This window comes from Mariniflexile sp. HNIBRBA6329, from assembly GCF_043558645.1.
Lineage (GTDB): Bacteria > Bacteroidota > Bacteroidia > Flavobacteriales > Flavobacteriaceae > Mariniflexile.
The window spans coordinates 57672-115342 of record NZ_JBIFXS010000005.1; the positions used below are offsets into that span (position 1 = coordinate 57672).

The 57671-nt window shown below is 34.6% G+C and carries 50 protein-coding genes and 2 riboswitches (2 of these 52 cut by a window edge); of the genes, 8 read left to right on the forward strand and 42 right to left on the reverse strand.

Annotation, left to right across the window (positions count from 1 at the left end; all coding sequences use genetic code 11):
- Positions 1–337: the beginning of a polyprenyl synthetase family protein gene (locus ACGK9U_RS08320; protein WP_394465909.1), read on the reverse strand. Its footprint begins 641 nt before the window's first position; 337 of the gene's 978 nt are visible here — the first part of the coding sequence; its start codon is at positions 335–337; its stop codon lies beyond the left edge, outside the window.
- Positions 338–492: 155 nt separating this feature from the next.
- Here ACGK9U_RS08320 and ACGK9U_RS08325 point away from each other — a divergent pair, with 155 nt between their 5' ends.
- Positions 493–1314 carry a T9SS type A sorting domain-containing protein gene (locus ACGK9U_RS08325; protein WP_394465910.1) on the forward strand — a complete coding sequence of 274 codons (822 nt, stop codon included), beginning with the start codon at positions 493–495 and terminating at the stop codon, positions 1312–1314.
- A gap of 51 nt (positions 1315–1365) precedes the next feature.
- Here ACGK9U_RS08325 and rlmN read toward each other — a convergent pair whose 3' ends face one another.
- From rlmN to rsgA, 8 genes are all read right to left on the reverse strand, one after another.
- Complete coding sequence (gene rlmN, locus ACGK9U_RS08330) at positions 1366–2406, reverse strand: 23S rRNA (adenine(2503)-C(2))-methyltransferase RlmN (RefSeq protein ID WP_394465911.1); 1041 nt, start codon at positions 2404–2406, stop codon at positions 1366–1368.
- Positions 2407–2650: 244 nt separating this feature from the next.
- Positions 2651–3700, reverse strand: a complete 1050-nt coding sequence (gene queA / locus ACGK9U_RS08335; protein WP_394465912.1) for a tRNA preQ1(34) S-adenosylmethionine ribosyltransferase-isomerase QueA — start codon at positions 3698–3700, stop codon at positions 2651–2653.
- A gap of 115 nt (positions 3701–3815) precedes the next feature.
- Positions 3816–5048 (reverse strand): 3-phosphoshikimate 1-carboxyvinyltransferase, encoded by a 1233-nt coding sequence (gene aroA, locus ACGK9U_RS08340; RefSeq protein WP_394465913.1) that lies wholly within the window; start codon positions 5046–5048, stop codon positions 3816–3818.
- A 117-nt stretch (positions 5049–5165) separates the two neighbouring features.
- Positions 5166–5492 carry a nucleotide pyrophosphohydrolase gene (locus ACGK9U_RS08345; RefSeq protein ID WP_394465914.1) on the reverse strand — a complete coding sequence of 109 codons (327 nt, stop codon included), beginning with the start codon at positions 5490–5492 and terminating at the stop codon, positions 5166–5168.
- On the reverse strand, positions 5492–7489 hold the full coding sequence (locus tag ACGK9U_RS08350; protein ID WP_394465915.1) for a transglutaminase: 1998 nt from the start codon (positions 7487–7489) through the stop codon (positions 5492–5494). The genes ACGK9U_RS08345 and ACGK9U_RS08350 overlap by 1 nt, the downstream gene beginning before the upstream one ends.
- The gene (locus ACGK9U_RS08355; RefSeq protein WP_394465916.1) at positions 7490–9406 is read right to left on the reverse strand and encodes a DUF3857 domain-containing transglutaminase family protein; all 1917 of its coding nucleotides are present in this window, start codon (positions 9404–9406) and stop codon (positions 7490–7492) included. It lies immediately after the preceding gene.
- 121 nt (positions 9407–9527) lie between these two features.
- Positions 9528–9980 carry a D-aminoacyl-tRNA deacylase gene (gene dtd, locus ACGK9U_RS08360; protein ID WP_394465917.1) on the reverse strand — a complete coding sequence of 151 codons (453 nt, stop codon included), beginning with the start codon at positions 9978–9980 and terminating at the stop codon, positions 9528–9530.
- Positions 9977–10927, reverse strand: coding sequence for a ribosome small subunit-dependent GTPase A (gene rsgA / locus ACGK9U_RS08365; protein ID WP_394465918.1), 951 nt, complete (start codon positions 10925–10927; stop codon positions 9977–9979). The genes dtd and rsgA overlap by 4 nt, the downstream gene beginning before the upstream one ends.
- An 89-nt stretch (positions 10928–11016) precedes the next feature.
- Between rsgA and ACGK9U_RS08370 the strand changes: the two genes are divergently transcribed.
- Positions 11017–11472: a hypothetical protein gene (locus ACGK9U_RS08370; RefSeq protein WP_394465919.1), complete on the forward strand. Its 456-nt coding sequence runs from the start codon at positions 11017–11019 to the stop codon at positions 11470–11472.
- Between the two features lie 60 nt (positions 11473–11532).
- On the opposite strand, the gene ACGK9U_RS08375 is transcribed toward ACGK9U_RS08370, so the two are convergent.
- The 5 genes from ACGK9U_RS08375 to ACGK9U_RS08395 form a co-directional block, all read right to left on the reverse strand.
- Entirely contained in the window at positions 11533–13062 is a 1530-nt protein-coding gene (locus ACGK9U_RS08375; protein ID WP_394465920.1) for a right-handed parallel beta-helix repeat-containing protein, read from the reverse strand.
- Positions 13063–13309: 247 nt separating this feature from the next.
- A complete protein-coding gene (locus tag ACGK9U_RS08380) occupies positions 13310–14392 on the reverse strand; it encodes a chorismate mutase (protein ID WP_394465921.1) in 1083 nt (360 codons plus the stop codon).
- Between the two features lie 94 nt (positions 14393–14486).
- Positions 14487–15338, reverse strand: coding sequence for a prephenate dehydrogenase (locus ACGK9U_RS08385; RefSeq protein WP_394465922.1), 852 nt, complete (start codon positions 15336–15338; stop codon positions 14487–14489).
- On the reverse strand, positions 15335–16480 hold the full coding sequence (locus ACGK9U_RS08390; protein WP_394465923.1) for a pyridoxal phosphate-dependent aminotransferase: 1146 nt from the start codon (positions 16478–16480) through the stop codon (positions 15335–15337). The genes ACGK9U_RS08385 and ACGK9U_RS08390 overlap by 4 nt, the downstream gene beginning before the upstream one ends.
- Complete coding sequence (locus ACGK9U_RS08395) at positions 16477–17304, reverse strand: prephenate dehydratase (RefSeq protein ID WP_394465924.1); 828 nt, start codon at positions 17302–17304, stop codon at positions 16477–16479. Before ACGK9U_RS08395 ends, ACGK9U_RS08390 begins: the two co-directional genes overlap by 4 nt.
- 284 nt (positions 17305–17588) lie before the next feature.
- Here ACGK9U_RS08395 and gldA point away from each other — a divergent pair, with 284 nt between their 5' ends.
- The 3 genes from gldA (at position 17589) to ACGK9U_RS08410 (ending at position 21937) form a co-directional block, all read left to right on the forward strand.
- The gene (gldA, locus tag ACGK9U_RS08400; RefSeq protein ID WP_394465925.1) at positions 17589–18485 is read left to right on the forward strand and encodes a gliding motility-associated ABC transporter ATP-binding subunit GldA; all 897 of its coding nucleotides are present in this window, start codon (positions 17589–17591) and stop codon (positions 18483–18485) included.
- Positions 18486–18656: 171 nt separating this feature from the next.
- Positions 18657–20747, forward strand: a complete 2091-nt coding sequence (gene pta / locus ACGK9U_RS08405; protein ID WP_394465926.1) for a phosphate acetyltransferase — start codon at positions 18657–18659, stop codon at positions 20745–20747.
- A gap of 2 nt (positions 20748–20749) precedes the next feature.
- Positions 20750–21937, forward strand: a complete 1188-nt coding sequence (locus ACGK9U_RS08410; protein ID WP_394465927.1) for an acetate/propionate family kinase — start codon at positions 20750–20752, stop codon at positions 21935–21937.
- Here the strand turns inward: ACGK9U_RS08410 and ACGK9U_RS08415 are convergent.
- The 21 genes from ACGK9U_RS08415 to ACGK9U_RS08515 all read right to left on the reverse strand — a co-directional run bounded on the left by ACGK9U_RS08415 (position 21923) and on the right by ACGK9U_RS08515 (position 47275).
- Positions 21923–22669: a head GIN domain-containing protein gene (locus ACGK9U_RS08415; RefSeq protein ID WP_394465928.1), complete on the reverse strand. Its 747-nt coding sequence runs from the start codon at positions 22667–22669 to the stop codon at positions 21923–21925. The two genes, ACGK9U_RS08410 and ACGK9U_RS08415, sit on opposite strands and share 15 nt — an antisense overlap.
- A gap of 5 nt (positions 22670–22674) precedes the next feature.
- A complete protein-coding gene (locus tag ACGK9U_RS08420; protein ID WP_394465929.1) occupies positions 22675–23775 on the reverse strand; it encodes an acyloxyacyl hydrolase in 1101 nt (366 codons plus the stop codon).
- A gap of 36 nt (positions 23776–23811) precedes the next feature.
- Entirely contained in the window at positions 23812–24768 is a 957-nt protein-coding gene (gene metF, locus ACGK9U_RS08425; RefSeq protein WP_394466039.1) for a methylenetetrahydrofolate reductase [NAD(P)H], read from the reverse strand.
- A 260-nt stretch (positions 24769–25028) separates the two neighbouring features.
- Entirely contained in the window at positions 25029–25268 is a 240-nt protein-coding gene (locus ACGK9U_RS08430; RefSeq protein WP_394465930.1) for a hypothetical protein, read from the reverse strand.
- A gap of 47 nt (positions 25269–25315) precedes the next feature.
- Entirely contained in the window at positions 25316–27994 is a 2679-nt protein-coding gene (gene metH, locus ACGK9U_RS08435; RefSeq protein ID WP_394466040.1) for a methionine synthase, read from the reverse strand.
- 10 nt (positions 27995–28004) lie between these two features.
- Complete coding sequence (locus ACGK9U_RS08440) at positions 28005–29018, reverse strand: homocysteine S-methyltransferase family protein (RefSeq protein WP_394465931.1); 1014 nt, start codon at positions 29016–29018, stop codon at positions 28005–28007.
- A 54-nt stretch (positions 29019–29072) separates the two neighbouring features.
- Positions 29073–29185: riboswitch (SAM riboswitch) on the reverse strand.
- An 82-nt stretch (positions 29186–29267) separates the two neighbouring features.
- On the reverse strand, positions 29268–30158 hold the full coding sequence (gene cysM, locus ACGK9U_RS08445; RefSeq protein ID WP_394465932.1) for a cysteine synthase CysM: 891 nt from the start codon (positions 30156–30158) through the stop codon (positions 29268–29270).
- A complete protein-coding gene (epsC, locus tag ACGK9U_RS08450) occupies positions 30145–30915 on the reverse strand; it encodes a serine O-acetyltransferase EpsC (RefSeq protein WP_394465933.1) in 771 nt (256 codons plus the stop codon). Before epsC ends, cysM begins: the two co-directional genes overlap by 14 nt.
- Positions 30916–30996: 81 nt before the next feature.
- Positions 30997–32049, reverse strand: a complete 1053-nt coding sequence (locus ACGK9U_RS08455) for an NAD(P)/FAD-dependent oxidoreductase (protein ID WP_394465934.1) — start codon at positions 32047–32049, stop codon at positions 30997–30999.
- A 12-nt stretch (positions 32050–32061) separates the two neighbouring features.
- Positions 32062–32643: a bifunctional precorrin-2 dehydrogenase/sirohydrochlorin ferrochelatase gene (locus ACGK9U_RS08460; protein WP_394465935.1), complete on the reverse strand. Its 582-nt coding sequence runs from the start codon at positions 32641–32643 to the stop codon at positions 32062–32064.
- A gap of 14 nt (positions 32644–32657) precedes the next feature.
- Positions 32658–33419 (reverse strand): uroporphyrinogen-III C-methyltransferase, encoded by a 762-nt coding sequence (gene cobA / locus ACGK9U_RS08465; RefSeq protein ID WP_394465936.1) that lies wholly within the window; start codon positions 33417–33419, stop codon positions 32658–32660.
- A gap of 10 nt (positions 33420–33429) precedes the next feature.
- Entirely contained in the window at positions 33430–35532 is a 2103-nt protein-coding gene (locus ACGK9U_RS08470) for a HEPN domain-containing protein (RefSeq protein WP_394465937.1), read from the reverse strand.
- A 95-nt stretch (positions 35533–35627) separates the two neighbouring features.
- On the reverse strand, positions 35628–36875 hold the full coding sequence (locus tag ACGK9U_RS08475) for a sulfate adenylyltransferase subunit 1 (RefSeq protein WP_394465938.1): 1248 nt from the start codon (positions 36873–36875) through the stop codon (positions 35628–35630).
- A 130-nt stretch (positions 36876–37005) separates the two neighbouring features.
- The gene (cysD, locus tag ACGK9U_RS08480; protein WP_394465939.1) at positions 37006–37932 is read right to left on the reverse strand and encodes a sulfate adenylyltransferase subunit CysD; all 927 of its coding nucleotides are present in this window, start codon (positions 37930–37932) and stop codon (positions 37006–37008) included.
- Positions 37933–37987: 55 nt separating this feature from the next.
- Positions 37988–38608, reverse strand: a complete 621-nt coding sequence (locus ACGK9U_RS08485) for a phosphoadenosine phosphosulfate reductase family protein (protein WP_394465940.1) — start codon at positions 38606–38608, stop codon at positions 37988–37990.
- 14 nt (positions 38609–38622) lie between these two features.
- Entirely contained in the window at positions 38623–38886 is a 264-nt protein-coding gene (locus ACGK9U_RS08490; RefSeq protein WP_394465941.1) for a DUF2061 domain-containing protein, read from the reverse strand.
- An 81-nt stretch (positions 38887–38967) separates the two neighbouring features.
- Positions 38968–39396 carry an RrF2 family transcriptional regulator gene (locus ACGK9U_RS08495; protein ID WP_394465942.1) on the reverse strand — a complete coding sequence of 143 codons (429 nt, stop codon included), beginning with the start codon at positions 39394–39396 and terminating at the stop codon, positions 38968–38970.
- Positions 39397–39409: 13 nt separating this feature from the next.
- The gene (locus ACGK9U_RS08500) at positions 39410–40582 is read right to left on the reverse strand and encodes a trans-sulfuration enzyme family protein (RefSeq protein ID WP_394465943.1); all 1173 of its coding nucleotides are present in this window, start codon (positions 40580–40582) and stop codon (positions 39410–39412) included.
- A gap of 39 nt (positions 40583–40621) precedes the next feature.
- Positions 40622–44023, reverse strand: coding sequence for a bifunctional aspartate kinase/homoserine dehydrogenase I (gene thrA, locus ACGK9U_RS08505; protein WP_394465944.1), 3402 nt, complete (start codon positions 44021–44023; stop codon positions 40622–40624).
- 63 nt (positions 44024–44086) lie between these two features.
- Positions 44087–45361 carry an O-acetylhomoserine aminocarboxypropyltransferase/cysteine synthase family protein gene (locus ACGK9U_RS08510; protein ID WP_394465945.1) on the reverse strand — a complete coding sequence of 425 codons (1275 nt, stop codon included), beginning with the start codon at positions 45359–45361 and terminating at the stop codon, positions 44087–44089.
- Between the two features lie 123 nt (positions 45362–45484).
- A riboswitch (SAM riboswitch) is annotated at positions 45485–45609 on the reverse strand.
- A 115-nt stretch (positions 45610–45724) separates the two neighbouring features.
- Positions 45725–47275, reverse strand: coding sequence for a hypothetical protein (locus tag ACGK9U_RS08515; protein ID WP_394465946.1), 1551 nt, complete (start codon positions 47273–47275; stop codon positions 45725–45727).
- Between the two features lie 148 nt (positions 47276–47423).
- Between ACGK9U_RS08515 and ACGK9U_RS08520 the strand changes: the two genes are divergently transcribed.
- The 3 genes from ACGK9U_RS08520 (at position 47424) to ACGK9U_RS08530 (ending at position 51580) form a co-directional block, all read left to right on the forward strand.
- Entirely contained in the window at positions 47424–48599 is a 1176-nt protein-coding gene (locus ACGK9U_RS08520) for a 2-isopropylmalate synthase (RefSeq protein WP_209653034.1), read from the forward strand.
- Between the two features lie 99 nt (positions 48600–48698).
- A complete protein-coding gene (leuB, locus tag ACGK9U_RS08525) occupies positions 48699–49817 on the forward strand; it encodes a 3-isopropylmalate dehydrogenase (RefSeq protein ID WP_394465947.1) in 1119 nt (372 codons plus the stop codon).
- Positions 49818–50161: 344 nt separating this feature from the next.
- Positions 50162–51580 (forward strand): T9SS type A sorting domain-containing protein, encoded by a 1419-nt coding sequence (locus ACGK9U_RS08530; protein ID WP_394465948.1) that lies wholly within the window; start codon positions 50162–50164, stop codon positions 51578–51580.
- A gap of 146 nt (positions 51581–51726) precedes the next feature.
- Here the strand turns inward: ACGK9U_RS08530 and ACGK9U_RS08535 are convergent, their stop codons facing one another.
- The 7 genes from ACGK9U_RS08535 to ACGK9U_RS08565 all read right to left on the reverse strand — a co-directional run.
- Positions 51727–52359, reverse strand: coding sequence for an LA_2272 family surface repeat-containing protein (locus tag ACGK9U_RS08535; protein WP_394465949.1), 633 nt, complete (start codon positions 52357–52359; stop codon positions 51727–51729).
- 133 nt (positions 52360–52492) lie between these two features.
- On the reverse strand, positions 52493–52921 hold the full coding sequence (locus ACGK9U_RS08540; RefSeq protein WP_394465950.1) for an SET domain-containing protein-lysine N-methyltransferase: 429 nt from the start codon (positions 52919–52921) through the stop codon (positions 52493–52495).
- A 36-nt stretch (positions 52922–52957) separates the two neighbouring features.
- The gene (locus ACGK9U_RS08545) at positions 52958–53875 is read right to left on the reverse strand and encodes an alpha/beta hydrolase (RefSeq protein WP_394465951.1); all 918 of its coding nucleotides are present in this window, start codon (positions 53873–53875) and stop codon (positions 52958–52960) included.
- 16 nt (positions 53876–53891) lie between these two features.
- Positions 53892–55172 (reverse strand): argininosuccinate lyase, encoded by a 1281-nt coding sequence (gene argH / locus ACGK9U_RS08550; protein WP_394465952.1) that lies wholly within the window; start codon positions 55170–55172, stop codon positions 53892–53894.
- 171 nt (positions 55173–55343) lie between these two features.
- Positions 55344–56411 carry a M20 family metallo-hydrolase gene (locus ACGK9U_RS08555; RefSeq protein WP_394465953.1) on the reverse strand — a complete coding sequence of 356 codons (1068 nt, stop codon included), beginning with the start codon at positions 56409–56411 and terminating at the stop codon, positions 55344–55346.
- Position 56412: 1 nt separating this feature from the next.
- A complete protein-coding gene (argB, locus tag ACGK9U_RS08560; protein ID WP_394465954.1) occupies positions 56413–57192 on the reverse strand; it encodes an acetylglutamate kinase in 780 nt (259 codons plus the stop codon).
- 11 nt (positions 57193–57203) lie between these two features.
- On the reverse strand, positions 57204–57671 hold the final stretch of the coding sequence (locus ACGK9U_RS08565; protein ID WP_394465955.1) for an N-acetylornithine carbamoyltransferase. Its footprint extends 471 nt past the window's final position; only the last 468 of its 939 coding nucleotides appear in the window; its start codon lies beyond the right edge, outside the window; its stop codon occupies positions 57204–57206.

Below are 57671 nucleotides of genomic sequence, written 5' to 3' on the forward strand. Positions count from 1 at the left end.
AAACAGCAATTTTGTTTTTCCATAGGGCATTTACAGAGAAGAATCCACGGCGGCGGTTACTATCATCTACCACATCGTCGTGCACCAAAGTTGCGGTATGAATTAACTCTATAACCGAAGCACCACGATACGTGCGTTCGCTTACTTCTCCATTCGAGACCATTTTAGCCACCAAAAACACGAACATGGGGCGCATTTGTTTCCCTTTTCGGTTTACAATGTAAGTAGTAATTCTATTTAGCAAAGCCACTTTACTAGACATTAAAAGCAGGAACTTTTGCTCGAAAAGATCCATTTCAAAGGCTATGGGTTGTTTTATTTGCTCTACTATTTTCAAATCAAAAAAATTAATTTATAACAACAAACGTACTAAAAAATTACATTAACAGCATAAATAATTACAACCCACTTATAATTAACTTATTAAGTTTGAATACTTCTTATATATTTTATATATTCATATTTAATTAATCTTAAAAACCTTCTTTGCTTATGAAAAAATTTACTTTACTTTTTTTATATTTTGCTCTAACTGCTTCTTTGAATGCTCAAACCATTGCTTGGTCATCTGATTCTGAAGACTTAACGGGTTGGAGTATTTTTGATAACGATGGAGACACAAATAATTGGGGTGTTTATTCAGGTGGTGGAGAATCCATAGGTTTTAGCCCTGGCGCTCTATTTTTCTCAGAATCTTGGAATAGCACTGTTGGACCACTTAATCCTGATAATTTTCTATTTACCCCAGTTTTTGCCATTTCAGGAACTGCTGTTAGCATCTCTTTTAAAATGAAAGTGGCTGCAGCATTCACACCTGATTATGCTGAAAACTTTGCCGTTTATATTTACGACAATGATGACTTAAATGTTCCTGATGTTTTAATTTATGAAGAAACACTATCTTCAGGAGGTGATGGTACCGCCAAAGATATAACAGCAACCATTCCTGTTTCTTTCGCCGGAAAAAATGTTGGATTGTTGATTAGACATTACAACTGTACAAATCAATTTCAATTATTGGTTGATGACTTTGAAGTTTCCTATACCACATCTTTATCAACTGAAGATGAAGATAATGAATTGATTGTAGCTCGGGTTTTCCCTAATCCTGTAAACGATATTATCTCAATTGAAACCAAAGAAAATATTGATGGCATTTCAATTCTTAATCAACTAGGACAACAAGTTTTAAAATTTAATAAATCGCAGATTTTTAATAACAGGGTTGATTTATCGGCTTTAACTAAAGGGTTTTATTTTATGACTATTAACGCTGAAAATAAATCACAATCCATAAAAATAATTAAAGAGTAAGTCGCTAGTGACTAATTGAAAAAAGAGCTACAAATTGTAGCTCTTTTTTATTTAACTTTTATTAGCCAATTGTCCGCAAGCCGCATCTATATCTTTACCTCTGCTACGGCGTACATTTACCACAATTCTATTTTTTTCTAAATGACTTATATAATTTTCTAAAGCTTCGTTGGATGCTTGTTGAAATTCGCCATCGTCTATGGGATTGTATTCGATGATGTTGACTTTACATGGTACATATTTACAAAACTTAACAAAGGCGTCAATATCTTTTTGGGTGTCGTTGATACCTTTCCAAACTACGTATTCGTAACTAATTTTTCGTTTGGTTTTAGCGTACCAATATTCCAAAGCTTCCCGTAAATCTTCTAAAGGAAAGGTTTCATTGAATGGCATAATGGTAGTTCGAACGGTATCAATAGCCGAATGTAATGATACTGCCAAATTAAATTTTACATCATCATCGGCCATTTTTTTAATCATTTTTGGCACGCCAGATGTTGAAACGGTAATACGTTTTGGCGACATGCCCAAACCTTCGGGAGATGTAATTTTATCGATGGCCTTGATAACGTTGTTATAGTTCATGAGTGGTTCACCCATACCCATGAATACGATATTGCTTAATGGGCGATTGAAATACAATTTGCTTTCGTTATCGATAGCTACTACTTGGTCGTAAATTTCGTCGGGATTTAAATTCCGCATGCGCTTTAAACGCGCCGTAGCACAAAATCGGCAATCTAAACTACAACCTACCTGACTGGATACACATGCGGTGGTTCTGGTGGCCGTTGGAATTAAAACCGACTCCACTATCAGTCCATCGTGTAAACGTACCGCATTTTTAACCGTACCATCGTTACTACGCTGCATGGTATCTACTTTTATATGGTTGATCACAAAGTTTTCTTCCAGCATTTGACGGGTTTCTTTTGAAACATTGGTCATATCTTCAAACGAATGCGCTCCCTTTTGCCACAACCATTCGTAAACTTGGTTGCCACGGAAGGCTTTATCGCCTTGTTTTTCGAAAAATTCTCGAAGTTGCTCTTTGGTTAATCCGCGAATGTCTTTTTTTGTTGCTGCCATATATGATGCAAAAATAGTGAAACGATTTACGATTTACGATTTTTGAATTACGAATTATGAATTGAAGTTGTGATTTGCATTAGCGATTGCAATGGAAAGCCCACAGCGAGGTACGAGCGAGGACTTGCAATGGAAAACGCAACCCGACAGGGGAATGCCCAAATAAATTTACTTAAAATTATTTTAAAGAGGTTCCTGCTTTCGCAGGAATAAAAAAGCCTTGAATTAACAAGGCTTTTGAAATTTATATGATTAACATGGCATCGCCATAACTGTAAAATTTATATTTTTCTTTTACAGCTTCTTCGTATGCTTTTTTAATGAAATCGTGACCTGCAAATGCTGACACCATCATTAAAAGTGTTGATTTTGGGGTATGAAAATTAGTAATCATGCAGTTTGCGATACTAAAATCGTATGGAGGAAAAATGAATTTGTTTGTCCATCCATCTATTTCGTTTAATTGTCCGTTTGAAGACACCGAGCTTTCTATAGCACGCATTGCGGTTGTCCCTACTGCGCAAACACGCTTTTTGTTTTGGATACCTTTGTTTACTGTTTCTACTGCTTTTTCGTCTATTTTAAGCTCTTCGCTATCCATTTTATGTTTAGAAAGATCTTCTACCTCCACTGGATTGAACGTTCCTAAACCAACGTGCAATGTTACCTCAGCAAATTTTACACCTTTAATCTCTAAACGTTTTAATAAGTGCTTAGAGAAATGTAGGCCTGCTGTTGGAGCTGCTACGGCACCTTCATTTTTAGCGTAAATGGTTTGGTAACGCTCTTCATCTTCTGGTTGCACTTCTCTTTTTATGTATTTAGGAAGTGGAGTTTCACCAAGTTCGTTTAATTTTCTGCGGAATTCTTTATAAGAACCGTCATATAAAAAACGTAGGGTACGACCTCTTGAAGTGGTGTTGTCTATAACCTCTGCTACTAAGGTATCATCATCACCAAAATATAATTTATTACCAATTCTTATTTTACGGGCTGGATCTACCAAAACATCCCAAAGACGTTGTTCTTCGTTCAATTCACGCAATAAAAACACCTCGATTCTTGCTCCTGTTTTTTCTTTATTACCATATAAACGGGCTGGAAATACTTTAGTGTTGTTAAGAATTAAAACATCTTCTTCATTAAAATAGTCGATAATATCTTTAAACATTTTATGCTCGATGGTTTGTTTTTTTCTATCTAAAACCATTAAACGAGATTCATCTCTATTTTCGGCTGGGTATTCTGCTAATAATTCTTCCGGTAAATTAAAACCAAAGTGTGATAACTTCATTTAAAAAGAGTTTATGTGTTTATTTGTTTATTCGTTTATAAACCAATTCTGAAAATTACAAACGGGTGCAAATATACGATTGTGAAATAGGCGTTGTCAAGTAAATACGTGATTATTATTTAGTTATTTTAAAACCAATGGATTTTAGGTCGTCCCAAAAGGTTGGGTACGATTTTGAAACCACCTCAGCATCCTCAATAACTATAGGCGCTTTAAGGGCTATTGGTGCAAATGCCATGGCCATTCTATGGTCGTTATAAGTGGCAATTGGCACATATTCCTTAATAGTATTTGAAGCTGACAGATGTAAAGATTTATCTGTTATTTCTACGTTGCCTCCTAATTTTTCAATTTCGGTTTTTAAAGCAACCAATCTATCCGTTTCTTTAATCTTCAAGGTATGAAGGCCTATTAAATTGCAAGGCAATCCTAATGCAAAACAGGTTACCGCAATGGTTTGGGCTATATCCGGAGCGTTTGCCAAGTCAAATTCGATTACAGATTCCCGATTGACGATTGACGCTTTTTTTAGAGTTACTGAATTATTTTTATATGTTGTTTCAACTCCAAAAGATTTATAGATTTCTACCAAAACAGAATCGCCTTGCAACGAATTTTCTTTGTAAGATGATAAGGTTATTTCTGTTTCAACCTCGCAAAGTGCCGCAATACTGAAATAATAAGAGGCAGAAGACCAATCGGATTCTACGGTTAAGGTTTTTGGTGTTAGGTTTTTGGTGTTGGGTTTAACGGTTATGGTGTTCCCTATGAATGAAGATTCTACACCTATTTCATCCAACAAACTCAAGGTCATTTTTATATAAGGCACAGAGGTAATTTCGCCTTCCAAAGTTAACTCGATACCGTTTTCTAGTTTGGAAGCAATTAACAATAAAGCTGAAATGTACTGACTGCTCACATTTGCTTTTAAGGACACTTTGTTTTTAGTTAATTTTTTTCCTGTAATTTTTATAGGCGGAAACCCTTCATTTTCTACATAACTAATCTCTGCTCCAAGTTCTTTTAAAGCTTCCACTAAAATTTGAATGGGGCGCTCCTTCATACGTTTAGAACCAGTAAGGGTTACTTCGCGCCCTTCTTGAATAGAAAAATAAGCTGTTAAAAATCGCATGGCGGTTCCCGCGTGATGAATATCAACCACGTTGGACGATGATTTTAAAGCATCTGTCATTAAACAACTATCATCTGAATTTGAAACATTTTCTAGATGAATGGTTGGGTATAACGCTTGTAAAAGCAATAACCTGTTCGATTCGCTTTTTGAACCTGTAATAGTGATTTCAGAATGACGATTTGCGATTTTTGATTTTTGAAGTGTGATATTCATTTTATAAATTAAAAGCTATATATAGTTCTCGATTGCACTTCGACAAGCTCAGTGTGACACCCTAGAACTGACCATAAAAAACGCTTCTTAAAAGAAGCGCTCAAATATACTTATAATTTATTTTAATTTTTCGTTATTATGATGCCTATCGTGGTCTCGATTGGTTTTTAAATCTAATTTTTTATCGAAAGCCGCTTGAAGGTCTATTCCTGTTTGGTTTGCTAAGCATAATACTACAAAAACCACATCGGCAAGTTCTTCACCTAAATCTTTGCTTTTATCACTTTCCTTTTCGCTTTGTTCGCCATATCTGCGCGCAATTATACGGGCTACCTCGCCTACTTCTTCAGTAAGTTGCGCCATGTTGGTAAGCTCGTTAAAATAACGAACGCCATGGTTTTTAATCCAATTATCTACTTCTTGCTGTGCGTTTTTAATATCCATTACACTTTTGTTAAAACTATTTGTTCTGATTCTTTTTCTACTATTTTGCTAAAATAAGCTTTTAAAGCCTCATAGTATATAGATGATACAACAGGAACTTTTATTTCTGTATCAATAACCAACTGAACATTAGTTTCACTTGCTGATATATTACACTTATAGCTACCTAAATTATCAGGAAGCATTAAAGCAAAAGGCTCAGGAATAGTTTCTACTTTATAACCTTGTGGTATGTTTACAGTCACTAAGTACCGACTATTAGAAGGATATCCAAAATCTACAGGAAACTCCCTTTTTTCTAATTTAAATGGGTTCTCACTTGTTTTTAAAAAGAAAAGTGGAGAAAAATATATTTTACCGCCTATGATATCGGCTTGACTTTCTTTTTTAAATCTATAAGATTCCATAATGGGTTTTAATACATCAACATCATTTTTAACTTCAAAGTCAGATATTTCCAAACCGTTATATTTATTTTCAAGTTTTTCTAAAAATTGATTTTTATCTGTACCTAGATAATTCTCCCTATAATTCATGGCTTGGTAAGATGTTTTTATCGTTCTCACACTTCCTTCTAAATTACCAGAGTCGCTCAAATTAATTAACATAGTTATTACATTCTTCGATATATCTTTTGGATATAAATTAATAGTTGAAGAAGTTTTGTCTTTTCTAATAATTCTACCTTCCCAATTCAAAGTTCGAAGAGGTAAAATGTTTGGAACTCCGTAATTACTAGTCGCATCTAAAAGTATTGTTCCTTCAGACATTTCTATAGCTGAAATAACATAATTATACCCATCAATTGTTGGAAACAAAGGAATGCCATTATGCCTAGTACTAACCAAAACAGGATTAGCATTTAACCCTGCATAACGCAACATAGAGGTTAGCATTAAGTTTATTTCGGCTACATTACCTTCATTAATCAAATAGGCTCTTTTTACTCCTTGATCGGCAAATTTACCATAATAACCGTTCCACTTTATTTTTGATTTAACATGGTCATAAATTAATGCTGCTTTTTTAAGCGGCTCATTTACATTAGCTATTAATAGATCTATTTCATCATTATAATAACGATCTTGATCTAGTTCTTTACCAAAATTAGGACTATCATAAATTGTTTTAACAACATCTTCCCAAGTAGTTGCAAAATACTTTAGTGGCGAATCGGGAAAACTCGTATAGGATAATTCGTACTTAATTGCTGAACGATAATTTTCGATATTGTTTACATAAGGTTCATCCTTTAAAGCTGGTACATCAGAAAGTAAAAACTTAGTTGTATTATTTGTATATGTTAATTCAGATGATTGAAACTCCGTTTGAGAATACCTACTTCTTTCTTTACTATTAAACCTTATCACTCCTCGTTTTGCTTCATGAATTGGATTAATTGATATAAATCCTTTTGATATAGGTTTAAAAACAAAATATTCTGGTGCTTCAAACAATGCTTCTACATTTTTAACAGGAATATCATGCTGAAATTCAAAATCATCAATATTCCAATAAAAAGGTGACACAATTTTATATTTGTATTCAATAACAGACCCTTCTTTTATGTTGGGCATCGTGAACTTCGTTTCATTAGTATATTTAGATTTTTCAGTATTAAAAATCCCTTCTTTCTCAAGTTTAGATTCTTCTTCTTTACCGTTAACCAAATTATAAGTATAAGCCTTTAAACTATTCACTTCCTCTTCGTCATTTGACTGCTTATGTAACCTTATAACTTTAGTTGCATAATCAAATCCTTTTTGGTTGTATATCTTAATTCGTTCTTGTATTTCAGTGACTAGCGAAAATCCTTCTTCTTGCCTATATTGAATATATGTTCTTCTATATTTATACAAATAAGCAGCATTTGCTGAAGAATCTAAAGGATTAAATTTTTCTTCCAATTCTTCTTTAGAAACTTTACCAAAACTAAAATTCTGAGCAAATATGTTTACACAAAAACACAAGGTTAATGACAGTATTGTAATTCTCATCTATTCTTGATTTTTAATTAATGCTATTTTTGAATTGTCATATTTATTGACTTCTTTATAAAACTCTCTGTAAGATTCGTAATCTTCTTTTGGGTATTCACCATCATTAATTATCCATTCGCGTTTATAGAGTAATGTTGATTCATCTTTAACAACAAATTCTGCCCTATAACTACCAAATTTATTTTCTATTGAAACATTATCAGGTCGTGATTCTATAGTAAAATCGGGTGGTAGTTTAATTTCAACCTCATCTACATCTTTAAAACCTCTCTTTATTTTAAGTGGCAACTTTCTATCTCTATAACGGTCTGGAACATCGGTATTTCTATTTAAGGCATTTACCGTTAGCAACATTCTATTGCCTACTACTTTAGAATAGCTAGGAGCTAAAAAGCTAACATCTTCTACAAATTCATTCTTCAACTTGTTGTTGTTGATTTTCATGGTATTTATTCTCATACCATTCACATAGTTCCAGCGCTTTTTGTAATGCGTATCTAAATCCCTTTCCGTTTCGGTTTCCAACCAATATTTGTTATCGTATTGGATGCCTTTAGAATTCACGGTTACTTTCACATCAATCAATCCATCGTTGGTTACTGTATAAGTCCCATTAATAAATTGCGAACTCTCCTCTATTCCGTACTTTTTTGTATGCTGAATTTTACCACCTTCAGGAGTTATTACTAACACATCTCTATCGTCGGTAAAGTCGCCAATAAAACCAAAAGGCAGTTTCTGATTGGTACATTCTAACCAAACATCTTCTTGATTTTCAATTGGAATATTAAGAATTACGTGATTACCTTGCATAGCGGCAAAATCGTTTTCTAAATTTCGTTGCGAATCACCAGCATACACAACTGTGTAATTTGATGGAATTCCTGCAGCATTTAATAGTGCCATAGTGTAATTTGTTAAAGCTTTACAGTCGCCATAACCTAATTTATCTACTTCTGATACATTAAAGGGCTTCCAGCCACCAATGCCTACTTGCACACTAATATAGCGTGTTTTATCTTGAACGTATTGATAAATTTTTCGTGCTTTATCAATATCATTTGTTTCATCTTTTACTAGGTTTTGGATTATAGATACTGTACTTGCTGGCAAATCGTGGGTATCTTTAATTAAATCTTGATACATCCATTTTCCAAAATCCGCCCAATCGTTTACTTCGGTTTTTACTCCTTCAAGAGCAAATTTATTAGAACTTACCAAAACCTTTGGTGCTATATCAACTAAACCAGGACTGTAAGCTTCTGGTTTAAATGCTTCCATGTTTTTTATTGAATAACTAATTTTGTTCTGAAGTGCTTCTTTTGCTAAATCATGGCCATCGAAATTTTTCTCTTTGGTTCTAATGGTTATATCATTTGGAAAATTTATAGTATAAGTACTCTCTTCTACACTTAAAAAATAATCGTTAACAGGTGTGAAAGACTGTATAAACGCGGTGTTTTTAGTATTGATTTCGCAAACAAACTCGACCGTATAAGGGTACGAAATGGGCGTATACTCTAAATATTTAACCCTGGAGTCACTATACAATGTACCGCCATCTACAGCGCTTACATCTTTAAAATCGTTCTTTTTTATTTTTTTAATAACAGCTCCATGTTGGTTAAAAACTAAAACTTCTAAGGTTTTAATTTTTACATTGTTATCATAATGTACAAAAGCATCTAAGCTGCTATTCCCTTCTTTATTTAAAATAGTTATAATCCGTTTTTCGTAAACCGTCATATCATCAATGGCATTCAAAGTGATATTTAATTCGCTGGAACGGACAACAGCATTGGCGTTTTCCTTTAAATTATTAGGAATTGAAAAACTAACATATAATTTTTCTTGGGAAGAGATTTGTATCGTTATTAAAAAAACAATAAAAAATATAATATACTTTAACTTCATAGTGTCCATTTTGGCTAATCAAAAACCTAAATATAGAATATTAAAGCAATAAAATACATAAGAAAAATAATATTTCGTTGTAATACTATTCTCTTGTATTAAAAAATCTTACAAAAATATATTATTCTTTATTTTTTGAATCGATGATTATGGTTACAGGTCCATCGTTAAGTAATTCCACTTTCATGTCGGCACCAAATTCTCCAGTTTGAATGGGTTTACCCAAATCGGCTTCTACTTGTTTTACAAAAGCTTCGTAAAGCGGAATGGCAATATCTGGTTTTGCTGCCTTTATATAACTGGGGCGGTTTCCTTTTTTAGTTGCAGCATGCAGGGTAAATTGGCTTACGGCAATCACATCGCCATGAACATCTAGTAAGGATTTATTCATAACACCTTCATCATCACCAAATATGCGAAGGTTTACTATTTTGTTTGATAACCATTTGATGTCTTCATGAGTATCATCATCCACAATACCCAATAAAACAAGGAGTCCATTTGAAATTTCGGCAACCTTCACCTTTTCAATTGTTACGTTTGCCCTTAAAACTCTTTGAATAACTACCTTCATTCCTTCTCCCAGTTATCCGTTCTGTAATGCTCATCTTCACCTTCAACAATTTGTAAATAACTACGATAGCGCGAAAATGCAATTTCATCATTATCCAACGCCTTTTTAACAGCACATTTAGGTTCTTGGATATGCAAACAGTTATTAAACTTACAGTCTTGTTTTAATTTGAAAATTTCCGGGAAATAATCGCCAATTTCTTCTTTATCCATATCAACAACACCAAAACCTTTTATCCCGGGCGTGTCGATAATTTTTCCACCAAAACTAAGGTCGAACATTTCTGCAAAGGTTGTGGTGTGTTGCCCTTGACTATGAAGTGTTGAAATTTCTTTGGTTTTAATATTCAAAGTGGGTTCAATCGTATTTACAAGGGTAGATTTCCCAACACCTGAATGGCCCGAGAACATACTCACTTTATTATGCATTAACGCTTTTACCTTATCTACATTTTTACCCGTTACCGCCGAAACACCAATACATTCGTAGCCAATATTTCTATAAATATGTGCTAAATACCGAACTTCATCTAAAGTTTCCTCATCGTAAGTATCAATCTTATTGAAAAGCAATACAGTTTTTATGGAATAGGCATTGGCTGTTACTAAAAACCTATCAATAAAACTTGTTAAGGTTGGCGGATTATTAATGGTAATCATTAAAAAAACCTGATCGATGTTAGAGGCTATAATATGGGTTTGCTTGGAAAGGTTAACCGATTTCCGAACAATATAATTGGTTCTATCATGTATATTATAAATAACCCCCGACACTTGGTTATTATCGGTTTCCAACTCAAAATCTACAACATCTCCTACCGAAATGGGGTTGGTACTTTTTATGCCTTGTATTCTAAATTTACCTTTTATACGGCATTCGTAGGTTTCGCCCAGTTCGGTTTTAACGGTGTACCAACTTCCTGTAGATTTATAAACGAGTCCTGTCATTCATTTCATTTAAACATTACAAATTAACAACTTTTCAATTTAACAAAAAGTGTATATTAGGTGCATAATTTCAAAAATCAAAAACAATCATGAAAAAATTATTATTATTTATTGGTTTCGGGCTGGTTTTATGCCTCGACTCCTATTCTCAAGTAGAATACAAAGTCATTACAAGTGTAGAATCTATAGTACCTAGCGGACTGGGGCGTTCTAGAATTATTAGTGCCAACGAAGACAAAAATTACAAAGAATACACCTCAACCCAAACGGAAGATGACCACACCCGAAATAAATCGGATCGTGGAGATATTCGTGTGAAAGATTTTGATGAAACTAAATTGTTGAATTTTTACAACATAGCAGGAATTCGTTTTCAGAATATTGCAGCCAATGATGCTGTAATAACCTCTAAAATAAACACCATGGTAGAAGAAGGTTGGGAATTGGCTTTTGTTACCAGTGCCGTTGAAAGTGATAGTGGTAAAGATGACGGACAAGGCATTTTTATTACCCGATATATTTTTAAAAGAAACAAGCAACAATAAAGCATAAAAAACGCCTCACATTGTGAGGCGTTTTTTATGCTTTCACTTATTTTGACCAGTTTATCGAATACTAATAATCTTACTATTTCGTTCATTATCTTCCCCTTTAACAACCAACAAGTAATTCCCTGAAGATAACTTATCTCTTTTTAAAAGAATAGAATTTGTTCCAGCTGTATATACTTTTTCAGTTATATCAAACACCTTTACACCCATTAAATTATATAAAGACACTTGTATTTTAGACGCCTGTTTAATATTAAAAACAATATTGGTTTCCGTGGAAAATGGATTTGGATAATTGTATATCCCTTCTTCAAATTCAAAATCATTTAAACCCAGTGCTATAGTTTCAAAAGCTCCTAAATCTGGAGCAACTCCATTAAATGGCAACCCAACATTAACTCCTTTATCAATTAAATCGCTACCCGGTACAAGCTTCATAAAGTCAATATCAGGCAAACTACCATCTGCTTTTCTAGGACTGGTCAATAAAGCTATGTCTAAACTTACAAAATCGGATGCATTGGCTACAAGTCCGTTTTGCCAACTATTGTTGGTTATATTTGTTGTTGTAGCAGAATAACTATCTCCACCAGAAACACCAGAAAATGAAATGGTATTTTTAATGGTAAGTGAATTAGCAATGTTAGAATTACCAAAATTGATATTTCTTCCGTTACTATAAGCACCACAATTATATAGCGTTACGTCTCCTCTGTTGCTGTTATGATCAAAACCGTCAAAAACATTCCCTACTGCTATACAGTTTTTATAAATAGCATTATGCTTCAACAATTTATCATCACTCCCTCCTGTTTTAAAACCATTACCATCACCAGCACCTATAGTTCCATTTTTTAAATAACCATTCTTTATAGCCCAACAATTTTCATGAGTGGTTGTAATATTATCTGCAGGTCTCAAATAACCATCCCATCCATCATCAAGATTTTGCCATGCTCGACATCCTATGAATTTATTGCCTGTACCCGCATCTAATTTACATGCAAAACCATCGGCATTTTCAAGGGTAGAATCGGCATTAAAAAAGGAGTCACAGTTTAAAATCGTGTTATTGCTTCCACCAGACCCTATTTGAAGTCCAGTATCTTTACATTCGCTGAATGTGCAAAACTCAATTAAATTATTACTACCACCAATAAACATCCCGTTATCGCCTGCACCAAATATATCCAAACCCTTAATATGCCAATAAGACCCTGATAATGTAATAGCTCGGTTTGATGAATTTTCAGCCATTGAAGAAAAATCTAATTTTATTCTTGTTGTATTGGCTGGATTTGGTAATAATGAAATTAGATTTCCACTAGTGCCGCTCTTGGTTATGCTAATTTTAGTGTTGAACACATAATTACTCCCATTGCTGTCACTAATATAAATATTGCCCCCGGCAGTTACAGTTGCAAGTGCATTTGTTAATTCTAGCGGAGTACTTACGTAGATATCAGCAACAGCAAAATCAGCTCCTGACTCTTTTATATTACTTATCGATTCAATTTTACATTCTGCTGCTAAATGAGCAAAACTGTTTAAAAAAAATATGAGAATTAAAATTTTATGTATCATCAGTACCAATTTATTAGGAATTACAAAGATAATTACTTTACATGTTACTTATTAAATATCTTCAGGATAATCGATTACATAATTATATTAAACGTCAAAATACATCCCTTAAACCTATAAATTCTTTTAATTGATTTTATATTTAATTTGACAAAATATAAATCTCAAAAAAAACCTTAACAGTAACTATATAAAAAAAGACCCACAATAAAATTATGAGTCTTTTCTAAATATTATTAGCAAATAATTATCCGTTAATCACTTTCTCTTGGTGATTGATAGATTCTTGGTGAATAGCTTTAAACATTTTTAAAATGAACTCTTCACTTAATCCTTGAGATTCGCCTTCAATTACCATTTTACCTAAAATCTCGTTCCAACGCTTGCTTTGTAAAACAGCAACGTTTTTAGATTTTTTAAGTGCTCCAATGCTATCGGCAGCTTTCATGCGTTTTCCAAGTAATTCGATAATTTGGTTGTCAACCACATCAATTTGTGCTCTTAAATTATCCAATTGCTTGTTGTAATCAGCTTCCGGATCGGTTTCTTTTCTTATTTTCAAATCTTTCATAATTTGAACTAAGCTTGCTGGCGTTACTTGTTGCGATGCATCACTCCAAGCATTATCTGGGTCGTAATGTGTTTCAATCATCAATCCATCAAAATTCAAATCTAAAGCCGTTTGAGACACATCAAAAATCATATCACGTTTTCCTGTAATATGCGACGGATCGTTAATTAAAGGAATATCAGGATATTTGTTTTGAAACTCAATAGCCAATTGCCATTCTGGATTGTTTCTGTATTTAGTTTTCTCATATGTTGAAAACCCTCTATGAATGGCTCCAATATTTTTAACCCCTGCTTTGTAGATACGCTCAATACCACCTAACCACAACGCTAAATCTGGATTTACTGGGTTTTTAATCAACACCGGCTTATCAGTTCCTTCTAAAGCATCTGCAATCTCTTGCATAATAAATGGGCTAACCGTTGAACGTGCACCGATCCATAATAAATCTACATCATGCTCTAAAGCTAATTTGACATGGGCAGCGTTTGCAACTTCGGTACAAATTTTCATACCGGTTTCCGCTTTTACTTTTTGTAACCATTTTAAGCCTAATGCACCAACACCTTCAAACATTCCTGGACGTGTTCTTGGTTTCCAAATACCTGCTCTAAAATAACTTACATCAGTATTTTTTAGCTCGTGCGCTATTTTTAATACTTGCTCTTCTGTTTCAGCACTGCAAGGTCCTGCAATTACCAACGGATGACTCAAATTCAAGTCATCTAACCACGTTCTCATTTCTTTTTTGTTTTCCATAATTTTAGTAAAATTTCAATAATCAAATCCCAAATCCCAAAAAACAATATTGGGCTACCATTGGAATTTGGTATTTAATAATTGGTATTTTTTATTAATTTATTCCGTTTAAAATATCTTTTATATGATTAGTTTCTTTCATTTCATTAAAAATAGCATCAAAATCATCCCCTTTCATTAGATCTTTAAAATGTGTTAGGTTTGTGATGTATTCCTCTAATGTTTCTATAACATTTTGTTTGTTCTGTTTAAAAATTGGCGTCCACATTTCTGGCGAACTTTTTGCCAAACGTACGGTTGATGCAAATCCACTGCCTGCCATATCAAAAATATCACGCTCGTTTTTTTCTTTTTCAATCACCGTTTTTCCTAACATAAAAGAACTGATGTGCGACAGGTGCGATACGTATGCAATGTGTTTATCATGCGCCTCTGGATTCATATAACGAATACGCATCCCAATAGACTTGAACAACTCCAATGCTTTTTCCTGAAGTTTGAAGGTTGTTTTTTCAACCTCACAAATAATATTAGTTTTCCCAACAAACAAATCAGGAATAGCAGCACTTGGCCCTGAATGTTCCGTTCCCGCAATAGGGTGCATTGCTAAAAAATTCCTGCGTTTTGGGTGATTTTCTACCACTTTGCAAATATCGGCTTTTGTAGAGCCTGCATCTACCACCAAACCTGTATCAGGAATTTTATCTAAAATAGATGGCAATAATTTTACCGTAGCATCAACAGGAATGGAAATAATGACTAAATCGGCATTAACAATATCATCTAAAATTGCCTTTTTATCAATTAAATTAAGAGCTAATGCTTCATCAAGCGTCGTTTCTTTTCTACTGATACCGTGAATAACCACTTCTGGATATTTCTTTTTAATATCAATAGCAAGACTTCCGCCTATTAAACCAACTCCTATGATGTATATGTTCTTCATTTTACTCGTGCAATTGCTTCTTCTAAAACTTCGGTTGAGGCACATAACGAAAAGCGTATGTATCCTTCACCTTTACTACCAAAAATAGTTCCCGGTGTAATGAAAATATGGTTGTTTTTCAATATTAAATCTATATATTCTTCCGATTTTACAAACGGTGGTAATTTTGCCCAAACAAATAATCCTGTCGCATTTTTATCATATGTACAATTTAATGCATCGGCCAGTTGCCATACTAAATCCCTACGCTGTTTATAAACACTGTTTAATGCGCTAAACCACATATTGGAACATTTTAATGCTTCCACAGCGCCTTTTTGAATGCCGTAAAACATTCCAGAATCCATGTTGCTTTTCACCTTTAAAACATTGTTTATGTGCTTACTATCACCTACCACCATACCTACACGCCAACCTGCCATGTTAAAGGTTTTGCTTAAAGAATTCAATTCTAAACAAACCTCTTTGGCACCTTCTACCTCTAAAATACTTCTTGGGTTATCGTTTAAAACAAAACTGTACGGATTGTCGTTAACAATCAAAATATCATGTTTTTTTCCAAAAGCCACCAATTCTTCAAATAAAAACTTACTTGGTTGCGCGCCTGTTGGCATGTGCGGGTAATTTACCCACATCAACTTTACTTTAGTTAAATCTAATTTTTCTAAAGCCTCAAAATCGGGCAACCAATTATTGGCTTCATCAAGTTCATAAAAAACAGGCTCAGCCCCCACTAAATTGGTAACCGATGCATACGTTGGGTAGCCTGGGTTTGGTATCAATACGCCATCGCCTTCATTCAAATATGCCATAGAAATATGCATAATCCCTTCCTTACTTCCCATTAAAGGCAATATTTCAGTTCCCGGACTTAAATTTACTTTAAAATGTGCTTTATAAAATCCAGAAATAGCTTCTCTTAATTCAGGCAAACCTTGGTAGCTTTGGTATTTATGGGCACTCGGGTTAGAGAAACCTTCATTTAAAGCATCAACCACTTTTTGTGGCGGTTGCATATCGGGGCTTCCAATCCCTAAATTTATAATAGGCTTGCCACTTGCAATAAGCAAATTCACTTCTCTCAGTTTTTTTGAGAAGTAGTATTCTTCAACGGTATGTAGCCTGTTTGCTGCCTGAATCATTTTTTTGCATTTTTATATTCACCCAAAACTTTAAAACTTTGTGCCATAATTTCTATAATCGATTTTCCTTTTTTAAAATCGTCATACTTTTCAAAAGTAACATCCACAAAAAAGGCATATTTCCAAGGTGTTTCAACAATTGGTAAAGATTGTATTTTGGTTAAATTCAGCTTACAATCACTCATCACATTTAAAATAGCTGCTAAACTGCCTCGTTTATGGTCAGCTTCAAACCTAACCGACGCTTTGTTTATTTGATTTTCGGGTATTTCAGAATTCAAACGTTTTACAATAACAAAACGGGTTTCGTTATGCTTTATGGTTTGAATACTAGGTGCTAAAATATCCAGTTCAAAAATTTCGGCAGCCATAGCACTGGCAATTGCACCAACACCTTTAAGCTGCTTTTCTTGTATACGCTGAGCAACCTCGGCAGTATCTTTATCTTCAACCAATTTAATGTGCGGATGCAATTTGAAAAATTCCATACACTGCAACAAAGCCATAGGATGTGAATACACTTCCTTAATTTCCTTAATATTTTGATTGGGCAATGCCATTAAATTGTGCTGAATATCTAAATAGTGTTCACCCACAATATGCAAGCCGAATTTGTTTATTAAAGCATAATTAGGAATGATAGAGCCTGCTATAGAGTTTTCCAAAGCCATAATAGCAGCATCACATTCTTTGGTTATTAAAGAATCGACTACTTGGTCAAATGTTGAACATTCTATAGCATCAACAGGCTTATCAAAATATTGCTGCGACACAATATGATGAAAAGATCCTTTTACGCCCTGTATGGCCACTGTTTTTATCATATACAAAAAAAAGTCCCGATTTTCATCGAGACTTAGTATTAAAATTTATGTTTATAAATTACACATACAACGTCTCGTTTTTTCTGCTAAAGAAAAAATAAAAACCGCTAAAATATGTATAACCTACTGTTGTCTTCATAATTATGGCGCTAAAGTAATTAATATTTTAAGAAATAGAAACAGGATAAAACCTTTTTTTCATATTTATTAAAAGTTTTAAATATTTTACAGCAAAACATACATTACATTAGATAATCATTATTTTTGAATAAATAATTTTAAATATGTCAATACAGGTAGAAGGCGTTTCCAAACTTTACGGAAACCAAAAAGCATTGAACAACATCTCTTTTAAAGTTGAGAAGCCTGAAATTGTTGGATTTTTAGGTCCTAATGGTGCTGGCAAATCTACAATGATGAAAATTTTAACTACTTACCTAGATTCCAGTGAAGGCATTGCTACCGTAAATGGTTTTGATGTAAATACCAATAAGCAGCAAGTACAACAAAGCGTAGGCTATTTACCGGAGCATAATCCACTTTATTTGGACATGTATATTAAAGAGTATTTGACATTTAATGCGCGTATTTACAAAATTAAAGAAGAGCGTATTGAAGAAGTTATTGAACTTACCGGATTAACACCTGAAGCCCATAAAAAAATTGGGCAACTCTCCAAAGGGTATCGCCAGCGTGTTGGTTTAGCCAATGCTTTACTGCACAATCCTGATGTTTTGATTTTAGATGAACCTACCACTGGTTTAGACCCCAACCAATTGGTTGAAATTAGAAACCTAATTAAAAACATTGGCAAAACTAAAACCGTATTCCTCTCCACCCATATTATGCAAGAAGTTGAAGCCATGTGCGATCGTGTTATCATCATCAATAAAGGTGAAATTATAGCCGATAAAAAACTTAAAGACTTACACGAAAACAAAGAACAAGTTGTTATTGTTGAATTTGATTACCGTGTTGAAGATGCGTTTTTATTAAGGTTATCAAAAGTTAAAACTGTGGTTAACACGCACGATTTTGTTTATGAAATCACTTTTTCAACTTCCGAAGATATGCGTTCGCATGTATTTGATTTTGCCCATGATAATAAATTGAAGATTTTACAATTGAACCAAAAAAACGCGAGTTTAGAATCACTTTTCAGAGATTTAACTTCGAAATAGTTTCATAAATCCATTATTCATTTTTTGAATAAAATAGAAGTATGACCAATATCATCTTTACTAAAAGGTGTACACATTAACTTAGCAACATCGTTTATTAACAATAAAACAAGCTAATTATTACATTTAAAAGTGTGTAACAATTATCTTTATAACCATATAAAACACAAGATGAGCAAAGGAATTTATGTAGCTACAATGGAACCAAACAGCGGAAAATCGGTTGTTGTTTTAGGTTTAATGCGTATGCTTTTAGGAAAAACAGCCAAAGTTGGTTATTTCAGACCTATAATAGAAGATTTAGATGCTGATGAAATGGACAACCACATCAGTACCGTACTATCACATTTTGAAATAGACATCAATTATAAAAAAACCCATGCCTTTACCAGAAACGAAGTCTTGGATTTATACAATCAAGGAAAATCGGGTGAGGTACTAGATGAAATAATTAAAAAATACAAATACCTTGAAGAACGCTTTGATTTTGTTTTAGTTGAAGGCACCGATTTTTCACATGAAAACTCAAGCATCGAACTGGATTTGAATATCCTAATTTCAAAAAATTTAAGTCTACCCGTTATTATCGTGATGCAGGGAGACAAAAAAGAAAACAAAGAAATTGTAGATGGCGTTCAATTGGCTTATGATACGTTTAGAACCTCCGTAGATGTACTTTCCATCATGACCAACAAAGTAGATGCCAATGAAATTTCTGCATTAAAAGATTTATTACTGAAACGTATTAGTGCCAATACAGACATTACGGTTATTCCAAAAATACACACACTATCAAGCCCTACGGTGAAAGAGGTTGTAAAATCGCTTGATGGCAAAGTGCTTTTTGGCAAAGACATGCTAAACAACCTTATAGACAGTTTTAGTGTGGGCGCTATGCAACTACGCAATTATCTTACCCATTTAAAAGAAAATGCGTTGGTAATTACCCCAGGAGATAGAGCCGATATTATTTTAGGAGCGTTACAAGCTAATATATCCAAAAACTATCCTAAAATTTCTGGCATCATTTTAACAGGCGGTTTAATTCCTGAAGAGCCTATTTTAAAACTCATTGAAGGTCTTTCTAGCGTGGTGCCCATTATTAGTGTTAACGAAGGCACTTATTCGGTAACCAATAAAATTGGCAATATCAAATCTAAAATATATGCTGAAAATGATGAAAAAATAACAACATCCATTTCAACATTTGAAAAACATGTAGATACCGATAAACTAGCCGACAGATTGATAACCTTTGAATCTGGTATATTCACACCTAGAATGTTTCAATATAATTTATTGCAACGTGCTTTAAAAAACAAAAAACACATTGTATTGCCTGAAGGTTACGACGAGCGAATTTTACATGCAGCAGCTAAATTAATTAATGCACAAGTTGTAAATTTAACCTTGATAGGTGACGTAGATAAAATTAAAGAGCGAATTGAAAAATTGGATATTCCTTTAAACATTAATGATATAAATATTGTAAATCCACAAAGCTCACCATATTTCGAAGATTACGTAAACACTTTTTATGAATTAAGAAAGCATAAAAATGTAAACTTAGAAATGGCGAGAGATGCTATGTCTGATGTATCGTATTTTGGAACGATGATGATTTACAAAGGGCATGCCGATGGCATGGTATCTGGCGCGGTACACACCACACAACACACCTTACGTCCTGCTCTACAGTTTATCAAAACCAAACCAGGTGTAAACATTGTGTCTTCTATTTTCTTTATGTGTTTGGCGGACAGAATTTCGGTTTTTGGTGATTGTGCCATCAACCCAAACCCAAATGCACAAGAATTGGCTGAAATTGCCATTTCATCCGCACAAACCGCTAAAGATTTTGGCATTGAACCCAAAGTTGCTATGTTATCGTACTCATCAGGTGCCTCTGGAAAAGGAGCCGATGTGGAAAAAGTTAGAGAAGCCACAGAAATAGTTAAACTCCAATCGCCTACTTTAAAAATAGAAGGCCCTATACAATATGATGCTGCCGTTGATATGCGCATAGGAAAAAGCAAATTACCCGATTCTGAAGTTGCAGGAAGTGCCAGTGTATTAATATTTCCAGATTTAAACACAGGAAACAACACCTATAAAGCCGTACAACGCGAAACAGGTGCGCTGGCCATCGGTCCTGTGCTACAAGGTTTAAACAAACCTGTTAACGACCTAAGCAGAGGGTGTACAGTAGAAGATATTTACAGCACCGTTATTATAACCGCCATACAAGCTCAAGAAAACTAAACATGCAAGTACTTATTTTAAATTCAGGGAGTTCTTCCTTAAAATTTCAACTATTTTCAATGCCTAAAGAAACCATTTTATGTTCTGGAATTGTAGAACGCATTGGTTTTAACGATTCTTTTTTCAAATTTAAAACTGATACAGATACAGTTGAATTGGAGTCTCAAATCTCAAACCATAAAACAGCATTAAAATTAGTAGCCCAACATCTTTTTGACAAAAATATAGGGGTTGTCAAATCGGCTGAAGATATTGCCATTGTTGGACACAGAGTGGTGCACGGTGGTATTTATTTTAGCGACACTACTGAAATTACCAATGAAGTTAAGGAGAAAATAAAAACACTTTCATCTTTAGCGCCATTGCATAATCCTGCAAATTTAGAAGGCATCGTAGTTGCTGAAGATATTTTTCCAAATGCGAAACAAGTTGCTGTTTTTGATACGGCATTTCTGCAATCCATTCCTGAAGTTGCTTATAAATATGCGATTCCTAATGAATTTTTAACCGAACATCATATTCGCCTATACGGTTTTCACGGAACAAGTCATAAATACGTTTCAGAAAAAGCCATTGCCTTTTTAGGTAAAAAAGAATCCAAAATTATCACCATTCATTTAGGTAACGGTTGTAGTATGACCGCTATTAAAAACGGAAAAAGCATCGATCACTCCATGGGGTTTTCACCTTTAGAGGGGTTAATCATGGGGACACGTTCTGGCTCTATTGATCCTTCAATTATTTTCTATTTAAAAGACAAATTAAAATACAGTCTAAAAGAAATAAATGCGCTTTTAAATAAAAAAAGTGGCATGTTGGGACTAACAGGTTACAGCGATTTAAGGGATATTGAAACTTTTGCAGCAAAAGGCAACAAAGATTGTATTTTGGCTTTAGAAATGAATGCTTACCGCATTAAAAAATACATTGGAAGTTATGCAGCTGCTTTAAACGGATTGGACGCCATTGTATTTACCGCTGGTATAGGCGAAAATTCAAAACATATGCGCCAGTTGATTTGTAAAGATTTAGATTTTCTAGGAATTAACTTAGATACTGAAAAAAACAATTCTGATTTAAGAACAATTCGTGAGATAAGCACTGCCGATTCTAAAACAAAAATCTTGGTAGTTCCAACTAATGAAGAGCTAGAAATTGCAAAACAAGCAATGGAACTAATTAAAAATTAAGCGCCCTTTGTAAACTTCTTGAACATCAACAATAGGCGGTTGTGTTACCGAAATAACATTTCCCGTTCCGGATATTCTACCGCTTAAAGATTGTTGTGGGTTTACTATCATATCGTTAGAGCTTCGGTTCCAAAACACCACATTTTGGGCAATTAAGTTAGCACCTTCAAAGCGTGACGTTCCTGCGTAAAACTCAATATTTAAGTTTGCCGTTTTACCTGAAACAAAACAATTAGATAAATTATTAAACACTATGCGAAAGGTATCGTTATCCAGTTGTAATTTAAAATTTGCACTAACAAAACTGTCCGGCGCATTAAAATCTTCAGACAAAATGGTTAAGCTTGGATAAGTTAAAACTCCATCTGAGCTAATATCGTACTGCGTTGAACTTATAATTTCTGTAATATTTGGAGACGTTACGTACACTTTTGTAACACCGTAATCTCGCATATAATTACATGCATTATTGTCTAAAAGAATCAATTTCCCATCTTCAACAATTGCCTCAACATCATTTAATAAATTCTTTCCTGTTTCAATAATTACTTTTTGCTCAATACCTTCTTTAATTATTAATTCAATATCTCTATTTACCAATATTTTACTGAAACTAGACACACTGATTTCTTGCTGAACAATACTTCCTGTCGTTTGAAAACAATCGCCTGCGTTTTCACTATTGCAAGTCATCATCAAAACAGAAATTAATATGTAAATAAGTTTTTTCATCTAAATTATAATCGAACGCCTATTCCCAACTCTACAGCTTCGGCTTTTACTCCGTGTGATTTCAGTGTTAAGGCTCCAAACCATTTTTTATTTATATATCGTTTTAAACCAATTCTTGAATAGGTCCTGCCCTCAAAATCAAACGGATAATACACATAATACCCCAATTGGGTTTCCAAAGAGGTTTTGTTGATAAACAATTCATGCCCCACAAATACCCCAATGCGTTTATGGTCTTCATCTCCAGAAACATTTGACTCTGGAAACGATACACTTTGATAATAAATAAGCTCTTTTAAAAACTTTGAAAAAAACACATCTGTACCGAACTGTAAGGCACTTTTAACGTTTATACGTTTATCGGCATAAGCGGATACAATATAAAACGGAAATTGACCGCTGCCAACCACATCACTTTCATTCACACCACCTCTAAAAGCAAAATTATATTTAATTGACTGGGTGAATCTTTCCTTTTCACCATCAGCAATGGTTGTAATATATTCAGGTTCTTCTTCATCTAAATCATAAGTTACTCCTACATTAAACGCTATGGTATTCACACTCGCATTTGGAGCCTTAAGATTGGCGTTGGAATAATGAATTAACGAAAACCCTGCCTGTACTCCAAACCTATCGATGATGCGTTCCTTTTTATAATTAAGCATTATCATGGTACTGCTTAATAAATGCGTGCCGAAAGCAATGTTTCTATAATTGTTTTCTTTATCGTATGGGTTGGATGTGTAACCAATGCCCTGCCCAATTCTGAGCATTAAATTCCGATTGAAAAAGTAGAAATTATAATGGGCATACAAGGATGCATTATTGCCTAACACCTCATTTTTCAAGTTTTGGTAAATATAAGTAATGCCATAATCGGGATAATTATAGCGTTGTTCCCAGTCATTAAAACCATAGGTTTTTTTGTTCCAACTTAAAATATAACCTTCAGGATGCCCTTTTATTAAATGCAGAATGTCGTTATTATGCAACGCGATGTTTCCTCTAAAATAGTTAAGATCTAGGTAAGATGTATGTTGCTTTTCTTGTGAAAAAACAAAACAAGTCACAATAAAAAAAGTGTAGGTTAAAAAATGCTTCATTAAAAGGATTGCTGTTAGGCAAAAGTAATGGAATAATTAAAATAACTCCGATGCAATGGCTTTTATATTATCACTTTTACCCATAGAGTAATAATGCAAAAACGGTACACCCGCAGCTTTTAATTCTTTCGATTGCTGAATGGCAAACTCAATACCCACTTGTCTTACGGCAACATTGTCTTTACAGGCCTCTACCGCTTCTATAAGTTCTTCCGGTAAATCTATTTTAAAAACCTGTGGTAAAATTTGCAAATGGCGCTTTACAGCAATTGGTTTTATACCCGGAATAATAGGCACAGTAATACCAATTCTTCTGGCTTCATCAACAAAATCAAAAAACTTTTTGTTATCAAAAAACATTTGGGTAACTACGTAATCGGCACCCGCATCAACCTTGGCCTTTAAACGTTTTAAATCCGTTTGAAACGACGGTGCTTCCATGTGTTTTTCGGGGTAACCTGCAACACCTACACAAAAATCGTAATTGTGTTCTACTTCAATTTCGTCGTGCAAATATTTACCATTATTTAAGTTGGTAATTTGTTGAACAAGCTCACTCGCATAAGCATTTCCTCCCTCAGTTGGGATAAAATAAGGTTCATCCTTTCTAGAATCGCCTCGTAAAGCCACCACATTATCAATCCCCAAATAATGGCAATCTACCAAAACATACTCGGTTTCCTCTTTGGTAAACCCACCGCATAACAAATGCGGAATGGCATCAATATTATATTTATGCATAATAGACGCACAAATACCAACGGTTCCGGGGCGTAAACGGGTAATACGTTTATCTAAAAGTCCGTTGCCTTTATCCACATAAATAAACTCTTCTCTAGATGTAGTTACATCAATAAACGGTGGTTTAAACTCCATTAACGGATCGATATTATTGTATAAATCCTGAATGTTTTTACCTTTTTGAGGCGGTACTACTTCAAACGAAAACAATGTTTTTCCGTTGGCTTTTTTTATGTGATCTGTTACTTTCATTCCTCTAAATCCCAAAAAGGGACTTTTTAATTGTTAATCTTAATACTGTTTTGAGCCTTACTCCTCGCTTATACCTACAAGGTTTTGAAAACCTTGCAGGAATCGCTCGCAGTCGTGCTTGTAGTTTCCCCTGAGTGCAGACGAAGGGCTGCAAGTCATTGCTCGTACCTCGCTATGGGCTTTTTGCTGCAAATGCGTTGCATTTACGATTTCCAAGTTTAAAAATAAAACTTATGAGTAATCCCTAACGCAAGTGCAAATTAAAGCAATAACTTTTTAACGACTTCATAATCTTCTTCATATTCCCAATAAATCCATCGTCCATCAACATAATCGGTTAAAATATATTTCTCGCTAATCGATTTTATTCTAGAAATAGGCACCAGTTTCTTCGAAAAATTATCCGAAGGAATATGCTCCATCATTTCCTTGTTCTTAGCATTATAGCCATGGGAAATGATGTAACTGCCTAATGTTAATTCTATAAATCTATCTTTCATATTCTTTTTTACCAGACCTAAAGGTTTTACAACCCTTGCAGATTAAATTACTCATCGGCAATTGTTGGATGCAACCATTTTCTAGCCTTTTCTTTGGTAATGCCTTTTCTAACCGCATAATCCGTTACTTGGTCGTCGGTAATTTTTCCTAAGCCAAAATATTTCGCTTCAGGGTTTCCAAAATAATACCCTGAAACCGCTGCAGCAGGCCACATGGCTAAACTTTCGGTTAGGGTAACGCCTATAATTTTTTCAACCTCCAACAACTCCCAAATGGTTTCTTTCTCCAAATGGTCAGGACATGCTGGATAGCCTGGTGCTGGACGAATACCTTTATAACTTTCTTTTATTAAATCATCATTGGTTAAATCTTCATCGGCAGCATACCCCCAGTGCTTTGTTCGAACTTGCTTATGCAAATACTCTGCTAAAGCTTCAGCAAACCTATCGGCAATGGCTTGGGCCATAATCGCATTGTAATCATCTTCTTTAGCCTTATAACTATCTGCTAGTTCTTGTGCACCAAAAATAGCAACACAAAACGCTCCCATATAATCGGTTTTCCCTGTTTCTTTCGGCGCTATAAAATCGGCTAAAGCTATATTTGGAATCCCTTCACGTTTGCTTAATTGTTGACGCAAAGTTCTAAATACCACAATTTTCTTTCCTTTTTTCTGTACCGAAATATCGTCATGGTTGATGGTGTTTGCTTCAAACAAACCGAAAACCGCTCTTGGTTTTAATAATTGCCTCGCTATAATTTCTTTTATCATAGCTTGGGCTTCATGATACATAATAGTAGCCTGCTCACCTACAACCTCATCCGTCAATATATCCGGGAATTTCCCATGCAAGTCCCAGCTTCTAAAAAACGGGCTCCAATCTATAAAAGGTTCTAATTCTTTTAAACTTAATTGTTTTAAAACTTGAACACCTATTTCGTTAGGCTTTACAATTTCAGAGGTTTCCCAATCTATTTTATATTTTCTTTTACGCGCTTCATTAATTGAAATATACGATTTCTCTTTACCACGTTTTAAAAACTTGGTACGGAACTCATCATAATCCTTTTTCAAATTGGCTACGTATTCATTCGCTGATTTTTTATTAAGTAAATCACCCACAACCGTTACGGCCCTCGATGCATCATTTACATGAACCACAGCGTTTTTATATTGCGGATCTATCTTTACAGCCGTATGAGCTTTTGATGTGGTGGCACCTCCAATTAATAATGGCAAACTAAAATTCAGGCGCTCCATTTCTTTAGCCAAATACACCATTTCATCAAGCGATGGAGTAATTAATCCCGACAATCCAATAACATCTACATTATGTGCTTTGGCCTCTGAAATAATTTTTTCTGGTGGTACCATAACCCCTAAATCGACTATTTCGTAATTGTTACAAGCTAAAACCACACTCACAATATTTTTTCCAATATCGTGCACATCACCTTTTACGGTTGCCATCAACACTTTCCCAACAGGTTCTTGGAATTCACCTTTTTCAGCTTCAATAAATGGATTTAAGTATCCAACAGCTTTTTTCATAACACGTGCCGATTTCACAACCTGAGGTAAGAACATTTTTCCTGCTCCGAATAAATCGCCTACCACGTTCATTCCAATCATTAAATGACCTTCTATTACATCAATAGGTTTTTCGGCTTGCAATCTTGCTTCTTCAACATCTTCAATAATAAAAGCATCTATACCTTTTACCAATGCATGTGTGATACGTTCTTGAACGGGGTTTTCTCTCCAACTTAAATCAACTCCTTTTTCAACTTTAGAACCTTTTACGGTTTCGGCAAAATCCAGTAAACGTTCTGTGGCATCATCGCGCCTGTCTAAAATAACATCTTCAACATGCTCTAATAAATCTTTTGGAATATCATCATACACCTCTAAAAGGGCTGGATTTACAATACCCATATTCATACCCGCTTGAATGGCATAGTATAAAAAAACCGAGTGCATTGCTTCGCGAACACCATCATTTCCTCTAAATGAAAATGATACGTTACTTACACCTCCACTTACGCTTACGTTTGGCAAGTTTTCACGCACCCAACGTGTGGCTTCTATAAAATCGATGGCATTTCTTCTGTGCTCATCCATTCCCGTTGCTACAGGAAATATGTTTAAATCGAAAATAATATCTTCGGAAGGAAAACCTACTTTATTGACTAAAATATCATAAGAACGTTTACAAATTTCAATACGTCTTTCATAATTGTCGGCTTGTCCAACTTCATCAAAAGCCATGATAACGACTGCGGCACCATAACGTTTTATTTGCTTTGCTTCCCAAATAAATTTCTCCTCACCTTCTTTTAAGGAAATAGAGTTAACCACACATTTACCTTGAACCACTTGTAAACCTGCTTCAATAATTTCCCATTTGGAACTATCAATCATGATAGGTACTCGAGAAATATCGGGCTCTGCAGCAATTAAATTTAAAAAACGAACCATGGATTCCTTGCCATCAATAAGTCCGTCGTCCATATTAATGTCAATAATTTGCGCACCACCATCTACTTGATGGCGTGCAATATCTAAAGCTTCATCAAATTGTTCGTCTTTAATAAGTCTTAAAAACTTTCTAGAACCAGCTACATTAGTACGCTCACCAACATTAATAAAATTGCTGTTTTCGTTTAAAACCAAAGGTTCTAAACCGGATAATCTCATATATTTTCTTTCAACCTTTTCTTTCATGTTCATTTTTTTAATGAGACGCTGAAACAAGTTCAGCATGACGGCGAGGTTTATATTTTGCAGCTATGTTTGCAATGGTTTTAATATGCTCTGGTGTTGTACCACAACAACCGCCTATAATATTTATTAAATTTTTCTTTAAATATTCCTCAATTTGTTCACCCATTTCCTCTGGAGATTCATCGTATTCACCAAAAGCATTTGGCAAGCCTGCATTAGGATGTGCAGAAATAGCAAAATCGGTTTTATTGGCAATGGCTTCTAAATGGGGCTGTAACAAATTTGCACCCAAAGCACAGTTGAAACCAATAGACAATAATGGAATATGTGATACAGAAATCAAAAATGCTTCAGCCGTTTGCCCTGATAAAGTTCTGCCTGAAGCATCCGTAATGGTCCCGCTTAACATGATGGGGATATCAATATGTCGTTCTTCTTTTACTTCTTCAATAGCAAATAAAGCTGCTTTGGCATTCAAGGTATCAAAAACGGTTTCAACCAAAAGTAAATCAACACCACCATCCATCAACGCTTCTACTTGTTGTTTGTATGCGATACGTAATTCATCAAACGTTACGGCTCTATAACCAGGATCGTTTACATCAGGCGACATACTTGCTGTACGGTTTGTTGGCCCAATAGAACCTGCTACAAAACGTGGTTTGTTTGGTTCTCGCTTTGTAAATTCTTCAGCTACTTCTTTGGCTATTTTAGCAGATTGAAAGTTTAGTTCATACACCAAATCTTCCATTTGGTAATCGGCCATAGCAATGGTTGTACCCGAGAAAGTATTTGTTTCAACAATATCCGCCCCTGCCTCAAAATATTTAGCGTGAATGGTTTTAATAGCTTCTGGCTGGGTAATAGAAAGCAAATCGTTATTTCCCTGCAATGGCGTGGGGTAATCTTTAAAACGCTCGCCTCTAAAATCTTCTTCAGTAAATTTATACTGTTGAAGCATGGTTCCCATAGCACCATCTAGCACTAAAATACGTTCTTGTAAAGCTTTATGTATGTTTGACATTTTGATATTTTTTATATCTGTTATGTCATCAAGAAAAGTAAAAAGATACACTTTTCGTTATCTTTCTAGTATTAAAAGATACTAGTAGAACGTAGCACCTTTCCCGAAAATCCGGGAGGTTGCCAAGGCTTCAACGGGTCTATTCCCTCTACCTTTCTTGATAACACAATTAATACGTTTATGAACTCGTGGGCAAAAATACCTCACATTTTTTTAAATTCACACTAAATTGACAAAAATCGGCTGATTTTATTCAAATAATGTTGAAGACAAATAGCGATCGCCTCTATCACAGATAATGGCTACAATAACGCCTTCATCAAGAGACTCTGCTATTTTTAAAGCGCAATATACAGCACCTCCGCTACTCATTCCTGCAAACACACCTTCTTCTTTAGCCAATCGTTGGGTTGTGGTTTTGGCATCTTGTTCGCTAACATCTACAACCACATCCACTCTAGAACGGTCAAAAAACTTAGGAACATAATCGGGTGACCATTTTCTTATCCCAGGTATTTTGGCACCATCTTCTGGTTGTGCTCCAACAATTGTGATATTTTTATTTTTTTCTTTCAGGAACCTTGATGTTCCCATAATAGTACCTGTGGTTCCCATTGCCGACACGAAATGGGTAATTTCGCCATCGGTATCTCTCCAAATTTCAGGCCCTGTGGTTTTATAATGCGCTTTCCAGTTATCATCATTTTCAAACTGATTTAAAAGCGTGTACCTTTTCTCATCCCTTAATTGAAATGCGATATCTCTAGAGCCTTCAATTCCTCTATCGGCAGGTGTTAAAATAACCTCAGCGCCATAGGCACGCATGGTTTTAACACGTTCTTCCGTAGAGTTTTCAGGCATGATTAATACCATATGTACTCCCAATAAATTTGCAATGAATGCCAAAGCAATTCCTGTGTTACCACTGGTTGCCTCCACCAAATAGTCGCCTTTTTTTATGTCGCCTCGTTTTAAGGCCTCATTAATCATATTAAAAGCAGCACGATCTTTTACGCTTCCGCCAGGGTTATCACCTTCCAGTTTTAGATATAGCTTTACGCCTTTTTTTGAAATAAGATGACTTGCCTCTACAAGCGGCGTATTGCCTATTTGATCTAAAATACCTTTAACGGATGCCATTCTTTTTTGGTCTGATTTTTATTTCGGTTTGGTAAGTAACTAATGAGTTTTCTGGAACCGATTCGGTAATCCAAACGTTGGCACCAATGGTACTATTTGCTCCAATTACAATATCGCCACCTAAAATAGTTGCGTTGGCATAAATGGTTACGTTATCTTCAATAGTTGGATGACGTTTAGTGGACTCCAAGCTTTTCTTTACTTGAATACCTCCTAAAGTAACACCTTGAAAAATTTTTACATTGTTCTTTATGATGGAAGTTTCACCTATAACAATTCCCGTTCCGTGATCAACAAAAAATGAATCGCCAATGGTTGCTCCCGGATGGATATCGATACCTGTTATACCATGTACATACTCACTCATCATTCTAGGAATAATGGGTACATTTTGCACATACAACTCATGACTTAAACGGTAAATTGAAATGGCATAAAACCCTGGGCATGCTAAATAAACTTCTTCCAAACTTTTGGTTGCAGGATCGAAATTTACCACTGCTACAGCATCTAAATCCAACTTTGTTCTAATGGCTTGAAACTTACCTTGAAATTCTTTCCAAATAGCTTCACCATCGTTAATATCTAGATTATTGGCAATGTCTAAAAACGTCTTTTTTAATGATTGAAGTTCGTTTTCATGTTCATCAAAAACATAATAAAATAAACGCTTTGTAAATGTTTTTACAACATCTTTTAAACGCACATTATATTTTTTTTGAATCAATTTATCGTTTAACTCTTGGCATGGATCCATATCAACTGCTTTTATTATCTAATGGTTGTCGGTATTCAACGTTGAAATTTACAACAATAATAGACTTTTAAAAAAACTTTTTTATTGAATGGATTGCACCACCGCTTTAGGAGCTTCTTTTCTAGAGCCATCAAAACCATCTATACCACTAACGGTTGTATATTTTAATACATACTTTTTACCTGGATTGATAATTCTATAAGCTGCTTGACACATTAAAGTAGCTTCGTGGAAACCACAAAGAATTAGTTTTAACTTTTCTGGATAGGTATTAACATCTCCAATAGCAAAAATACCCGGTATGTTTGTTTGATAATTTAATGAATTATCCACTTTAATGGCATTTTTCTCAATTTCCAATCCCCAATTTCCAATAGGCCCTAATTTTGGAGACAAACCGAATAATGGAATAAAGTGATCGGTTTCCAATTGAAACTCTTCACCATCTCTACTAACTGTTAAAGCTTCAATTTTACCATCGCCGTGTAGTTCTGTTACTTCGGCAGGGGTTATTAAATTAATTTTACCAGCGTCTTTTAATTCGCCTACTTTTTCAACAGAGTCCAAAGCGCCTCTAAATTCGTTTCTTCTATGGATTAATGTTACTTCTGAAGCCACATCAGCTAAAAAGATACTCCAATCTAAAGCAGAATCACCTCCACCAGATATTACCACACGTTTATCTCTATAAACTTCAGGATCTTTAATAAAATATTCCAATCCGTTATCTTCATAGATTTCTAGGTTATCCAATCCTGGTTTTCTTGGTTCAAAAGACCCAAGACCACCAGCAATAGCAACCACGGGCGCATGGTGTTTGGTGCCTTTATTGGTGGTTACAATAAAAGTGCCGTCTTCCAACTTATCAATGGTTTCTGCTCGCTCACCCAAAGTAAATCCTGGCTCGAACTGTTTCCCTTGTTCTAACAAGTTTTTAGTTAAATCGCCCGCTAATATTTCAGGGAAACCTGGTATATCGTAAATAGGTTTTTTAGGATAAATTTCTGAACATTGTCCTCCCGGTTGCGGTAACGCATCAATTAAATGGCATTTAAGTTTTAACAATCCTGCTTCAAAAACTGTGAATAATCCCGTTGGTCCAGCACCTATTATAAGTATATCTGTTTTAATCATTTTAAGCTTCTTTTACTCTTTTTTCTCAATTAATCCTTTGGTAAATTCGTTAAGTGTTTCCACTTTTTGTTCAAAATCACCTTTTATTGTTTTTCTATATTCGTTTAAATTTTTAACCAAATCGTCAACATTTTCAGGAATCACATCCTCGAAAAACTGACGCAAACGTTTGGCTGTTGTTGGCGACTTCCCATTGGTTGAAATTGCCACTTTCACATTACCTTTTGTAACGATACCACCCATATAAAAATCACAATATGGTGGGTTGTCGGCAACATTTACTAAAATACTACGCTTACGGCAGTGTTTATGTACTTTTACATTCACACTAGGCACATCGGTAGTTGCTATAACGATGTGTTTTCCTTTTAAATAACGCTTACTGTAGCGTCTTTTTATTAACGTAACATCTCCTTTTTTTGCCAGTTCAATTGTAGCTTCCCTAAACATGGGTGATACCATAGTAACTTTAGCATCTGGACTTGATTTTAGCAGGAAGGTTAATTTTTCTTCGGCTACATGCCCTCCGCCTACAATAAGCACATTCAGACTGTTTAACTTTAAAAAAATAGGATATAAATTATTCCTTTCCATATTTGAAGCCCAAGCTAAGCTTTGTTTAACTCTTTATAAATTGATGTTAATTGAACGCGTTCTTTTACTACATCGCCAATAACAATAATTGCTGGGTTTGCCAACTGCTTCTCCGCAACTACTTTACTAATGGTGCCGATAGTACCAAACCCGAATTTTTCGTTTTCGGTCGTACCTTCTTGAATGATGGCCACAGGCGTATCCTGCTTATTTTCATTTGAAAAAATTTGAACTATTTCATCCAATTTCCCCATGCCCATTAAAATAACAACCGTTGCTGTTGATTTTGCAGCAATAGCAACATCGTCAGATAATTGGTGCGCTTTTGTAGTTCCTGTTATGACCCAAAAACTTTCTGAAGCACCACGTTTTGTTAATGGAATACCCTGATACGCAGGTACAGCAATAGATGATGAAATACCCGGAACCACATAGGTTTCCAACCCAAATTGTTGTACATAATCTATCTCTTCAGCACCTCTTCCAAAAATAAAAGGGTCGCCACCTTTTAGGCGTACTACATGCCCTTTTTCTTTCGCTTTAGTAACAATGAGCTCGTTAATTTGTTCTTGTTGAAACGCATAACATCCTTTTCGTTTCCCCACAAAAATAAGCTCTGCACTTACCGAAGCATATTTAAGAAGCGATTCGTTTATAAGTGCATCGTACAAAATCACATCGGCAGATTCAATAGCTTTAATTGCTTTAAGCGTTATCAAATCCGGATCGCCTGGTCCTGCACCTACTACCGTTAATTTTGGGGTTTTCAAACTCATTATCTTTTATTTAAACCGCTTTATTTTCAAGCTTTGTATCTGTTTCTCTAAAAGCTCTTACTTTTTCTAAAAACTGATTGGCATTTTTAATGTATTCAGCTGCAAACGTTTCCGTTGGTGCATTTTTGTTTATTTGATAAATTAAATCTGAAAAAGAAGTCCCTAAATCCAGTTTACCACTTTCTACAAACAATTCATCAAACTGGCTCACAATACCTGCATGCGTATTGGTGCTTTTATTCTCTGCCAATAACATCGCCTTTGCTGAGTTCACTAATGAACTGTAAGCATGATAAATAGCACTTGAATACACTTTATTATTGAATGATTTTTGCGCGTTTTCAATTTTTTCTTCGCTCTCTAAAAATAAAGTTGCAATTAAATCGATCACCACACCAGCACACTCACCTATACCAATTTCTTTCTCGTATTTTTCTTCTGTTCCCCAATCGATAAAATCTTCTTGGGTTAAGTTTGAAACATCTTGAAGATCGTTCAATAGGTCATAGAAATATCTATCTCCAGTTACTTTATAATATTCTACAAACGATTTTCCATCGGCATTCGCTTCATAATCATTTAAAATTCTACGTAGCGCTTCTGGTCCTCTTCTACTTGGCACTTTTACTACTTTATCGGCAAACAAACCGTTTCCATTTCCTAAGTTGCCACCACCTAATAATACTTGTAACGCAGGTGCTACCAATTTATCTGGTGTACGAACCGACATGCCTTGGAAACCAATATTTGCCATATTGTGTTGTCCACACGCATTCATACAACCACTAATTTTAATAACAACATCATCGTTTTTTAAATACTGTGGGTATTCTGCTTTTATAACGCGCTCCAACTCATCGGCAATACCCGTACTACTTGCAATACCTAAATTACAAGTATCTGTTCCAGGACATGCAGTAATATCAACCGCTTTGTTATAACCAGCTTCAACAAAACCTAATTTTTCTAATTCTGTATAGAAGAAAGGCACTAAATCCGCTTTTACAAAAGGGATTACTATATTTTGACGCAATGACAAACGAATTTCGCCTGCTGCATATTTTTCTACTAAATCGGCTAACAAGCGTGCTTTATCCGTATAAAAATCACCTAAAAGGACTTTAATACCAATAGCTACATAACCTGCTTGCTTTTGAGGAATCAAGTTGGTTGTTTTCCACAAATCAAATGCCGCTTGATCTTTAATCTCTACTTGAGGTGTTTCCACCGACACTGGTTTTGAAGCCACATAAGCATCGGCATCAATAGCAACTGTTTTAAACTCTATAGCAGTTTGCTCTTGCTCTACCAAATCTTTAAAACCATCTAAACCGATGTCTTTTATTAAGAATTTCATTCTTGCTTTCGCACGACTTTTACGTTCGCCATAACGATCGAAAACACGTATTACACCTTCCATTAATGGAATGATTTTATCTGAAGGCAAGAAGCTATATAACTCATCTGCATGACGTGGTTGTGAGCCTAAGCCACCACCAATCATCACTTTAAATCCACGAACTCCATTTTCAATTTTAGCGATGAAACCTAAATCGTGCATGTACGAAAGTCCAGTATCTTCATCAGAAGACGAAAAAGAAACCTTGAACTTACGTCCCATTTCTTGACTGATAGGATTTCTTAAGAAAAAACGAAATAAAGCATCAGCATAAGGCGATACATCAAACGGTTCGTTTGGATCGATGCCAGCCAATTCTGAAGCGGTTACGTTACGCACTGTGTTCCCACATGCTTCTCTTAACGTAATATCGTCTTTATCTAATTCAGACCACAATTCTGGTGTTCTGTTTAAATCCACATAATGAATTTGGATATCCTGACGCGTTGTAATGTGTAAACGCCCACGAGAATATTCATCAGACACATCTGAAATTCTGCGTAATTGATTGCTTTTTACTTTCCCGTAAGGCAATTTAATACGAATCATTTGAACGCCTTCTTGACGCTGACCGTAAATACCACGAGCTAAACGAAGACTTCTAAATTTTTCTTCATCAATTTTTCCTGTATTGAATAACTCGATTTTTTTAGATAATTCTAAAATTTCTTGTTCAACAACTGGATTTTCTATTTCTGTTCTAAAAGTTTGCATTTTCTTTTTTAAGTTTTAATGTTGAAAGTTTTTAAAGTTGAAAAGTAAATGGCTTTTTAACTTTTCTCTTTCAAACTTTTTAACTTCTGTTTTTTTTATTGAATGAAGCCTGCTCCTACCGTATGATTGTTCTGGGTATCGATTAAAATAAAAGACCCGTTTGTTCTGTGATTTTTAAATTGGTCAAAGAACAATGGCTTATTGAATTTAAAAGTAACCGATGCAATATCATTGACACCCAAACCTTGAACGTTTTTTTCTATACCTGAATAATCAGGGTTTATTTTATGATTGATTTTTTCAACCCTTGCCAAAACTTTGTTCACACCATGTTGCAACACATATTTTGAACCAGCTTCTAAAGGTGTTGAATCCATCCAACAAATATTTGCTGTAAATTGTTTATCGATGGTAGGTAAATCACCTTCCTTAACAATCATATCACCTCTACTTACATTAATATCATTTTCTAAAGTGATAGTAACCGACGAACGTCTTGAAGCCGTTTGATATTTTTCATCATAGAAATAAATATCCTTGATTTTTGATCTTGTTTTTGATGGCAAAACTAAAATGTTATCACCAACACTTAACTCGCCACCATATACTTTACCAGCGTACCCTCTAAAATCATGGAAATCTTCGGTTTTTGGACGAATAACGTACTGTACCGGAAAACGTGGTGTACCTACATTGTAAATATCTTTTTTATCTAGACCTTCTAAATGCTCTAATAAAGACTCCCCTTTATACCAAGGCATGTTTTCTGAACGGTTTACAACATTATCACCTTTTAAAGCACTTACCGGAATGAATGTTATTTTTTGATCTTGGTAATCGCGCTTGCTCATTAATTCAGAGAAATCTGCTTTTATTTTATTGTAAACATCTTCAGAATAATCTACCAAATCCATTTTGTTAATGGTAACAACAACATCTTTAATTCTTAATAAATTATTGATGAAGAAGTGACGATTGGTTTGCTCGATAACCCCTTTTCTTGCATCAATTAAAATGATGGATGCTTGAGATGTTGAAGCGCCTGTAACCATGTTACGTGTATATTCCACATGACCAGGTGTATCGGCTATAATGTAACTTTTCTTTCTTGTTGAAAAATATATGTGTGCTACATCAATGGTGATACCTTGCTCTCTTTCTGCTACCAATCCATCGGTTGCCAATGAAAAATCTAAGTAATCATAACCTTTTTGTTTACTTGTTTTTTCAATAGCCGCTAGTTTATCGGTAGTTAATGATTTTGTATCGTAAAGTATGCGCCCAATTAAGGTACTTTTTCCATCATCTACACTTCCTGCTGTTGCAATTTTTAATACTTCCATTTTCCTCTCCCCAACCCTCTCCTTTGGAGAGGGAGTTCTTTACGGGTATATTTTAAAAATTAATATTTACTCTTTTATATCTAAAAGGTTTCACACAACCTTGATAATTCCCCTTTGGGGGTTAGGGGGATTAAAAATACCCTTGTTGTTTACGTTTTTCCATTGCTGCTTCAGAGCGTTTATCGTCTATACGCGCACCACGTTCTGAAATTGTACTATCTCTAATTTCTTCTACTACCTTAGAAATTGTTGATGCTTCCGATAAAACGGCTGCTGTACAGCTCATATCGCCTACGGTTCTAAAACGCACCATTTCTTCAATTACTTCTTCGTTATCATCTCTATAAACAACTTCATCTTCCGCAGACCAAATCATACCATCTCTTAAGAATACTTTACGTTTGTGCGCAAAATAAATAGAAGGAATTTCAATATTTTCTTGTTCTATATAAGACCAAACGTCTAATTCTGTCCAATTTGAAATTGGGAACACACGTACGTTTTGTCCTAAATTAATTTGGCCATTCAACATATCGAAAAGCTCTGGACGTTGGTTTTTTTCATCCCACTGACCAAAATCGTCACGTACAGAAAAAATACGTTCTTTCGCTCTTGCTTTTTCTTCATCACGACGTGCTCCACCTATACAAGCATCAAATTTAAATTCTTCAATAGCATCTAAAAGCGTCGTAGTTTGTAATTGGTTCCTACTGGCGTATCTACCAGATTCTTCCTTTACTTTTCCTTGATCGATAGAATCTTGTACGTTTCTAACAATTAATTCCAAGCCTAATTCTTTAACCAGACGGTCTCTAAATTCAATAGTTTCAGGAAAATTATGACCCGTATCAATATGCATTAATGGAAATGGAACTTTAGCTGGATAAAATGCTTTTACCGCTAAACGTACCAAAGTGATAGAATCTTTTCCTCCAGAAAATAACAATACAGGTTTTTCAAACTGCGCCGCTACCTCTCTAATGATATAGATAGCTTCGTTTTCTAATGAATTTATGTTTGATGTGTCTTTCTTCATAATCTTATTTTTGTTAGCCACGACCGTTTTCTGATTTGTGACTTTTTACTTTTTTACTTTTTACTTTCAAACTTAATTAAGCATGCAAACCACACTCTCTGTTTTCTAAAGCTTTTGTTGGATCGAAATATTTGAATTCGTTTGGCAACTTATTTTCTTCTAGGTATTTATCTAAATCAGCGTCGGACCAATAGTAAAACGGACTTACTTTTAAAACACCATCTTTACTCACGCTAAAAATACCGATGCTATCTCTAAACGCTGTTTGCCCTTGGCGTAAGTTAGTAAACCAAAGTCTTGGTTTGTGTTCTTCCATAGCACGTCTAAAAGGCTCTAACTTAACTTGTTCTGTAAACAACGCGTGCTCTGGAGCATCTACACTTGGAATTCCCAAAACTACATCTCTATGTGCTGTAGTTTGTTTTGGCACATATAAAAAGATGTTTAAGTTTAAATCCTTAATTACTTTTTCAGCATGTCTGTATGTTTGTGGCGTGTTATAACCTGTATCGCACCAAACTACTGGTATATTAGCCTCAACCAAACTTACAGCATGTAAAATAGCCGCTTCGTAAGGTCTGAAATTAGTAGTTACTACCGCTTCTTTATTAAGCTCAAAAGCCTTCTGGATAATTTCAGATGGCTTAGCGTCTTTTAAAAGCGTATTTAATTCGTTTATGTTCTCTTGCGTTATCATCTATATCTATTAACTTATTTTCCCCACTTAATGTTATTCCAAATACGTTCGTGAAAGAAGTACAATACCATTTTTGTAACCACCTCAACACCACCTATTAATAGCGCCGTATCCAACTTTCCTGTAACAATCCAAGAAATTATCATGGTATCTATAGTTCCAACAATTCTCCAACTAATAGACTTCACAACACTTCTAAGTGGCTTTTCTTTAGCGCTATCTGTTTTATAAGTAGTTTTCTCGTTTTGATTTGAATTTGTTAACACGTGTCCAATCATTTTACTAAGTATTATATTAATCCTATCGATTTAGTAGGAATTGCAAATTTAATACTTTTTATTATTTATCAAACAATATTTTTATTTTTTTTCATTTTGATTATTGGACAGGTCTTTTAAAGTCGTGTTCTTAAAGACCTCAAGTGTGCTATCCCGTACCTGAATCATGAGTTTATTAACACTGCATCGGTCTTCATCTGGACAATCGTCACACTTTTCATAAAAATTGAGGCTTACGCAAGGCACCATAGCTATCGGCCCTTCTAGTACGCGCATTACTTCGGTCATGAAAACCTCAGAAGGATCTTTTCTTAAATAATAACCACCATGCTTCCCTTTTTTGGAACCTAAAATGCCGGTTTTTCTTAAACTGAGTAAAATACTTTCTAAAAATTTTTGTGGTATTTGTTCTTCTCTGGCAATTTCTCCAACCTGAACTGGTGTATCACTTCCACTTCTAGCAATAAAAGTGAGCGCTTTTAATCCGTATTTTGTTTTTTTAGATAGCATGGTGCTAAGATAATTAATTTAATGCTTGTTTCAAGTCGGAAATAATATCATCTATATGCTCCAAACCTACCGAAACACGTACCATACCATCGGTAATACCTGCAGCTGCTTTTACTTCAGGCTCTACCTTAGCATGTGTGGTGCTTGCTGGATGGGTTACAATGGTTCGCGTATCACCTAAATTGGCCGATAGTGAACACATTTTTATGGCATCAAAAAAAGACCTTCCTCCTTCTAAACCACCTTTTACCTCAAACGCTATGATATTGCCTCCTAACAACATTTGCTTTTTGGCGATATCGTATTTAGGATGCGACTTTAAAAATGGATATTTAACCCATGTTACTTTTGGGTGGGCTTCTAAAAATGCTGCCAATTTTAGCGCATTTTCACAATGTTTTTCGGTTCTAACCGCTAATGTTTCTAAGGACTTAGACAGTACCCATGCATTAAAAGGACTCATTGAAGGTCCTGTTAGTCTTGAAAATAGATAGATTTCTCGTATCAATTCTTTTTTCCCAACCGTAACGCCACCAAGTACACGCCCTTGTCCGTCCATTAATTTGGTAGCGGAATGGATGACCAAATCGGCACCAAATTTTATAGGTTGTTGCAAATAAGGTGTTGCAAAACAATTATCGACCACCAACAAAATGTTGTGCTTTTTACAAATAGCACTTAGATATTCTAAATCCAACACATCAACACCAGGGTTGGTTGGTGTTTCTGCATACAAAAACTTGGTATTCGGTTTAATTAAACTTTCAATGGTTTCAACTTCATTTACATTGAAATAAGAACACTCTATATTCCATTTCGGAAAGTATTTTGTAAACAAACCATGGGTAGCACCAAATACTGAACTGCAAGATACGACATGATCGCCAGCATCCAGTAATGTTGCAAACGTTGAAAAAACTGCAGCCATACCACTTGCAAAAGCAAAACCAGCTTCTGCGCCTTCCATTAAACATACTTTATCAACAAACTCGTTAACGTTTGGATTGCTATAACGACTGTACAAGTCGCGCTGTTTTTCTTCTGCAAAAGAAGCCCTCATTTCTTCGGCATCGTCAAAAACAAATCCTGATGTTAAATATAACGGAACCGAATGCTCAGAAAACTGGGTTGTTTCCGATTGCGTTCTTACTGCTAAAGTTTCAAATTTTTTTCTTTCCTCGCTCATTTTTATCTTCTTTTAGGTCTCAACTACCCTTAAATTGTATCAATTTATATGTTTAGACAATCTTAAAATATCACCAAAAACGCCTCTTGCTGTTACTTCGGACCCTGCGCCTGCACCTTGAATAACGATAGGTTGCTCCCCATAACTTTCTGTAAATATTTCAAAAATAGCATCACTTCCTTTAATTTGCCCCAATGTGCTGTCTCCTGGAATGGACACTAATTTCACTTCTAAATTTCCTTTGTCTTGAGATAAATCGCCCGATAAATCACCAATATATCTTAACACATATCCTGGTTTTTGTGCTTCTTTTATCTTTTGAAATTCAGCATCCAACACGTTCAACTGACTTAAAAACTCAGCCACTGAAATATCTCTATATGCTTCTGGAATTAAATTTTGAACCGAAACATCTTCAAATTCATTTTGTAAATCCAGTTCTCGTGCCAAAATTAATAATTTTCTAGCCACATCGTTTCCTGAAAAATCTTCCCTTGGGTCGGGTTCGGTAAAACCTTTATCGATTGTTTCTTGTACAATTCTGCTAAATGGTTTGTCCTGTACCGAAAAGTTATTGAACAAATAACTCAACGTTCCAGAGAAAACCCCTCGAATTCTGGTAATATTTTCACCCGATTCGTGCAATAATTTGATAGTATCTATCAACGGTAAACCAGCACCAACCGTGGTTTCATATAAATATTGCTTGTTGTGTTCTTTTAATTGTGCCCGTAAATCGGTATAAAATTGATGCGAAATGGTATTGGCTATTTTATTAGAAGACACCAAATCGAAACCAGCCTCAACCAATGGCACATAATTGTTATGGAATTTAGGACTTGCCGTATTATCAACAGCAATTAAATTTTCCAAATGATGTGTTTTAGCAAAAGCAATCACATCTTCAATTGAACTTTCCAATTCTGATGTTTTTATGGCTTCCTTCCAGTTCTTGTCTGCGCCTCTTTTATTCAGAAGTAGTTTTTTTGAATTGGCTATTGCAAAAACATTTAGGTTGATGCCTTTTCGCTTTTCAATATCATCTCTCGATTTTAAAATCTGATTAATCAAAGCGCTACCCACACCACCATGACCAAAAATGGCTATGTTTATTTTCTTTGAAATTCCGAAAATTTCACCATGGATCACATTCATAGCTTTATGAAGTTGGTCTTTTTTAACCACCAAACTCACGTTTTTACCAGTAACCGTATTGTTGAACAACAGTGGCGTAATTTGGTTTTTTATAAGCGCGTTGAATGGTTTGTGGAATGAACTCAATTCGATACCAATAATGGAAATAACCGAAACATCGTCTACCACCCCAATTTTATTAACGTCTTGTGAATAAAAATCATTTTCAAACTCTCGTTCCAAAGCTATTACCGCTTGGGTTGCTTGGTCTGCATTAATAATTAAACCAATGCCACGTTCTGAAGATCCTTGAGAAATGATGCTCACACTGATATCCTTACTCGCTAAAGCTCCAAATATTCTAGCATCTACACCACTTTTCCCTAACAAGCCACGACCTTCTAAATTTAAAAGTGCCACATTATCTAAAACCGATAATGACGTTACTTCTTTTGAATTTGGTTTTGCCGTAATTAAAGTACCTTCATCCTCCGGATTAAAGGTATTTAAAATACGAAGATTAATATTTTTTTCAACCAACGGAATGATGGTTTTAGCATGCAAAACGGTGGTACCAAAATTAGCCAACTCATTAGCTTCACTAAACGATAATTCGCGTATTTTTTTGGCATCTTCCACCAAATCAGGGTTCGCTGTATATATACCGTTTACATGGGTATAATTTTGCAACTCTTCAGCATCCAAATAATTTGCCAAAAGTGCTGCTGTATAATTACTGCCATTTCTACCTAACGTAGTAGTTTCATTTTTGGAATTAGACCCAATAAAACCGGTTACAACATTTACAACATTATTTCCAGCTTCTTTATAATATTTTTTGACATTGTCTTTTGAAAGTTGCGAAATAGGTTGTGCATTTCCAAAGGCATCGTTTGTTTTTATTAAGCTTCTAGAATCAACTGCTGTTGCTTTTATGTTTTTCTTATTTAACAAACTTGCAATCAATTTTACTGATAGCAATTCACCTTGAGCTAAAATTTCATCCTTCGTTTTTTTGCTATAATCACCTAATAAACTAACCCCTTCGAACAGTTTCTCTAAAATTGAAAATTCAGCTGAAAAATCAACATCCTTTAATGGTTCCGTTTGATAGTTTTTAAATACTTGCAATATTTCTTTATACGGATGCCCTTTAGCGGCTTTGTTCAGAATGTCTTCCAAATCATCTGTAGCGGAACTTCTTGCCGAAACTACTACTGTAATTTTTTCGCCTTCCTTCACCTTATTTTCAATGATGGAAATAACGGTATTCAACCCATCGCCATTTGCTAACGATTTCCCTCCAAACTTTAATACTTTCATTCTTCTTTTTTTAGAACTTGGCACAAAAATGCCTTCTACTATTTTTTCTAATTGCTCGTATTCCATCAAAAAAGCATCATGCCCATGCACCGAATGTATTTCGTTATACGTTACATTCGGGTTTGATACCGCCAATTGTTTGTGTGTTTGTCTGTTTTCTTCCGCAGTAAAAAACAAATCGGAATCAACACCTATTATATGGATGTTGCCATGTATGTTTTCCAACACATTAAAATCGGTTGGTCTGTTTTTGGTAACATCAATGGTTTTCAACAACTGATTCATTAATTTATAAGCCGAAAGTTGAAACCGTTCTTGCAGTTTATTGCCGTGGTGCAATAACCAACTTTCAACATTAAAAATCTCTAATTCCTCGTTTTTAGAACGCTGAAAACGTTCGTTGAAAGATTCAGGTGTGCGGTAACACAACATAGCGTGCATTCTGGCATCATGCACGGGATTTCTAGAGTTTAATAAAAATTGCTCTTGAATTTGGCAATTGGCTATCAACCAATCGGTGGATTTCCAATCGGTTGCCACAGGTATTAAATTATCTGTAATATCAGGATTTAAAACCGCCATTTCCCAAGCAATACCACCACCTAACGACCCACCAATGAGTGCAAACAGTTTTTCAATTTTAAGCTCTTTCAACCCAATTAAAAAGATATTTGCAATATCGCGTGCTACGAAATCTTTATAGTTTTCTATTACAAAACCATCAAACCCATTTCCAGGAATATTGAAAGATAATATGGTGTAAAGTTTCGTATCGATTACCTTATCATCACCCACCAAGTCGCTCCACCAACCATCTTCACCAGCGACATTGCTGTTCCCTGTTAAGGCATGATTTACCAATACCACAGGTGCCGTACCTAAAGGCTTACCAAATAGTTGATAACTTAACTTTATTTCGGGGTTGAGCACTTTACTTTCGGTGGTAAAGTTTTTAATAATAATATGTTGTAAATTTACTTTCAACGAGTCCTTATATTTTCTTAAGACCTACAAGGTTTTAAAACATTGTAGGTCGATATTTATTTATTAAATTTTTGAAAAAGCTTCTTTTAAATCGGCTTTTAAGTCTTCAATATCTTCCAATCCAACAGACAAACGAATTAAATCTTTTGGTGCACCTGCTGCATCTTGTTCAGCATCTGTTAATTGCTGGTGCGTGGTACTTGCTGGGTGAATGATAAGCGATTTGGTGTCTCCAATATTTGCCAACAATGAAAATAATTTAGAATTATCTGCTATGGTTTTAGCTGCATCAAATCCACCTTTTGCTCCAAAGGTAATGATGCCACTTTGTCCTTTTGGTAAATAGGTGTCTGCTAAATCTTTATATTTACTAGATTCCAACCCAGGATAGTTTACCCAAGCCACTTCATCTTGTTGCTCTAACCATTTTGCAAGTTCTAAAGCATTTAGGCTGTGCTGCTTTATTCGAACAGGTAAGGTTTCTAAACCTTGAATGATTTGAAAGGCGTTAAAAGGACTTAAAGCCCCTCCAAAATCTCTTAATCCTTCTAAAATTAATTTAAATGTATAAGCTGCTGCTCCTAAAGCTTCGTGATAAACCAAACCGTGGTATCCTGCGGAAGGCTCTGTGAATTCTGGGAATTTCCCGTTAGCCCAATCGAACGTACCAGCATCAATAATGGCTCCACCTAACGATGTTCCTTGACCACCAATATATTTTGTTAAGGAATGTATAACGATGTTTGCCCCATGCTCAATCGGGTTCAACAAAGCTGGTGTTGCTACGGTATTATCTACAATAAACGGCACACCTGCAGCCTTCGCATGTACAGAAATTGATTTTAAATCTAAAACATCCAATTTAGGATTTCCTAAAGATTCCACAAAAAAAGCACGTGTATTTTCTTTAACGGCTGAAGCGAAATTATCTGGATTATCGGCATCTACAAATGTGGTTGTGATGCCCAAACGAGGCAACGTTACTTTCAATAAATTATAGGTGCCGCCGTATAAACTGGCTGATGCTACAATATGATCGCCCGCTTTTAATAAAGTCAATAACCCTGTTGAAATTGCCGATGTTCCTGAAGCAAAAACTACAGCGCCAATACCCCCTTCTACCGCTGCCAAACGCTCTTGTAAAATTTGGTTGGTTGGATTGTTAAGTCTGGTGTAAATAAACCCCAGTTCTTTTAATGAAAACAGGTTTGCTGCATGGTCTGAATTATTAAAAACATACGACGATGTTTGATAAATTGGAACCGCTCGTGTTCCTCCTGTTGCAGTCGTGTCGTGTCCTGCGTGTAATGCGTTTGTTGCTAATTTTAGTGTGCTCATTTTTCTAATTTTTTCTTTGAGTTAATAAATGATTAAAACAAAAGCCAAATGCATCAAAATTGATGTACTTAATAGAAAAATGTTAAAAAGAATAATTGAAATTATTTGAGCAATTTCATTTTTTGGTTATCTATCCAGTTTTCAATAAATGAATTGAAAACTAAGTAGAATTTAGCACCTTCCCCGATAAGTTCGGGAGGTTGCTAAGGCTTCAATGGGTCTAATCCCTCCACCTTTCTTGATAACATTTCAGTAAGTGTTTGTACTTTGTGAATGCAAATATTCAGTTAGAAAAAGTTAATATCCAAATTTTTTAGTGGAAATTTACAAAAACATTTCAAATTATACACCTTTTACAAACTTCTACTTATTATATCGCATCTCATAAAACTTGTTTTGAATGACCAATGCTATAGGTCTATTCTGGATCTTAGATTCCAACCACGATATAATATCTAAATACAAAAACGCACGACTTTGGTACGGATCGTGTTCGAATTCCTTAAGCTTTTTATGAAGTTTGATAAACTCGTTTCTAACCTCGTTCGGATAAATATCGCCCAAGCCTCTTAAGAATTTAATGAACTCTCTTTGCACATCGTACAAGTCTTCCATTTTAATTAAAAACTTATAGGTGCTGCGAATTAACACATCCAAATTATAGTCCATGCCCGCTTCGTAATGCGCTACCAAATTCAGGATTCTGGCAAAACACAACAAATCTTCTCGCATTTGCAACGATTTGTTGTTTATGATTTTCTCTAAATACTGAATGCATTTTTTGTTTTCGCCCGCACCAAAATACATACTGGCTATTTTGTAATAAAACACCATAACGTGGTGCTCATCAATACGGTCGTTATAATCTTTCAACCTTACTAAAACCTCATCAACCAATGGCAAGCCTTCTTTAAAACTACCTTCAATAAAATGCAAGTTGAACTTGTTGTTGTAGATGTACAAGAAAGTTAAACCATCAATATTATCATCAATAGGAAACCATTTCTCTTTGGTTACTTTTTCCAGCCTTACTAGAGATTCTTTAAACTTTTCATAATGTCTTAAATAAAATAAAGCCTCCAACAAATAATGATTTCCTCTTAGGAAAAATACCGGATTCAAAATAATTTGATCCTTGTTTTCATAAAAAAGCTCCACCCATTTGGTCGCGTATTTATAACAGGACAAAAAATCCACCGTTAAAAAACTGTACCATAAATAGGCTTTGTAAAGCCATAATTTTTCACGAAAACCTAAAGTATTTATATCGTATTTGGGTAGGCGCGCTTCAAAATATTTAATAACACGTTTACTTTCCTTATCATTTTTTACATAACCCGTTTTTAAAAACAAGCCATAAAGTTGAAGTGATAAATTGGAGAGTTTACTTGCCAATACGTTTTGCTGACTCAGTTCTTTTGCCTGAATTGAAAGTTCATCGGCTCTATCACCTAAACTTCTAGTAATGTATTGCGATTCTATGACTTTTTCAAGCTCAACAATTTCATAAGCCACATTCTTTTCTTCGTTGGAGATGGCTAAGTTTTTGGCTTTATCTAAAATTTTCAAACTCTGTTTATATAAGCCTTTATGATATAAAATAGTGGCAAAATCCAATTGTTCGCGAATTTGGATTCTTATATTTTGGTGCGAAGGATTTAAACGCAAACTAATTAATATTTGCTTATATAAATGGGCTTTTAAATTTGATAATTGTTCTTTTTTTACAATCCCTTTTTTTAGAATTGCCGCTTCATCGTAAACCGAGAGTTTTTCTAAAATATTAAAAAGCGTTAAAAATTTTGAATCTTCATTAACCCCTAACCGTCCAACATAAAGTTTAAATTGTCGCTTTTCGGACTTAGAAAGGGACTTTACCAGTACAAACAAATTATCTTTTTGCTCTTTTGTCATAGTTATAAAAACCTTATTAAAAGTTTGATTTTCAAATATTTAACTAAATTATATTCAAGTTAAACATCGTAAAAAAAGTGAGTTGCATTATCATTTAAGGAAACCAAAATATACATTCGTATAACAAAAAGAAAATTTATTTTATTAAATGTCTAATACGAACGTCCAAATTTTTGACACAACGCTTCGCGATGGCGAGCAAGTCCCAGGCTGCAAACTAAACACAGAACAAAAACTTATCATTGCTGAACAGCTCGATTTGTTAGGTGTTGATATCATTGAAGCTGGTTTTCCTGTATCAAGTCCTGGCGATTTTAAATCGGTTGAAGCCATTTCTAAAATTGTTAAAAACGCAACAGTTTGTGGTTTAACACGTTCTGTTGAAAACGATATAAAAGTAGCTGCCGAAGCATTAAAATATGCTAAAACACCTAGAATTCATACAGGGATTGGAACTTCTGATTCTCATATAAAATTTAAATTCAACTCAAATAGAGATGCTATAATTGACCGCGCTTTTAAGGCCGTAAGTTACGCAAAATCTTTTGTTGAAGACGTAGAATTTTATGCTGAAGATGCAGGTAGAACCGATAATGAATATTTAGCACGTGTTTGTGAAGCTGTTATCAAAGCAGGAGCTACTGTTTTAAATATTCCAGACACAACAGGATATTGTTTACCAAGTGAATACGGCGCCAAAATTAAGTACCTAAAAGAAAACGTAAAAGGTATTGAAAAAGCTGTTTTATCATGCCATTGCCATAACGATTTAGGTTTAGCAACCGCTAACTCTATTGAAGGTGTCATTAACGGTGCCCGCCAAATTGAATGTACCATTAACGGAATTGGCGAACGCGCAGGAAATACGGCTTTGGAAGAAGTGGTCATGATTTTAAGACAACACCCTTATTTAAATTTAGATACCAACATAAAATCTGAAATGCTTTATGGCCTTAGCCAATTAGTATCAGACAGCATGGGTATTTACACACAACCAAACAAAGCTATTGTAGGAGCTAATGCGTTTGCACACAGTTCTGGAATTCATCAAGATGGTGTCATTAAAAATCGTGAAACTTACGAAATTATAGACCCTAAAGATGTAGGTGTAACCGAATCTGCTATTGTTTTAACAGCAAGAAGCGGACGAGCAGCCTTAGCATATAGAGCGAAAAATGTAGGATATGAATTAACAAAACTTCAATTGGATGAAATCTATACTAATTTCTTAGATTTTGCTGACAAAAAGAAAGAAGTGAATGATGACGATATCCACACTATTATAGAAAATAGTAGATTATATAAAGAAATTATTTCAGCTTAAACACACTAAAATGAAACATCCATAATCAATTTTTAATTATATATGGAATGATTATTAAGGATGTTGCATGTGAACGTTGAAAACAATTAATATAAGCACATGAAATTAAATATTGCCGTTTTACCAGGCGATGGTATAGGTCCAGAAGTTATAGCGCAAGCCGTTAAGGTTTTGAAAGCTATAGCTATGGAATATAACCATGTATTTACATTTCAACACGCTTTAGTGGGTGCAAGTGCTATAGAAAAAACAAACAATCCGTTACCGGAAGAAACTATAGATATTTGTGAAAAAGCCGACGCCATTTTATTTGGCGCTATTGGAAATGCTGCTTTCGATTTGGATCCGTATGCTAAAATAAGACCAGAACAAGGACTTTTACGCCTACGTAAATCATTAGGTTTATATACAAATATAAGACCTGTAATTGCTTATGATGATTTGCTAAACAAATCATCTTTAAAGAAAAAGCAAATAGCCAATACCAATATTCTTATTTACCGCGAACTTACCGGTGGTATTTATTTTGGTGAAAAAAAATTAAGTGAAGATGGAAATACTGCATCCGATATTTGCGAATACACTCGTTTTGAAGTGGAGCGCATTGCCCATTTAGCCTTTAAAGCCGCACAATCTAGAAAACGCAAATTAACGTTGGTAGACAAAGCAAACGCTTTAGAAAGTTCTAGGTTATGGCGCAGAGTGGTGCAAGAATTGGCACCGCAATATCCTAACGTGCGTTTAAACTTTATGTACATAGATAATGCCGCTATGGAACTTATTATGAACCCAAGACAGTTTGATGTGATATTAACCGAAAACATGTTTGGTGATATCCTATCAGAAGAAGCCAGCGTTATTGTAGGCTCTATTGGATTATTGGCTTCAGCATCATTGGGCGACAAACATGCCATGTTCGAACCCATTCATGGTGCTTATTCAAAAGCAGCAAATAAAGGAATTGCTAACCCAATTGCAGCCATTTTAGCAGCAGCCATGTTACTAGACCATTTTGGTTTAGACGACGAAGCGGCTTTGGTGAGAGAAGGTGTAGATAAATCGTTAAAACTACATATTACCACACCCGATTTAAACACAAAGTACGACAACATTACCACCACAAAAGTTGGCGATTTCATTGAAGATTTTATAAACAATCCCGATGAAACCAATTTAAACTTTACCAACATACATTTAGGGCAATCCACAATCATTTGATTATTTGAGTTAGTCACCAAAATTAAAATTTCTGGAAAAGTCCTTAAAAGCGCATTGTTTACAGTGCGCTTTTTTAATGCGTATTATTTGGGCGTTACCCTATGGGGTCGCGCTTTCCGCTTCAATCTTTTGTTCGTACCTCACAAAAGGATTTCCACTGCAATCGCTAACGCAGAAAAACCATTTCATTATGGTACTTTTTAATTAATAGGCTATTCTTATAAATTATTTCAAACAAACAAGAATATTAGCTTGTTTTTTTTACATATCATCTAAAACTAAAAAATCATACAAGCCATTCAATTTAAAACACTTAAATTTAATAGATAAATAGAAACCATCCTATGAAACTAAACTGCTTCAAACCATTTATAATAATATCAATAAGCTTCTTCTGCACCATAATTACGGCTCAAACACCCGACTTTAGCATGGTTGGATTTGCCACATTAGGTGGAGGAACTACAGGTGGTGCTGGTGGTACAATTGTTACCCCTACTACACTAGCTGAATTAAAACAATATGTAGAAAATCCATCAACGCCTTATATTATTAGAATTGATAAAGAATTCAATACCGGAGTTCAAACTTGGGTAGATGTTGATGGCGGCATTGTAGCCAACGGCACACCTGGAGCTATAGAAACTACATTTGGCGATATTTTAAAGGTTGGGTCTAACAAAACTTTAATAGGTATTGGAGATCAAGCTTTTTTTAATAGAATTGGACTTGTTATCCAATGTCAGTCCAACATTATCATACGAAACATAAAATTCACTATGAAATATGTTCCTGCAACGCGTGATGGAGAATACAAAATTCTAGACACAGATGGTATTACGACACTTGGCGACCCCGATTGTATAGGCATACAAGCCGATAAAGACAATATTCCGGAACCAGATCGAATAAGCGAACATATCTGGATTGATCATTGTGAATTTTATAACGAAAACATAACCAATAAAGATAGATATGACGGACTTGTTGACAACAAAAACAATACCCAACACCTAACCATCTCTTGGAACTATTTTCACGATCATTCTAAGGCTCTACTTTCCGGAAGTGGCAACAGCGATATTTATAATCGTACCATCACATTTCATCATAACTATTTCGCTAGAATTGATGGTTCTCGATTGCCTCTTTTAAGATATGGACAACACCATTATTTCAATAATTATATGGAAGATTGCCTAGGTGATGGCGTAAATCTAAGAATCAATACAAATTGTTATATGGAATGTAATTATTTCAAGAATTCTAAAAAACCTGTATTCGGTAAGTTATCTGAAAATGGACAAGGATTACTTATTGATAATATATTTGAAACATGTAGTAGATTACATACCGGCATTTCTAATATTGATGGAGGAGGATCTCCACTTAGTGATTCTGAAGAGTTTATTGATGCTTGCAATTTTACACCTTCTAATCTTTATAGCTATTCCAGTGTGAAAACTCCTACTATGGATGTTCCAAATATTGTTAAAACATACAGTGGTATTGGTAAAATTGATGATGCCCTTAGTGTTGATTCTGAATCTGCTTTAAACCAAAAAGTTTGGGTTAAAGACCAAGTACTGTTTATTGAAGCCGAACCCGAAACCACTGTTGTTGTTTTTGATTTAAACGGCAGAGTTGTTTTTGAAACTAAACTTGAAAACAACTTAAACAATATCCCATTAAATATCAAAGGATTGTACATTATAAGACTTGCTAAAGACAATAAGACAAATAACCTTAAAGTGATTTTCTAACTAAAAAGAAATTACAGTTACTTTTTTAGTTAATTATCTTGAGCTAGTCACAAAATTAAAATTTTCAAAAAAGTCCTTAAAAGCGTATTGTAAACAATGTGCTTTTTAAATTAGTTGTATTAACTTTTTAGGAAGATTTTTTTTTATTAAAAACTCCAATTAATAAAAGGAAGTGACCTTTTTTGATTTTTATTATATAATCCTATTTGAACGCCTTTAAGGTTTCTGCAAGTATTAAATAACCCTATTTGAATGCCATTACAAACTATATCTTGATTTCCCATATAGGCAAAGGTTATTCCATTAACTTCATAATGTTTGTTCAAAATAAATGCAAAACTAACACCATTTGTTTTCGAATTAAAACTTCCATACAAATTCAATTCTAAACCATTTGTGACTGTGCTTTCCAAGTTCAAAATGTTAGCATGAATTCCGTTAATAACTTTAAAATTTTTAAAATCAATGGAACTAAAATCTTCTTCAGGAGGTTTATAAAATTCTGGAACAATAATGCCAACCATGAGTGGATAAAGTGCAAACACTACTAATGGGTTAAGGTTTAATTCAACACCATTAACATTTGGATATCCACCAAATGTATCAGAACTATTAACGTTATTAGGGAAAAAATTCAGCATAAGTCCATTAACTTTAGTCGCTTTTTTTTCAGGCGAAAACCAAACGACATATCTGTTAACATTCTTTTTAGCTAAGGTATCCTGCCCAAATAGACTGTAACAAAAAACCATTAAAATTAATTGTACAGCTATTTTCATATAAATAACAGTTTAAAAGATTGCAAAGCAGACTGAACCTCTCTAAAATACTGAAAATTAATACACTAAATACAAAATAGACCTTAAAAAATTAATTATTTTAGTTAGGCAAGAAATTAATTGAAGTTACTAATTAAAATTTCAACTTTAATTGGCTAACAAAAGCCTCAAAAGCATCGTTATAAAAAATGGTAATTTCATCGCCTTTTACAATATCGGATGTAGCCACAAAGCTTTGAGTAAGCTTCAAAAAATCACGTTCTTTAACTTCAGCATTTGGTTGTCCGCTGTGATTAAAAAAACTACCTGCACCACTAATACAGATGGCATCGTATTCCTCCGTCCAAGGAAATTGAAGTGTCGCCAAAACTTCTGGCAAATTCTCATTCACATGAACAAGCGCCATATCACTTTTAACTAGCAATTCACCTTTGACAATATTTCGGGTTGCAAAAACACCTTTACCGTGTAATGGCGATTGTTTTACTTCAACTAAATCATTCATTTGTTTAGGAAATTTACTTCTTATTTTATCTAAGAACAAATTATGAATACTACCCATGTACATGTATTTTTTAGATATATTTGGCTTATAACATTAAAAAAGCTGTAACCAATCATATAATCTATCGGTCCATGTTTGTAAATATCCCTGCCCTAACCCTAAACCAAATCCATGTCCTCCTTCTGGATAAATATGCATTTCGGCTTTAATGCGTTTATCTTTTAATGCTATATATAAATTCAAACTATTCTCAACCGGTACAACAGTATCATTAGTAGAATGTACTATAAATGTTGGAGGTGTATTTTCAGTAACCTGTAATTCGTTTGAATATTCATTTATTAGTGCCTCCGTTGGATGATTGCCTAAGAGATTAAATTGCGAACCATTATGGGTATAATCAGATATCATAGTAATCACAGGATATATTAAAACCATAAAATCTGGTCGTGCAGAAATGGTGTCGACAGCCGTTTCTTTAAATCTATTTACTTTATTAAATTGAGTGCCTAAAGTAGATGCTAAATGACCTCCTGCCGAAAATCCCATAATACCAATTTTATTGGGATTGATATGCCATTTCTCTGATTGCAAACGCACAATTCTTATGGCTCGCTGTGCATCTTGTAAAGGTGCGTCATAAGATACTTTTACCGATTTGGAATTTGGTAATCTGTATTTTAAAACAAAAGCTGTAATGCCTTTTGAATTACACCATTTTGCTATATCTGTACCTTCCCAATCATAAGATAAATGTTGATATCCCCCACCTGGACAAATAATAACTGCTTTCCCATTAGCATTTATTGGCGTGGGTAAAAACACTTCTAAAGTAGGTATTTGCACCAGTGAAATCCTAGTGGCGTCTGATTTTTTAACTATTTCTTTGTCATCTGATTTTTGACTATTCGGAATATCACCGCTCCATAACGGTATTATTTCATTTTGAGCAAAGCCATGAACCGCAACAAAAAAGAAGCTAAGCATTAAAAATATATTTTTAATCGCCATTTTTAGACATTTTAAACTAATCTTTCACAGGAAACTTCGCCCGAATCTTATCCAAACACAAATTATGAATACTCCCAACGTGTGTATGCTTTTTAGAAGTATCTGGTTTATACGTTCCATCTTGAACTTGTCCTCCAATTTTTTGATAGGCTTCTCTAAAACTTTGTCCCTCTACAACCAAAGTGTTGATGTTATCTACCGTAAAAAGGTACTTATATAAGTCGTTATGTACATCAACATCGTTAACAATAGCTTGTTTGATGGAGAAATTGAAAATATCTAAAATATCCTTTACATCTTCAAAAGTAGCTATCATGTTTTCTTTTAACAACTGAAAATCACGATGGTAACCACTTGGCAAGTTGTTGGTTATTAAAACCATTTCAGTTTGAAGTGCTTGTATTTTGTTACATTTACCACGAATCAGCTCAAAAACATCTGGATTCTTTTTGTGTGGCATGATACTGCTCCCTGTGGTTAATTCATCTGGAAATGAAATAAAACCAAAATTCTGACTCATATACAAGCACACATCCATAGCAAAACGGCTCATGGTGTTACATAAACTACCTAAACTTGCTGCAATGGTGCGTTCACTTTTTCCTCTGCTCATTTGAGCCGCCACCACATTGTATTTCAAAGTTGCAAAACTCATTTCTTTAGTAGTCATTTCTCTATCAATAGGAAATGAACTTCCATAACCAGCCGCAGAACCTAAAGGATTTTGGTCTACGGTTTTTAAAGCCGCATCTAGTAAATATACATCGTCAATCAAAACCTCTGCATACGCCGAAAACCATAACCCAAATGATGATGGCATAGCTACTTGTAAGTGCGTATAACCCGGCAATACTTTATCTTTATGCGTTTCCGCTAAGCCTAAAAGCGTTTCAAAAAGTCTTTTGGTTTTTTCTTTTACAATACCTAAATTTTCTTTGTAGTATAATTGTAACGCCACTAGAACTTGATCATTTCTAGAACGTGCGGTGTGTATTTTTTTACCAACTTCTCCCAAAGATTTTGTTAATTCAAACTCAATTTTAGAATGTACATCTTCAAATTGTGCTTCTATTACAAATTCGCCATTATCTATTTGGGCTTCAATCTTTTTTAAACCACCTAACAATTCAATTAACTCGTTAGTTGTTAAAATACCAATTTTTTGAAGCATTTTAGCATGTGCTCTTGATGCAATAACATCGTATTTTGCTATATGAACATCAATTTCTCGGTCGTTTCCAACGGTAAATTGTTCTATTTTTTTATCGATTGATATGCCTTTATCCCAGAGTTTCATTTCTTGATGTTTAGTCGTTTGTTGTTGAGTTGTTTAGTCGACCATACGACCGACAAACAACTCAACAACAAACGTTTATATAATTAGATTATTCAAAAATTTTATTTCTTTTTATCCTAAATTGTTTAGTTATTACGTCGACTCAACGACAAACAACTCAACAACAAACATTTATACAATTACCCGATTCAATAATTCAACATAAATTTGTATGCCTTCTTCAATTTCATGTAAATAAATAAATTCATCGGCTGAATGTGAACGTGGACTATCACCAGGTCCTAGTTTTAACGATTTACAAGACAACCAAGCTTGGTCTGATAATGTTGGCGATCCGTACGTAGTTCTACCTAAGGAAATTCCTGCTTTAATTAAATCGTGTTCCAAAGGAATAGATGATGAATTTAAATGCAAACTACGAGGCACAATACTATCGCATGGTGCATTTTTTTGTAAAAAATCTGCTATTTCAGCGTTTGTATATTTATCGTTTACACGCACATCTATCACCAATTCTACATCTGCCGGCACGACGTTATGTTGTTTACCGGCATTTATTTGTGTAACCGTCAATTTCACATCGCCCAAAGCTTCTGATGTTTTTTCAAACTTAACATCTTTAAACCATTGTAAGGTTTCAATTAATTTATAAATGGGATTGTCGTCGTTTGGATGTGCTGCATGACTTGCTGTTCCTTTTACTTTCGCATCAAAAACAACCAAGCCTTTTTCGGCAACAGCTAAATTCATTTGAGTTGGTTCACCCACAATCGCCACATCTATCTTAGGAATGATTTTTAGCATGCTGTTTAACCCGTTTGGACCGCTGCTTTCTTCTTCCGCGGAAGCGACCAAAATTAAATTATATTTTAAATCTTTATGATTGTAAAAATGGGTAAATGTTGCAATTAAGGACACCAAACAACCTCCGGCATCATTACTACCTAAACCATAAAGCTTTCCATCTTCCACAATGGCTTTAAACGGGTCTTTTGTATATGCTGAATTTGGTTTTACAGTGTCGTGGTGCGAATTTAATAACATGTTTGGTTTGCTGGCATCGAAATGTTTATTAACTGCCCAAACATTATTTTGGTTTCGTTTATAATCTATATCATATCGCTTAAACCAAGCTTCAATATGCGATGCGGTTTTGTCTTCTTCCGAAGAAAAAGATGGGGTTTCTATTAGTTGTTTTAATAGTGAAATTGCATCGGTTGTTAATTCTTGTAAAGCCATTCTATAAAGTTATTCTTGTAAAATTATCGTTTTCTTGGGTTAACATATTGGTGTTTCCCATATTAATGGTTTTTACACCATTATTTAAAGCATCGAAACAATTCTCCAACTTAGGAAGCATGCCATCTGCAATGATGCCCTGTGCTAGTAATTCTTTATACAAACCAGAATCGATGTGTTTTATTACCGAATTTTTATCTCTAATATCTTTTAAAACACCGTCTAATTCAAAACAGTAATAGATAGAGGTTTCGTATAACTTACTCATACCAACAGCTAACTGCGATGTAATGGTATCGGCATTAGTATTTAGCAATTGGCCGTTGCCATCGTGGGTAATGGCGCAAAAAACAGGTGTAAAATCTGCCTTAATTAATTTATCAATAGAGTTATGAGCTACTTTTTTAACATCGCCAACAAAACCAAAATCAACCTCTTTTACAGGTCTTTTTTCTGATGAAATACTATTGATATCGGCACCTGTTAAACCAATGGCATCTATGTTTAGTGACTGTAATTGCGCTACGATGTTTTTGTTTACTAAACCACCATAAACCATAGTAATCACTTCTAAAGTTTCTGCATCGGTAATACGTCTGCCATCTATCATTTTAGATTCAATGCCCAATTTTGCCGCAATTGCCGTAGCACGTTTACCGCCACCGTGAACTAAAATCTTTTTTCCTTCTAAATTAGCAAACAGCTTTAAAAATGCACTTAAAGACGGATCGTCTTCGATGATATTTCCTCCTATTTTTACTATGGATAGTTTTTCTTTCATTTTTAAAGATTTTATAAATCTTCCAATATTTTTTTCAACACCAATTGTGCTGCGTAAGTTCTGTTATTGGCTTGTTCAATTACCAAAGAATTTTCACCATCCAAAACAGTATCTTCAACAATTAAATTACGCCTTACTGGTAAACAATGCATGAATTTGGCATTGCCTAATTTTTCTTTGGTAATCATCCAATTGGGATCTGTGTTTAATACTTTACCATAATCGTTATAATTGCTCCAGTTCTTTACATATACAAAATCGGCATCTTTAAACGCCTCTTCTTGATTGTAATTAACGGTTGAATTACCAATAATATCTGGGTTTAAATTATACCCTTCAGGATGTGTTACTACAAAATCTACATCCATTTTTTGCATAGCCTGTACAAAACTGTTCGCAACAGCATGTGGCAATGCTTTAATATGTGGTGCCCAACTTAAAACTACTTTGGGTCTTTCTTTTTTAGCGTTTTCTGAAAT

Bases quoted from the DNA above. Each gene is read 5' to 3' on its own strand.
- ACGK9U_RS08470 (WP_394465937.1), bottom strand. From the start codon at position 35,532: ATGCAAACTTTTAGAACAGAAATAGAAAATCCAGTTGTTGAACAAGAA.
- ACGK9U_RS08415 (WP_394465928.1), bottom strand. From the start codon at position 22,669: ATGAAAAAACTTATTTACATATTAATTTCTGTTTTGATGATGACTTGC.
- ACGK9U_RS08390 (WP_394465923.1), bottom strand. From the start codon at position 16,480: ATGATTCAGGCAGCAAACAGGCTACATACCGTTGAAGAATACTACTTC.
- ACGK9U_RS08375 (WP_394465920.1), bottom strand. From the start codon at position 13,062: ATGATACATAAAATTTTAATTCTCATATTTTTTTTAAACAGTTTTGCT.
- ACGK9U_RS08510 (WP_394465945.1), bottom strand. From the start codon at position 45,361: ATGAGCACACTAAAATTAGCAACAAACGCATTACACGCAGGACACGAC.
- queA (WP_394465912.1), bottom strand. From the start codon at position 3,700: ATGAAGTTATCACACTTTGGTTTTAATTTACCGGAAGAATTATTAGCA.
- aroA (WP_394465913.1), bottom strand. From the start codon at position 5,048: ATGAATATCACACTTCAAAAATCAAAAATCGCAAATCGTCATTCTGAA.
- ACGK9U_RS08380 (WP_394465921.1), bottom strand. From the start codon at position 14,392: ATGGAAAACAAAAAAGAAATGAGAACGTGGTTAGATGACTTGAATTTG.
- ACGK9U_RS08325 (WP_394465910.1), top strand. From the start codon at position 493: ATGAAAAAATTTACTTTACTTTTTTTATATTTTGCTCTAACTGCTTCT.
- cysM (WP_394465932.1), bottom strand. From the start codon at position 30,158: ATGGCATCCGTTAAAGGTATTTTAGATCAAATAGGCAATACGCCGCTT.
- metH (WP_394466040.1), bottom strand. From the start codon at position 27,994: ATGAAAGAAAAGGTTGAAAGAAAATATATGAGATTATCCGGTTTAGAA.
- ACGK9U_RS08495 (WP_394465942.1), bottom strand. From the start codon at position 39,396: ATGCTATCTAAAAAAACAAAATACGGATTAAAAGCGCTCACTTTTATT.
- ACGK9U_RS08530 (WP_394465948.1), top strand. From the start codon at position 50,162: ATGAAACTAAACTGCTTCAAACCATTTATAATAATATCAATAAGCTTC.
- ACGK9U_RS08490 (WP_394465941.1), bottom strand. From the start codon at position 38,886: ATGATTGGACACGTGTTAACAAATTCAAATCAAAACGAGAAAACTACT.
- ACGK9U_RS08395 (WP_394465924.1), bottom strand. From the start codon at position 17,304: ATGATAAAAACAGTGGCCATACAGGGCGTAAAAGGATCTTTTCATCAT.
- rsgA (WP_394465918.1), bottom strand. From the start codon at position 10,927: ATGACAGGACTCGTTTATAAATCTACAGGAAGTTGGTACACCGTTAAA.
- ACGK9U_RS08355 (WP_394465916.1), bottom strand. From the start codon at position 9,406: ATGAAGTTAAAGTATATTATATTTTTTATTGTTTTTTTAATAACGATA.
- ACGK9U_RS08370 (WP_394465919.1), top strand. From the start codon at position 11,017: ATGAAAAAATTATTATTATTTATTGGTTTCGGGCTGGTTTTATGCCTC.
- rlmN (WP_394465911.1), bottom strand. From the start codon at position 2,406: ATGGCAGCAACAAAAAAAGACATTCGCGGATTAACCAAAGAGCAACTT.
- ACGK9U_RS08350 (WP_394465915.1), bottom strand. From the start codon at position 7,489: ATGAGAATTACAATACTGTCATTAACCTTGTGTTTTTGTGTAAACATA.
- argB (WP_394465954.1), bottom strand. From the start codon at position 57,192: ATGAAAGAAAAACTATCCATAGTAAAAATAGGAGGAAATATCATCGAA.
- ACGK9U_RS08535 (WP_394465949.1), bottom strand. From the start codon at position 52,359: ATGAAAATAGCTGTACAATTAATTTTAATGGTTTTTTGTTACAGTCTA.
- ACGK9U_RS08545 (WP_394465951.1), bottom strand. From the start codon at position 53,875: ATGGCGATTAAAAATATATTTTTAATGCTTAGCTTCTTTTTTGTTGCG.
- ACGK9U_RS08420 (WP_394465929.1), bottom strand. From the start codon at position 23,775: ATGAAGCATTTTTTAACCTACACTTTTTTTATTGTGACTTGTTTTGTT.
- ACGK9U_RS08455 (WP_394465934.1), bottom strand. From the start codon at position 32,049: ATGATTAAAACAGATATACTTATAATAGGTGCTGGACCAACGGGATTA.
- ACGK9U_RS08345 (WP_394465914.1), bottom strand. From the start codon at position 5,492: ATGGATATTAAAAACGCACAGCAAGAAGTAGATAATTGGATTAAAAAC.
- ACGK9U_RS08540 (WP_394465950.1), bottom strand. From the start codon at position 52,921: ATGGGTAGTATTCATAATTTGTTCTTAGATAAAATAAGAAGTAAATTT.
- gldA (WP_394465925.1), top strand. From the start codon at position 17,589: ATGTCAATACAGGTAGAAGGCGTTTCCAAACTTTACGGAAACCAAAAA.
- ACGK9U_RS08555 (WP_394465953.1), bottom strand. From the start codon at position 56,411: ATGGCTTTACAAGAATTAACAACCGATGCAATTTCACTATTAAAACAA.
- dtd (WP_394465917.1), bottom strand. From the start codon at position 9,980: ATGAAGGTAGTTATTCAAAGAGTTTTAAGGGCAAACGTAACAATTGAA.
- ACGK9U_RS08520 (WP_209653034.1), top strand. From the start codon at position 47,424: ATGTCTAATACGAACGTCCAAATTTTTGACACAACGCTTCGCGATGGC.
- ACGK9U_RS08410 (WP_394465927.1), top strand. From the start codon at position 20,750: ATGCAAGTACTTATTTTAAATTCAGGGAGTTCTTCCTTAAAATTTCAA.
- ACGK9U_RS08440 (WP_394465931.1), bottom strand. From the start codon at position 29,018: ATGTCAAACATACATAAAGCTTTACAAGAACGTATTTTAGTGCTAGAT.
- ACGK9U_RS08460 (WP_394465935.1), bottom strand. From the start codon at position 32,643: ATGGAAAGGAATAATTTATATCCTATTTTTTTAAAGTTAAACAGTCTG.
- pta (WP_394465926.1), top strand. From the start codon at position 18,657: ATGAGCAAAGGAATTTATGTAGCTACAATGGAACCAAACAGCGGAAAA.
- ACGK9U_RS08385 (WP_394465922.1), bottom strand. From the start codon at position 15,338: ATGAAGAACATATACATCATAGGAGTTGGTTTAATAGGCGGAAGTCTT.
- argH (WP_394465952.1), bottom strand. From the start codon at position 55,172: ATGAAACTCTGGGATAAAGGCATATCAATCGATAAAAAAATAGAACAA.
- ACGK9U_RS08430 (WP_394465930.1), bottom strand. From the start codon at position 25,268: ATGAAAGATAGATTTATAGAATTAACATTAGGCAGTTACATCATTTCC.
- ACGK9U_RS08475 (WP_394465938.1), bottom strand. From the start codon at position 36,875: ATGGAAGTATTAAAAATTGCAACAGCAGGAAGTGTAGATGATGGAAAA.
- metF (WP_394466039.1), bottom strand. From the start codon at position 24,768: ATGAAAGTAACAGATCACATAAAAAAAGCCAACGGAAAAACATTGTTT.
- ACGK9U_RS08500 (WP_394465943.1), bottom strand. From the start codon at position 40,582: ATGAGCGAGGAAAGAAAAAAATTTGAAACTTTAGCAGTAAGAACGCAA.
- leuB (WP_394465947.1), top strand. From the start codon at position 48,699: ATGAAATTAAATATTGCCGTTTTACCAGGCGATGGTATAGGTCCAGAA.
- ACGK9U_RS08485 (WP_394465940.1), bottom strand. From the start codon at position 38,608: ATGATAACGCAAGAGAACATAAACGAATTAAATACGCTTTTAAAAGAC.
- ACGK9U_RS08515 (WP_394465946.1), bottom strand. From the start codon at position 47,275: ATGACAAAAGAGCAAAAAGATAATTTGTTTGTACTGGTAAAGTCCCTT.
- cobA (WP_394465936.1), bottom strand. From the start codon at position 33,419: ATGAGTTTGAAAACCCCAAAATTAACGGTAGTAGGTGCAGGACCAGGC.
- epsC (WP_394465933.1), bottom strand. From the start codon at position 30,915: ATGGATCCATGCCAAGAGTTAAACGATAAATTGATTCAAAAAAAATAT.